Origin of the sequence: Desulfocurvibacter africanus subsp. africanus DSM 2603, from assembly GCF_000422545.1 — a bacterium.
GTDB lineage: Bacteria > Desulfobacterota > Desulfovibrionia > Desulfovibrionales > Desulfovibrionaceae > Desulfocurvibacter > Desulfocurvibacter africanus.
The window spans coordinates 115,344-171,521 of sequence record NZ_AULZ01000011.1 but is presented as its reverse complement, the minus strand read 5'-3'; the positions used below and the strand labels follow the sequence as shown (position 1 = coordinate 171,521).

General features: G+C 59.8%; 43 protein-coding genes, 3 tRNA genes and 3 pseudogenes (1 of these 49 cut by a window edge). 22 read left to right on the top strand and 27 right to left on the bottom strand.

Features of this window, described 5'->3' with window-relative positions:
- Positions 1–601: 601 nt before the first annotated feature.
- From H585_RS21145 to H585_RS21140, 6 genes are all read right to left on the bottom strand, one after another.
- A complete protein-coding gene (locus H585_RS21145) occupies positions 602–2,563 on the bottom strand; it encodes a glycoside hydrolase family 15 protein (protein ID WP_051183042.1) in 1,962 nt (653 codons plus the stop codon).
- A gap of 8 nt (positions 2,564–2,571) precedes the next feature.
- Positions 2,572–3,540 (bottom strand): TIGR03885 family FMN-dependent LLM class oxidoreductase, encoded by a 969-nt coding sequence (locus H585_RS0109065; protein ID WP_027367594.1) that lies wholly within the window; start codon positions 3,538–3,540, stop codon positions 2,572–2,574.
- A gap of 20 nt (positions 3,541–3,560) precedes the next feature.
- Positions 3,561–5,051 (bottom strand): Nramp family divalent metal transporter, encoded by a 1,491-nt coding sequence (locus H585_RS0109060; protein ID WP_211221622.1) that lies wholly within the window; start codon positions 5,049–5,051, stop codon positions 3,561–3,563.
- Between the two features lie 4 nt (positions 5,052–5,055).
- The gene (locus tag H585_RS0109055; protein WP_027367592.1) at positions 5,056–5,433 is read right to left on the bottom strand and encodes a sensory rhodopsin transducer; all 378 of its coding nucleotides are present in this window, start codon (positions 5,431–5,433) and stop codon (positions 5,056–5,058) included.
- A gap of 34 nt (positions 5,434–5,467) precedes the next feature.
- A complete protein-coding gene (locus tag H585_RS0109050; protein ID WP_027367591.1) occupies positions 5,468–6,655 on the bottom strand; it encodes a D-arabinono-1,4-lactone oxidase in 1,188 nt (395 codons plus the stop codon).
- Between the two features lie 189 nt (positions 6,656–6,844).
- Complete coding sequence (locus H585_RS21140; RefSeq protein WP_051183041.1) at positions 6,845–8,320, bottom strand: B12-binding domain-containing radical SAM protein; 1,476 nt, start codon at positions 8,318–8,320, stop codon at positions 6,845–6,847.
- A gap of 408 nt (positions 8,321–8,728) precedes the next feature.
- Here H585_RS21140 and H585_RS0109040 point away from each other — a divergent pair, with 408 nt between their 5' ends.
- Both H585_RS0109040 and H585_RS21135 read left to right on the top strand, forming a co-directional pair.
- The gene (locus H585_RS0109040) at positions 8,729–10,864 is read left to right on the top strand and encodes a catalase (RefSeq protein ID WP_027367590.1); all 2,136 of its coding nucleotides are present in this window, start codon (positions 8,729–8,731) and stop codon (positions 10,862–10,864) included.
- A gap of 168 nt (positions 10,865–11,032) precedes the next feature.
- Positions 11,033–13,807: a cation-translocating P-type ATPase gene (locus tag H585_RS21135; RefSeq protein WP_051183039.1), complete on the top strand. Its 2,775-nt coding sequence runs from the start codon at positions 11,033–11,035 to the stop codon at positions 13,805–13,807.
- A gap of 458 nt (positions 13,808–14,265) precedes the next feature.
- On the opposite strand, the gene H585_RS0109025 is transcribed toward H585_RS21135, so the two are convergent.
- The 6 genes from H585_RS0109025 to ada all read right to left on the bottom strand — a co-directional run bounded on the left by H585_RS0109025 (position 14,266) and on the right by ada (position 19,909).
- Positions 14,266–14,355 (bottom strand) — tRNA-Ser (locus tag H585_RS0109025).
- Between the two features lie 164 nt (positions 14,356–14,519).
- Positions 14,520–15,626, bottom strand: a complete 1,107-nt coding sequence (locus tag H585_RS0109020; RefSeq protein ID WP_027367589.1) for a glycosyltransferase — start codon at positions 15,624–15,626, stop codon at positions 14,520–14,522.
- Between the two features lie 26 nt (positions 15,627–15,652).
- Complete coding sequence (locus H585_RS0109015; protein ID WP_027367588.1) at positions 15,653–16,852, bottom strand: HD domain-containing protein; 1,200 nt, start codon at positions 16,850–16,852, stop codon at positions 15,653–15,655.
- 326 nt (positions 16,853–17,178) lie between these two features.
- Entirely contained in the window at positions 17,179–17,652 is a 474-nt protein-coding gene (locus H585_RS23040; RefSeq protein WP_138708173.1) for a hypothetical protein, read from the bottom strand.
- A 227-nt stretch (positions 17,653–17,879) separates the two neighbouring features.
- Positions 17,880–18,848 (bottom strand): DNA-3-methyladenine glycosylase 2, encoded by a 969-nt coding sequence (locus tag H585_RS0109010; protein ID WP_027367587.1) that lies wholly within the window; start codon positions 18,846–18,848, stop codon positions 17,880–17,882.
- On the bottom strand, positions 18,845–19,909 hold the full coding sequence (ada, locus tag H585_RS0109005) for a bifunctional DNA-binding transcriptional regulator/O6-methylguanine-DNA methyltransferase Ada (protein WP_244432511.1): 1,065 nt from the start codon (positions 19,907–19,909) through the stop codon (positions 18,845–18,847). Before ada ends, H585_RS0109010 begins: the two co-directional genes overlap by 4 nt.
- A 202-nt stretch (positions 19,910–20,111) precedes the next feature.
- Between ada and H585_RS22485 the strand changes: the two genes are divergently transcribed.
- A complete protein-coding gene (locus H585_RS22485) occupies positions 20,112–20,258 on the top strand; it encodes a hypothetical protein (protein WP_244432508.1) in 147 nt (48 codons plus the stop codon).
- 72 nt (positions 20,259–20,330) lie between these two features.
- On the opposite strand, the gene H585_RS0109000 is transcribed toward H585_RS22485, so the two are convergent.
- Positions 20,331–20,819 (bottom strand): GNAT family N-acetyltransferase, encoded by a 489-nt coding sequence (locus tag H585_RS0109000; RefSeq protein ID WP_027367585.1) that lies wholly within the window; start codon positions 20,817–20,819, stop codon positions 20,331–20,333.
- A 134-nt stretch (positions 20,820–20,953) separates the two neighbouring features.
- Positions 20,954–21,046: transfer RNA gene (locus H585_RS0108995), tRNA-Ser, on the bottom strand.
- Positions 21,047–21,395: 349 nt separating this feature from the next.
- Between H585_RS0108995 and H585_RS0108990 the strand changes: the two genes are divergently transcribed.
- Complete coding sequence (locus H585_RS0108990) at positions 21,396–21,854, top strand: hypothetical protein (protein ID WP_027367584.1); 459 nt, start codon at positions 21,396–21,398, stop codon at positions 21,852–21,854.
- 13 nt (positions 21,855–21,867) lie between these two features.
- Positions 21,868–22,731, top strand: a complete 864-nt coding sequence (locus tag H585_RS0108985; RefSeq protein WP_027367583.1) for an SDR family oxidoreductase — start codon at positions 21,868–21,870, stop codon at positions 22,729–22,731.
- 71 nt (positions 22,732–22,802) lie between these two features.
- Here H585_RS0108985 and ppsA read toward each other — a convergent pair whose 3' ends face one another.
- Together ppsA and H585_RS0108975 are read right to left on the bottom strand one after the other, a co-directional pair.
- Entirely contained in the window at positions 22,803–25,205 is a 2,403-nt protein-coding gene (gene ppsA, locus H585_RS0108980) for a phosphoenolpyruvate synthase (RefSeq protein WP_027367582.1), read from the bottom strand.
- Between the two features lie 161 nt (positions 25,206–25,366).
- Positions 25,367–26,530 carry a GNAT family N-acetyltransferase gene (locus tag H585_RS0108975; protein ID WP_244432507.1) on the bottom strand — a complete coding sequence of 388 codons (1,164 nt, stop codon included), beginning with the start codon at positions 26,528–26,530 and terminating at the stop codon, positions 25,367–25,369.
- A 320-nt stretch (positions 26,531–26,850) separates the two neighbouring features.
- Here H585_RS0108975 and H585_RS0108970 point away from each other — a divergent pair, with 320 nt between their 5' ends.
- Positions 26,851–27,177, top strand: coding sequence for a hypothetical protein (locus H585_RS0108970; RefSeq protein WP_014260911.1), 327 nt, complete (start codon positions 26,851–26,853; stop codon positions 27,175–27,177).
- Between the two features lie 43 nt (positions 27,178–27,220).
- Here the strand turns inward: H585_RS0108970 and H585_RS0108965 are convergent, their stop codons facing one another.
- A complete protein-coding gene (locus H585_RS0108965; RefSeq protein WP_027367580.1) occupies positions 27,221–28,489 on the bottom strand; it encodes a CgeB family protein in 1,269 nt (422 codons plus the stop codon).
- Positions 28,482–29,735: a glycosyltransferase family 9 protein gene (locus H585_RS0108960; protein ID WP_027367579.1), complete on the bottom strand. Its 1,254-nt coding sequence runs from the start codon at positions 29,733–29,735 to the stop codon at positions 28,482–28,484. The genes H585_RS0108965 and H585_RS0108960 overlap by 8 nt, the downstream gene beginning before the upstream one ends.
- Before the next feature lie 125 nt (positions 29,736–29,860).
- Here H585_RS0108960 and H585_RS0108955 point away from each other — a divergent pair, with 125 nt between their 5' ends.
- The 6 genes and pseudogenes from H585_RS0108955 (at position 29,861) to H585_RS0108935 (ending at position 34,029) form a co-directional block, all read left to right on the top strand.
- A complete protein-coding gene (locus H585_RS0108955; RefSeq protein ID WP_027367578.1) occupies positions 29,861–30,538 on the top strand; it encodes a precorrin-2 dehydrogenase/sirohydrochlorin ferrochelatase family protein in 678 nt (225 codons plus the stop codon).
- Entirely contained in the window at positions 30,525–31,358 is an 834-nt protein-coding gene (locus tag H585_RS0108950; RefSeq protein WP_027367577.1) for a cytochrome C assembly family protein, read from the top strand. The genes H585_RS0108955 and H585_RS0108950 overlap by 14 nt, the downstream gene beginning before the upstream one ends.
- The gene (hemA, locus tag H585_RS0108945; RefSeq protein ID WP_027367576.1) at positions 31,355–32,707 is read left to right on the top strand and encodes a glutamyl-tRNA reductase; all 1,353 of its coding nucleotides are present in this window, start codon (positions 31,355–31,357) and stop codon (positions 32,705–32,707) included. Before H585_RS0108950 ends, hemA begins: the two co-directional genes overlap by 4 nt.
- A gap of 6 nt (positions 32,708–32,713) precedes the next feature.
- Complete coding sequence (locus tag H585_RS0108940; protein ID WP_014260917.1) at positions 32,714–33,049, top strand: hypothetical protein; 336 nt, start codon at positions 32,714–32,716, stop codon at positions 33,047–33,049.
- 34 nt (positions 33,050–33,083) lie between these two features.
- Positions 33,084–33,345, top strand: a pseudogene (locus H585_RS23930) (IS5-like element ISCARN85 family transposase); the annotation flags it as partial.
- Positions 33,346–33,474: 129 nt separating this feature from the next.
- The gene (locus H585_RS0108935) at positions 33,475–34,029 is read left to right on the top strand and encodes an acetate uptake transporter (protein ID WP_027367575.1); all 555 of its coding nucleotides are present in this window, start codon (positions 33,475–33,477) and stop codon (positions 34,027–34,029) included.
- Between the two features lie 783 nt (positions 34,030–34,812).
- On the opposite strand, the pseudogene H585_RS23665 reads toward H585_RS0108935, so the two are convergent.
- The 3 genes and pseudogenes from H585_RS23665 to H585_RS23820 all read right to left on the bottom strand — a co-directional run.
- Positions 34,813–35,029: pseudogene (locus H585_RS23665) on the bottom strand (transposase); the annotation flags it as partial.
- 185 nt (positions 35,030–35,214) lie between these two features.
- Positions 35,215–36,354 carry a hypothetical protein gene (locus H585_RS0108930; protein WP_027367574.1) on the bottom strand — a complete coding sequence of 380 codons (1,140 nt, stop codon included), beginning with the start codon at positions 36,352–36,354 and terminating at the stop codon, positions 35,215–35,217.
- Positions 36,355–36,483: 129 nt separating this feature from the next.
- A pseudogene (locus H585_RS23820) lies at positions 36,484–36,723 on the bottom strand (integrase core domain-containing protein); the annotation flags it as partial.
- Positions 36,724–36,778: 55 nt separating this feature from the next.
- On the opposite strand from H585_RS23820, the gene H585_RS22470 reads away from it, so the two are divergent.
- Complete coding sequence (locus tag H585_RS22470; protein WP_211221621.1) at positions 36,779–37,459, top strand: tyrosine-type recombinase/integrase; 681 nt, start codon at positions 36,779–36,781, stop codon at positions 37,457–37,459.
- A 71-nt stretch (positions 37,460–37,530) separates the two neighbouring features.
- Here the strand turns inward: H585_RS22470 and H585_RS0108915 are convergent.
- Both H585_RS0108915 and H585_RS0108910 read right to left on the bottom strand, forming a co-directional pair.
- Positions 37,531–37,607 (bottom strand) — tRNA-Arg (locus tag H585_RS0108915).
- Positions 37,608–37,704: 97 nt separating this feature from the next.
- Positions 37,705–38,133, bottom strand: coding sequence for a pyridoxamine 5'-phosphate oxidase family protein (locus H585_RS0108910; RefSeq protein ID WP_027367573.1), 429 nt, complete (start codon positions 38,131–38,133; stop codon positions 37,705–37,707).
- 128 nt (positions 38,134–38,261) lie between these two features.
- Here H585_RS0108910 and H585_RS0108905 point away from each other — a divergent pair, with 128 nt between their 5' ends.
- The 8 genes from H585_RS0108905 to dxs all read left to right on the top strand — a co-directional run bounded on the left by H585_RS0108905 (position 38,262) and on the right by dxs (position 47,328).
- The gene (locus H585_RS0108905; protein ID WP_027367572.1) at positions 38,262–38,942 is read left to right on the top strand and encodes a phosphoadenosine phosphosulfate reductase family protein; all 681 of its coding nucleotides are present in this window, start codon (positions 38,262–38,264) and stop codon (positions 38,940–38,942) included.
- A 91-nt stretch (positions 38,943–39,033) separates the two neighbouring features.
- Positions 39,034–40,128, top strand: coding sequence for a flavodoxin-dependent (E)-4-hydroxy-3-methylbut-2-enyl-diphosphate synthase (gene ispG, locus H585_RS0108900; protein ID WP_027367571.1), 1,095 nt, complete (start codon positions 39,034–39,036; stop codon positions 40,126–40,128).
- The gene (locus H585_RS0108895; protein WP_027367570.1) at positions 40,125–41,855 is read left to right on the top strand and encodes a proline--tRNA ligase; all 1,731 of its coding nucleotides are present in this window, start codon (positions 40,125–40,127) and stop codon (positions 41,853–41,855) included. Before ispG ends, H585_RS0108895 begins: the two co-directional genes overlap by 4 nt.
- 41 nt (positions 41,856–41,896) lie before the next feature.
- Complete coding sequence (xseA, locus tag H585_RS0108890) at positions 41,897–43,276, top strand: exodeoxyribonuclease VII large subunit (RefSeq protein ID WP_027367569.1); 1,380 nt, start codon at positions 41,897–41,899, stop codon at positions 43,274–43,276.
- Positions 43,277–43,350: 74 nt separating this feature from the next.
- Positions 43,351–44,175, top strand: a complete 825-nt coding sequence (locus tag H585_RS0108885; RefSeq protein WP_244432506.1) for a M23 family metallopeptidase — start codon at positions 43,351–43,353, stop codon at positions 44,173–44,175.
- Positions 44,176–44,183: 8 nt separating this feature from the next.
- Entirely contained in the window at positions 44,184–44,426 is a 243-nt protein-coding gene (gene xseB, locus H585_RS0108880) for an exodeoxyribonuclease VII small subunit (protein WP_027367567.1), read from the top strand.
- A complete protein-coding gene (locus H585_RS0108875) occupies positions 44,407–45,303 on the top strand; it encodes a polyprenyl synthetase family protein (protein WP_027367566.1) in 897 nt (298 codons plus the stop codon). The genes xseB and H585_RS0108875 overlap by 20 nt, the downstream gene beginning before the upstream one ends.
- 105 nt (positions 45,304–45,408) lie before the next feature.
- Complete coding sequence (gene dxs, locus H585_RS0108870; RefSeq protein WP_034627572.1) at positions 45,409–47,328, top strand: 1-deoxy-D-xylulose-5-phosphate synthase; 1,920 nt, start codon at positions 45,409–45,411, stop codon at positions 47,326–47,328.
- Positions 47,329–47,523: 195 nt separating this feature from the next.
- Here the strand turns inward: dxs and H585_RS0108865 are convergent, their stop codons facing one another.
- On the bottom strand, positions 47,524–48,786 hold the full coding sequence (locus H585_RS0108865) for an HD domain-containing phosphohydrolase (RefSeq protein WP_027367564.1): 1,263 nt from the start codon (positions 48,784–48,786) through the stop codon (positions 47,524–47,526).
- Positions 48,787–49,281: 495 nt separating this feature from the next.
- On the opposite strand from H585_RS0108865, the gene H585_RS0108860 reads away from it, so the two are divergent.
- Complete coding sequence (locus tag H585_RS0108860; protein WP_027367563.1) at positions 49,282–50,994, top strand: bifunctional sulfate adenylyltransferase/adenylylsulfate kinase; 1,713 nt, start codon at positions 49,282–49,284, stop codon at positions 50,992–50,994.
- Here H585_RS0108860 and treZ read toward each other — a convergent pair.
- The 3 genes in view from treZ to treS are tightly spaced (at most 23 nt apart) and all read right to left on the bottom strand, a layout consistent with a single transcriptional unit that may run on beyond the window.
- A complete protein-coding gene (gene treZ, locus H585_RS0108855; protein ID WP_027367562.1) occupies positions 50,982–52,934 on the bottom strand; it encodes a malto-oligosyltrehalose trehalohydrolase in 1,953 nt (650 codons plus the stop codon). The genes H585_RS0108860 and treZ overlap by 13 nt on opposite strands.
- A gap of 19 nt (positions 52,935–52,953) precedes the next feature.
- Positions 52,954–54,948 carry a 1,4-alpha-glucan branching protein GlgB gene (gene glgB, locus H585_RS0108850; protein ID WP_014260932.1) on the bottom strand — a complete coding sequence of 665 codons (1,995 nt, stop codon included), beginning with the start codon at positions 54,946–54,948 and terminating at the stop codon, positions 52,954–52,956.
- Positions 54,949–54,971: 23 nt separating this feature from the next.
- Positions 54,972–56,178: the 3' end of a maltose alpha-D-glucosyltransferase gene (gene treS / locus H585_RS0108845; RefSeq protein WP_027367561.1), read on the bottom strand. Its footprint extends 2,102 nt past the window's final position; 1,207 of the gene's 3,309 nt are visible here — the last part of the coding sequence; its start codon lies beyond the right edge, outside the window; its stop codon occupies positions 54,972–54,974.

The window sequence follows — 56,178 nt, the reverse complement described above, 5'->3', positions numbered from 1 at the left end:
AAGCCATGCCGACGCATGGCTTGCAGAGCATTTTCAAAAGCAAAATGCTCTAATTCCTCGCGCTCCCGCAGCCAGCAAGCGAGGTCTTCATCACGAACTATGCAAAGGATTGAAGGAGTTCAGCGGGGTGTCAAAATCGGCTGTCGCAGGTGCCAAAACCAAGTGCCGCGCTACAATGTCCCCCACGCCCCCAGTCAATAAATGAAACAAAAAGGCAGGGCTATCGAGAGCCTGCCTTTTTTTGTTTTAATTAGGTCTTTGGACTTGCTTGAATCTGACTGGATTCTGATGTGGCGGAGGGAGAGTCCGTCGAATGTTGCATGTAACAGCTTATAATTTAACCGTATCTAATTTTTTAGAAAGAATGTACCCCCAAAGGTACCCCCATGTTTAGATTGGTTGCATCCTGTCATAATGCTGTCTTCGGTGACTTCACCACTGAGCTGCTATTGGGCTGTGGCTTGACTGCTCACTTCTTCAGCGGGTGCCCCGTTTAGGAATGCGGTAAAATAATCTACTCAGAATTGAATCTGCTCGAAGCGGGGCGCGGGATCGCCTGGAAAGAGGTGTTGATGATGCGCATGCTCGCCTCCGTCCGTGTTCAGGTGTGGCCGCTGGCGGCCTGTATCCGCTTGCGCCCGACGTCCATCCGGTGGGCTGGCGAGCCCACTGGCGCGTGCTCCGGTACTTGGCGTCTTTGGGCAATGGCCAGATAGAGCGCGCTGTTGATGAGGCCAATGTGCGTGAAGGCCTGTGGGAAGTTGCCAAGGAACTCGCCGCTGGCCGGATCGAACTGCTCGGGGAAGAGTCCTACGTGGTTGGCGCGTCTGGTCATGCTCTCGAACAGTTCGCCGGCCTGGTCCACGCGGCCTGACATGGACAGACAGTCCACGAGCCAGAAAGTGCACAGCCCGAAGGCTCCCTCCTTGCCCGGCAGGCCGTCGTCGGCCTTGTAGCGGTATACGAGGCCGTTGTCGGTCAGCTGCTCCAGGGTGCGGTTGATGGTTCCGGTGACGCGCGGATCGTTGAAGGGCAGGAACTCCAGGAGCGGCAACCGCAGGTTGGCGGCGTCCAACTCGTCGGAGTCGTAGGTCTGCGTGAATGCCCCAAGGCGCTGGTTGAAGCCGTGTTCGAGCACCTGCCGGCGGATGCGCTCGCGGGATGCGCGCCAGGTGTTCACGTCGCCGGGGAAGCCGTTGCGCTCTGCCAGGAGCACTGCCCGGTCCAGGGCCACCCAGGCCATGGCCTTGGAGTAGGTGAAGGGGCGCGGCCCGCCGCGCATCTCCCAGATGCCCTGGTCCGGCCGCTCCCAGACCCGGCAGACATGGTCCGCCACCGAGGAGAGGAAGCCCTTGAGTCGCTCGGGCAGCTTGAGCCCTCGCCTGACGATCTCATACCCGGTGTTGAGGACTTCGCCATAGGTCTCAAGCTGGAACTGGTCGGCGGCCTCGTTGCCGATGCGCACGGGCCTGGAGCCCCGGTAGCCCTCCAGGTGATCCAGGGTCGTCTCAGGCAGCTCGTGCTCGCCGTGTAGGCCGTACATGATCTGCAGGTCGAGCTTCTGCTCGCAGCAGATCTCGGCTGTACGCTCGGTCCAGAAGAGCAGGTCAGCAGCCTCGTCATCGTGGCCGATGGACACGAGCGCCTGGGCGGTCAGGGATGCATCGCGCAGCCAGGCGAAGCGGTAGTCCCAGTTGCGCACCCCGCCGATCACCTCGGGCAGGGAGGTTGTGGCCGCTGCGGCGATGGCCCCGGTGTCGGCGTGGGTCAGGAGCTTGAAGGCCAGAGCCGAGCGGGTGATCAGGCCCTTCCATTCGCCGGCCCAGACGCGCTTCTCCACCTCTCCTTCATGAATGGCCCAGGCGTGCCACGCCTCGTGTGTGCGCCCGAGAGCTTCAAAGCTCTCCTTGATGTCGGCTCCACGTCCATCACTGCCCCAGCGCGTCACTAAGGCCAGCCTTTGCCCAGGCTCCAGGGCGATGCGAGTCCGCAGCACAGGGCCGAAGCCGTCGTCGTCCACGCGCACCTCCGACCTGTCCGACAGGCCGGAAAGCCCGGCCAGGGTCATGGCCTCGCCGCCGCCCAGGGCGAGCCACATATCGCCCCGGCGTTCCAGGCGCATCGAGGCTCGGGCGTAGTCGACGCGCGGGGACCATTCCACCTCGGCTTCGAGCCTTCCGCCCCTGCATTCCAGTATCCGGTGTATTTCGGGCTCGGCTCGGGAATCGCCGCAGCCGTTGATGTCGCCCTCCAGGGGCATGAAGTCTGTCACGACCAGTTCGCCCTGCTCGCTGCGAAATTCGGTGCGCAGGATATTGGTGTCTTCAAGGTAAGCCTGCTCCCCGTGGCCGCCGCCCGGCAGGCCGACCTGGAAGCGGCCCCCGCGCCGCGAGTCGAGCAGTGCCGCGAAGACGCTCGGCCGGTCGAGGTGCGGCAGACAGCACCAGTCGATGGAGCCGTCGAGGGCCACGAGCGCGACCGTACGCAGGTTGCCGATGAGCGCGTAGTCGGAGATGGGCTTGTAGCTGCCGGAGTAGCCGGGGGAGGGTTCGCGGTGCGCCATATGCCTCCTCAGGCCGCCAGGCGCGACAGGGACGGGAGCACCCGTTTGCCGAAGTCGCGGATGAACTGTTCTTGGCCCCGGTTCACGTTGTGCAGGAAGACCTCCTCGAAGCCCATCTCCAGGTCTTCGGCGATCCACTCGGCGTGCCGATCCAGATCGGCCGAGACACGGACCATCGCGCGCAGGTCGTCCCCGGAGATCATGCTTCCCACTGCGTCGAATTGACCAGGCAAGCGCAGGTCCGAGAGGACCTTGCTAGGGAAGATGTTGTTGCGCCACTGCGCAAGCCCCTGTTCCAAGGCCTCCTTCTCGTCGCGGGCATAGGATAGCTGCACCTTGAGGCGCATGGGCTTGCCATTACCCCCGCCCCGGCGAAAGGCTTCGACCACCTCTTTCAGCTTGTCGGCGGGCTGAGAAATGGTGATAAGCCCGTCGGCCCAGGAGCCGACCCACTCGGCGGTCTCCGAGGTGATGGCCGCGCCGATGATGGCCGGGGGCTTGGCCGGACGGCTGTAGAGCCTGGCCTCCTCGACCTGGACATGGCCGTGGCGGGTGACGGTCTCGCCGGCCAGGAGCGTGCGGATGATCTCGACCGATTCCAGGAGACGCTCGTTGCGCGCCTGCTTGGCCGGCCATTTGTCTCCCGTGATGCCCTCGTTGAGCAGCTGTCCGCTGCCCACGGCGATCCAGAAGCGCTCCGGGAACATCTCGGCCAGGGTCGCCGCGCCCTGGGCCACGATGGCCGGGTGGTAGCGCTGGCCGGGCGCGTTTACCACGCCCATGGGCAGGCTCGTGGCCTGCAGCGCCGCTCCGAGCCAGGCCCAGGCCAGCCCGCTGTTGCCTTGCGCCTCGCCCCAGGGGTGGAAATGGTCCGAGCTGAGCACGGCCTGAAAGCCCGCCTCCTCGGCTTGGCGCGCCAGTTTGAGAAGCTGGCTCGGCGGGAACTGCTCGTGGGATGCGTGATAGCCGATTCGCATGGGTCAACCTCCCTTTGGGCTCAGCGTAGTAGACCGATGAAGTAGATGGCCGAGAAGAAGCCGTAGAAGAGCACGACGCCGAGCGTGGCCGTGAACCAGACTGGCCCCGGCCGGAACTCGGGGGGCAATCGCCGCTGGTTGAGCCACAGGGTCAGGCCCACGACCACGGGCATGTGCGCGGCCGAGACGATGCCGCCCACGGACAGAATGGACACGGGATCGCGCACCAAGAAGAAGGCCACTATGGGCGCGGCTGTGAGCACGACGAGCACGTAGGCGTTGCGCAGGCGCAGTCTGCTGGCTGTCATGCGACGCAGCCAGCCGGGCAGATCCTCGTCGCGCCTGCCCCGGCGCAGAGTCATGAGCGTGGCGTCCGCGTACATGCGGCTCCAGCCGTCCTGGTTGGCTAGGATGGAGCCCCACAAGGCAACGAACATGCCGAGTACGAGCACCCACAGCCCGGCCGGCCCCCAGACCTGCGTGAGCAGGTTGGCCAGGTCCTCGGCCACGCGCACGCCCTCGGGGATGATGCCAAGCGGCCGAAGCAACTCCGCGCCCAGTGTCAGGAAGGACACGTTGACCAGCGAAGCCCCGACCACGCCGATGGCTGCCGTAATGCCCATGGTCACGAGCCAGGAGCGAAGCCAGCCGCGCTCCTCGGCCCCTGGCCGCCGCCCACGCTTCGCCTCGCCCGGGTCGAGCAGTTCACCGCCGTACCCGCGCGCGGCCACCCAGTAGGAGAACCACATGACGCCCGCAGCCCCGGCCAGGAGAAAGCCCACCCAGGGCAGGACGAAGAATGCGTCGAAATCGGCCGGGAGCGTGGGAACCATGCCCGAGGCCAGCGCTCCCCAGCCCGGAAAGACCATGAGCGCCGTGACGAAGGCTGACAGGATGAGCACCGCGGCCATGATGGTGGTGAGCTTCTCCAGTTTCTTGTAGCGGCCGCTGACCACCAGGACCGCCGAGAGGAGGATGATGCCCACGGCGTAGAAGGCCTGGCTGCCCGGCAGGGCCAGCATGAGCGCGCTGCCCGCCAGCCCGGCGATTCCGGCCACCACGGCCACGCCGCTGATCAGGCCAGGCAGGAAGATGAGCCACACGGCCCAGCCGCGCGGGCCCGGCACGGAGTCGTAGCCGACGAGGATGGTCCGGCCAGTGACCACGGAGTAGCGGCCCATCTCGCGGATCATGACCCAGGTCAGAAAGGCCACGAGCACGGCCATCCAGAGCATGGCGAAGCCGTAGCGCGAGCCCACGCGCGGGGTGAACAGGATGGAGCCCGAGCCCACGGAGGAGACCATCCACATGAGCCCCGGCCCGTACCAGGACCACCTGTCCCTGCCGCGCGGCGCGGGCGCGACCTCTGGTCGCAGTTGCTCCCTGGCTTGGCCCGGGGACGGATCGTGGGCCTGACCAGAGGGCCGTGCGCGCGCCGGGGCCATGCTCTCGCCCGACTCGGCAGCCTTGGCCTTGGCCTGGGCGGCCCTGTTTCCTGCCTGCCTGCTCATGACCTCATCCGTCCACTGGCATGGCCGACAGGTTGAGCCAGGCGTTTTCGGCCTGACTTGTATCCCGGCGCAGGAACTGGACCACGACCGGCTCGTCCGAGTGGAGCAGGCAGGCGTAGTCCGTGTCCAGCGGCACGGGGAAAGGGTCGATGAGGTCGTTGATCCGCACGCACCGCGTACGCCTGGCAGGCACGCTCATTCTGTACGGCCCCACGGGGTCGCGATCGGCGTAGAAGACGGTCATCTCGACCTTGGCGTCGAGGGGACCGGCGTTGAGCAGGCAAATTTGGTCCTGGCTGGAGTAATCCGGCTCCGGGCCGTTGCCGCGCAGAGGGATGCGCCCACCGGTCATGGCCCAGGCCTTTCTGCCGATGTGAGTCATGTGGCCTCCGTGTCCCGTGCGTTTTTTCGCAGGTTCATTCGCCGAACAGCTCCCGCAAGTAGGGGTTGAGGAGCACGCCGTCCGGGTCCATGCGCCTGCGCAGGGCCATGAATTCGTCCCATCTGGGGTACATGGATCGCAGTTCCCCGGCTCGCCGCGTGTGCTTCTTGGCCCAGTGGGGCCGGCCGCCGTAGTCGAGGAGTATGGGCTCGATGTCCTTGAAATAGTCCCAGAACGGCAGGCCCGCGTTGTGGTGCAGGGAAATGGTCGCGCTCTCGCGGCCCGTGGCCGCGCTCAGGTAGTAGTCGTCGGCGGCCACGGTTCGGTAGAGCACGCGCCAGGCCACCTTCTTGCGCCAGCGCTCCCTGACTCGGCGGCGCACCTTGAGGAAGCACTCGGGCGCGGCCTCGCGCGGCAGGAAGTACTCCATCTCGTCAAACTTGAGGTCGCGGTGCCTGGGAATGACTTCGTGGCTGAAGCCTCGCATCTCCTTCTGCAAGGTCGCATACGGAATGTCCCGCATGCCCTCGCTCGGCGGGTTGAGGGTCCGCAGCTTGGCCTCGTCGCTGCGTGGGTACCAGTAGAAGTCGAAGTTGCGGTTGCCCTCGATGAGTTCGTCCAGGTGGGCCAGGCAGCCCTCGATGTGCGTGCACCACTCCTTGCGCTCCAGCTTGAAGGCCGGTAGCAGCCGCAGGCGCAACTCGGTGAAGATGCCCAGCGAGCCCAGGGACACGCGCAGCGCCTTGACCAGTTCCGGGTCATCCTCGATGTCGAAGGGCACGATCTCGCCCGCGCCCGTGACCATGCGGCCGCCGATGAGGTGCGAGGAGAGGATGTTCAGGTCCTTGCCCGTGCCGTGCGTGCCCGTGCCGATAGCCCCCACCAGGGATTGCAGGTCCACATCGCCTAGGTTGGCCATGGACAGGTTCAGCTCACGAAATATCGCGCCGGCCTCCTTGAGCATCAGGCCCGAGCGGACCGTGGCCTCGTTCCGTTCCGGATCGTGGGAGGCCAAGCCCTTGAAGCGCTCCATGGACACGAGCGCGTGTTCCGTCTCCACGAGCGGGGTGGAGGAATGGCCCGCGCCGGCCACGCGCACCGTGCGGCCCTGGTCGGCCGCCCGAAGCACGATCTCGCGCAGCTCTTCCTCATTGGCCGGGGTCTCCACGCTGCCCGGTGTGAACCTGAGGCTCCCCGACCAGTTGGTCCATTCCTGGGGCATGGCTTGCCTCCTCGCCTTGTTTTTTCCGCGTTCGCGGAGGGACATCCGGCGAGGATAGGCCATCGGCGGGCTCATGAGAACCCTGTGCGGCTATATTTGGGATGGCAATAGGCTTCCGCGAGGCCTTGCCTTTCCACTTCAGCGGCAGGAAGACCGCGGACCAGCCAGGAATCCGAGGAAGATCACTGGTTAGTTCGCCTCGTCACTGGCCTCGTCCAGGATTGCCTCGCGCCATTCGCGCCTGAGCGGCATGAGCGGGGGCATGGGCGCGTGCTGGGTCGGGGTGGTGGGCACGGCCACATGCCTCTTGCGGTCATTGGATGAGGCCTTCTTCATGAACATGTTGTAGATGGCCCACTGCGAACGGCTGCGGCCGTCCCGCAGCGGAAAGCGGCTCGCAAGGCTTGGCCATGAGTAGAACCGTCTGAAGGACGACCTGTGTTCGTCGCGCAGCGTTTCGGCCATCATGCCCGCGGGCTTGTAGACGACATGGGCCTGGTCGTACTTGCTCCAGTCGTACGAGACGATGCGCCCGGTCCGCTTTAGTTCATACCATGGCAGCGTGCCCGGATAGGGTGTGAGCACCGAGAATGCGCACATGTCGAAGTCTGCTTCGATGTTGAAGCGCACCGTGGCCTCGAAGACGCTCTCGTCATCGGTGTCGAAGCCGAACATGGACAGGCCGAAGACCATGATGCCGTGGGAATGAATCTTCTCCACGAGCCGGGCGTAACTTTCCGGCTGGTTGATGCCCTTGTTCACGCTTTTGAGCGTTCGCGGCGATATGGACTCGAAGCCGATTCTCATCATGTAGCAGCCGCTCTCGGCGGCCAGCGCGAGCATCTCGTCGTCTCCGGCCCGCCTGCTGGTAACCCCGGCCTGCCAACGTACTCCCCGGCCGCGCAGGGCATTCATGAGCTTCTTGGGATGCTCCCTGGAGCCGAAGAAGTCCGCGTCGTTCAGGGCGATGCGGCGCTGGCCGCAGGCATCGATTTCGCGCAGGACGTCATCGATGGGCCGAGGGCGGACTCGCTGGCCGTTCATGAGCGATTCCGCGCAGAAGGTGCAGCCCTGCTTGCAGCCGCGCGCGGTCTGGATGAAGGCGTGGTTCACGTAGCGGTTCGACTTCACCAAGTCGTAGCGGAGCATGGGCATGTCGCCCATGGTGCAGAGCCTGTCCGCCTTGTAGATGCCGCGCATGCTTCCGGCATCCAGGTCGTCGAGCAGCCTGTCCATGACCAGTTCGGCCTCACCCATGACCACCGCGTCGGCGTGCTCCAGGGCCTTCCTGGCCATGAGGCTCGGGTGTACGCCGCCCATGACCACGGGCACGCCGCGTCGGCGGAATTCGTCGGCGATCTCGTAGCCGCGCAAGGCGTAGGCGGTCATGGCCGAAATGCCCACGAGGTCCACCTTCATGTCGAAATCGATACCTTCGATGTTCTCGTCCGTGAGGACAACCTCGTAGCGCTCGCGCGGGATGAGCGCTGCCACGGCCAGGAGCCCGGCCAGCGGCGAGTAGAGGGCTCGGTTAAATACATGGGTCGCGTGGTCAGCGAGTTCGTCCGCGGATTGATAAGGTGGATTGTCCGGCTGCGCATGGCTCTCCCTGTATTGTTTGGACCAACCAGAGGCGATCTCCGGGCCGGCGATTGCCCTCTCCACTCGGAACAGCTCTCTGACGCTCCTGCCATCAGTTCCCCCGCGCGCTTACCTCTGGAGAATGTCTTGCCGGCTGCTCCCAGGGGGAGCCACTCATTATACCCATTCCGCAGGCTGTATTGAAGCCAATTCCGCCTTTAGCTTCGCTGCTTCTTTGGTGAAGGGGGATATACCATTACACCTGGAGTATTGCTTGCGGCTGCGCTTGCAGGAGCAGATCTGCCGCTCAGCCTCGAACAAGTCGGTAGCAATGAGACCGATAATCCTTGTCTGCGCTTTTGCAGCTTGCTTATCATGGGATGCTCCCGGCCCTTTCCAGGGTTGTCAGGAAATTTCAGCAGGGGAGCGCATTCGCCAAGCAATTGGAGGCTCCCGGCATAACCTGCGCGACGATATAAGCAAGGAGGCAGCATGAGCGAGCAGCGCAAGGAAAAGGTCATTCTGGATGAGCGCAGCAAGGACAAGGACCTTGAGCAGCATAGGGAGGATTCCTCGGGCCAGTACCTGACCACCAACCAGGGCGTGCGGCTGAGCCACACCGACGACTCCCTGAAAGTCGGGGAGCGCGGTCCGACGCTCATGGAGGACTTTCATTTCCGCGAGAAGCTGACCCACTTCGACCACGAGCCCATCCCGGAGCGGGTCGTACACGCGCGCGGCTCGGCCGCCCACGGCTTCTTCGAGTGCTACGAGCCCATGGGCGAGTACACCATGGCCGGCTTCCTGTCCGAGGCGGGCAAGAAGACGCCGGTCTTCGTGCGCTTCTCGCAGGTCGTGGGCAACAAGGGCTCGGCCGACACGGTGCGCGACGTGCGCGGCTTCGCCACCAAGTTCTACACCGACGAGGGCAACTACGACCTTGTGGGCAACGACATCCCGATCTTCTTCATCCACGACGCCATCAAGTTCCCGGACCTCGTGCACTCCATCCAGCCCGAGCCGCACAACCACATGCCGCAGGCCTCGGCGGCCCACGACAACTTTTGGGACTTCATCTCGCTCATGCCCGAGTCCACGCACATGATCATGTGGCTTTTGTCCGACCGGGGCATCCACAGGAGCTACCGCATGATGGAAGGCTTCGGGGTCAACACCTTCCGCTTCGTCAATGCGCAGGGCAAGGCCCGCTTCGTCAAGTTCCACTGGAAGCCCAAGTACGGCATGCACTCGCTGGTCTGGGACGAGGCCCAGAAGATCGCCGGCAAGGACCCGGATTTCCTGCGCCGCGACCTGTGGGAGTCCATCGAGATGGGCGACTACCCCGAGTACGAGTTCGGGGTGCAGATGATCGACGAGAACGACGAGTTCAAGTTCGATTTCGACGTGCTCGACCCGACCAAGATCTGGCCCGAGGAGGACGTGCCGGTGAAGATCATCGGCAAGATGATCCTGAACCGCAACCCGGACAACTTCTTCGCCGAGACCGAGCAGGTGGCCTTCCACCCCGGCAACCTCGTGCGCGGTATCGACGTGACAAACGATCCGCTCCTGCAGGGCCGGCTCTTCTCCTACCACGACACGCAGCTTATCCGCCTGGGCGGCCCGAACTTCCACGAGATACCCATCAACCGTCCGCTGGCCCCGGTGCGCAACAACCAACGCAGGGCCTACCACCGGCAGGCCATCAACATGGGCCGCGTCAACTACTTCCCCAACTCGCTGGGCGGCGGCCACCCCAAGCCGGCCCCAGCCGAGGAGGGCGGCTACGTGCACTACACGGAAAAGGTCGAGGGCAGGAAGATCCGCAACCGTAGCGAGAGCTTCCGGGACTACTTCAGTCAGGCCAAGCTGTTCTGGAACAGCCTGTCCATGCCCGAGAAGAAGCACCTGGTGAACGCGGCCCACTTCGAGCTGGGCAAGGTCGAGACCATGGCCGTGCGCGAGCGCATGGTCGGGCTATTCAGCCAGGTCGACGACGACCTGGCCAGGCAGGTGGCCATGGGCATCGGCGTGCAGCCCCCGTCCGGGTCCAATGGAGCTAAGCTGACCAGATCCTCGCCGGCCGTGAGCATGGCCGGCACGGTCAAAACGGCCCAAAGCCGGCGCGTGGCCATCCTGATAGCTGAAGGCTACAACCACGACGAGCTGTCCCTGGTCAAGGACGGCCTCAAAAAGGCCGGGGTGCACGTCAAGGTCGTGTCCATGTTCCTTGGCAAGCTGAAGAGCCTGGACGGCCAGGAGGTTGAGGTGGACAAGCACTACGTGTCCACGGCCTCGGTGCTCTTCGACGCGCTCTACGTTCCCGGCGGCAAGGACAGCGTGGAGGCCATGAAGGGGCATGGCGAAGCCATCCACTTCATCAACGAGGCCTTCAAACACTGCAAGCCCATCGCGGCCTTGACCGAAGGCATCGAGCTGCTCCAGGCCTCCGATATCAAGGGGATCACCTTCGCCGAGCTGGGCAAGTGCGGGCAGATCGCCGCGGACAAGGGCGTGGTCAGCGCCTGCGGCCCGGTGGACATGGACGCTTTCCTCAAGGCCTTCGAAGAGGCCATCGCCCAGCATCGCCATTGGGACAGGGAGGAGAAGGATCAGGTGCCGGCCTAGGCCGGTCATGCGCCGGGGAGGTCTCTTTGCTGGGCCTCCCCTTTTCGCGGCGGCCAGCGCATGAGGGGCTCGGCCGCTGCGTTGGTTCCCGAGGTGATGGTGGGCTATGCTCATGACCAGCAAGAATTACCTGAAGCTGATGGTCAACCTAGCCAAGGAGCGGCGCGAATGGCTAATACGGACAGGAATGCCGGACGGGCCGAGTGGCATGCCCAGGAACTAGACAAGGTACTTGAGCGGCTTGAGACGGATCGAGACGGGCTTTCCCCTGACGAAGCCGAGAAGCGGCTTGACGAGCACGGACCCAATGCCCTGGAAGGGACCGAGGGCAAGAGCCTGCTCGGGGTCGTGCTCAAGCAACTCAAGAGCCCGCTCATCTACCTGCTGGCTGCCGCGGCCGCGGTCTCTCTGCTTGCGGGCAAGACCATCGACACGATCGTCATCGCCGTGGTCGTGCTGCTCAACACCATCCTCGGCGTAGTCCAGGAGTACCGGGCCGAGCGCGCCCTGGAAGCCCTCAAGAAGATGTCCGCCCCGCGCGCCAAGGTAAGGCGCGGCGGCAAGGGCAAAGAGGTCGAGTCCAGGGACATCGTGCCCGGCGACATCCTGCTTGTGGAATCGGGCGACAGCGTTGCCGCCGACGCACGGCTCATCGAGGCCTCGGAACTCAAGGTGGACGAGTCGGCCCTGACCGGCGAGTCCGAGCCTGTGGACAAGAAGCCCGACCGGGTCGAGGCTGACGCTCCGGTCTCGGAGCGCGGCAACATGCTGTTCATGTCCACCCATGTCACCGGCGGGCGAGGTCGCGCCGTGGTCGTGGCCACGGGCATGGACACCGAGATGGGCAATATCGCAGGGGAGGTCCGCCAGGCCGAGCGCGGCGAGACTCCGCTCCAGCGTCGGCTGCGCCGGCTTTCCATCGCCATCGGCGTAGCCGCCGTAGGCTTGGCCGGTGGCGTTTTCGCCCTGGGTTACTTCACGGGCTACGAGTGGCGGGAGATGCTCCTCTACTCCGTGGCCGTGGCCGTGTCGGCCATTCCCGAGGGGTTGCCGGTGGTTATCAGCGTGACCCTGGCCCTGGGCGTGCGCAGGATGGCCGATCGCAATGCCGTGATCCGCCAGCTGCCTGCTGTGGAGACCCTGGGCTCGACCACGGTCATCTGCTCGGACAAGACCGGCACCATCACCAAGAATCAGATGACCGCCGTGCGCTTGTGGGCGGGGGGGCGCTTCTACGAGGTCACCGGACAGGGTTTCTCGCCTGATGGCGAGATACGTCCAGAGTCTGGCGATTCGGGCGGCCAGGGTGGTTCGGACGGCTCCGGGAATTTCGGCGAGCGGGACAAGGCCCTGGACATGCTCATGCGCATCGGCGTCCTGGATAACCACGCCGAGATCGCGGAGGCGGACGGCGGTTGGAAGGTTGACGGCTCGCCGACCGAAGGCGCGGTCCTCGTGGCCGGCATCAAGCACGGCCTGGACTATGAGGAGGCCAGGAAGAAACACCCGGCCGAGTCCGAGATTCCGTTCTCAAGCGAGCGCAAGTACATGGCCTCACTACACCGCTTTCCAGACGAGGGCCGGGATCTCATCCTGGTCAAAGGCGCGCCGGAGCGCATCCTCGAGTTCTGCTCGCGCGTGCTCGAAGACGGAGAGTCAGTCGAGCTTGGCGATGAGCGCAGGCGCGAGATCCAGGGGATTTACGACGAACTGGCCGGCCAGGGGCTGCGTGTAGTGGCAGGTGCCTTTCGCGAGCACAAACAGGGCGGGGGCGACATCCGCCCCGAGAACGTCGAGGACGGGCTGATCCTGGCCGGCATGTGGGGTCTGGTGGACCCGGCCAGGCCCGAGGCGGTCCAGGCCATCGCCGACGCACGACGGGCTGGCATGAAGGTGGTCATGATCACCGGCGATCACGCGGCGACGGCCAGGGCCATCGCGCGTAAGGTCGGCATCGCCGAGGAGGGCGACGAAGTTCTGACCGGCAAGGACATCGACTTCATGAGCGACGAGGACCTCGGGCGCAGGGCCAAGGGAGCCTCGGTCTTCGCCAGGGTCTCCCCGGAGCACAAGGTGCGCATCCTGCGCGCCTATCTGAGCCAGGGCGAGATTGTGGCCATGACCGGAGACGGTGTAAACGACGCCCCGGCACTCAAGGGCGCGAGCATCGGCGTGGCCATGGGCCAGGCAGGCACCGAGGTCGCGCGCGAGGCCTCGGACATGGTCCTAACCGATGACAACTTCGCGACCATCGTCGTGGCCGTGGAAGAGGGCCGAAGCATCTTCGGCAATCTGCGGCGAGTGGTCTTCTTTCTGCTGACCACCAACCTGGGCGAGATCATCACGCTCATTGCCGCCTTGGCCCTGAGGCTGCCGCTGCCGGTCACGGCCGTCATGATCCTGTGGATCAACCTGCTGACCGACGGCGTGAGCACCGTCCCACTTGGCGTGGAGCCACGCCACGGCGACCTATTGGATCGGCCCCCGCGCTCGCCCGAAGAAGGCATCCTGAACAAGGCCACGGTGCGCAGGATTGCCTTGCTGGCCCCGATCATGGCCGCTGGCACTCTGGGGCTTTTCGTCCACCAACTGCCGCAGGGCGAGAACTACGCCCGGACCATGGCCTTCACGACTCTGGCCGCCTTCCAATGGTTCCAGGCCCTGAACGCCCGCTCGCACTACCGCTCCATCTTTTCCCTGAACCCCCTGGGCAATCGCTGGCTCGTGCTCGGCCTGGCCGTGGCCATCATGCTTCAGCTTGCCACGGTCTACCTGGAGCCCCTACGCCAGGTCTTTGGCACCGTGCAGCTGTCGCCCATGGATTGGGGACTGGCGATTCTCGTGGCCAGCAGCATTCTGGCGGTGGACGAGATCATGAAGTTAATCGGGCTACACGAGAGACCGCAGGAGGGCAGGCAGGCGAGATCACAGGCTGGTAACTGATATGTGCGATGGCGAAACCATGATGACCATCCTTGCCAGGATGATTGATCAAAACTCAATTGAAACGATTATAAGAGTTCAAACAGGCAAGTAAGGATTTAATCAAGCTATTTTGTTGGATATGGATCAAGTCAAATTGATTAAAGGATCCCAGAGGCTGTCATGAACGGTCTTTCAAGCGGCTGGAATCATACCAGAAGCGAACTTGCGAGCTGTAAAGGTTTCTTGCAGGACTTCAGTCACTTACGTGATGGTTCATAACACGCTCTAGTGGCATAGCAGTGGTTCCAATGTGTGGGGTAACTGGATTCCTTTTGAAGCTTGCTTACCCCATACTAACCCCCACCTACCCCCGGATGCCAAAAGACATAACAGGACAAAGCAGGACTATTTCTAGCCTGCTGCCCCTTGGTTTGTTTGAATTTTTAGACTTGGCTGGATAAGGCTGGATTCTGATTTGGCGGAGGGAGAGGGATTTGAACCCCCGGACGGGTTACCCCGTCAGCGGTTTTCAAGACCGCCGCCTTAAACCACTCGGCCATCCCTCCGTATCTCGTCAACATACCAGTAAAAGGGAAGCTCTTCAACTGCACTCGCGAGGGTACACCTGCGAGGTAGCGCAAGCGCAGCATAATGGTCGAAAAAGTCATTAGGTTTCAGCCATATGAATTGAGTCGCCGACTTGCTCTCTACCCACCGGGCAGCATGGTCCTCAGCTTTCCTGTGCCTGCCGGGCCAGGAAGGCCTGGAAGCCTGTACTGAAATGTTGCGAGGAAAACCTGTGCGCGTGCTCGGCAATGATGCGCGGATCAAAGCGCGATTCCTGCTGCTCGAAAGTGCGCATGCACGTGGCAAGGCTCTCGGCATCCTGATTCGAAAAGAAGAGGCCGCTAACGCCGTCCAGCACCGTTTCCAAAGCTCCGCCGCGAGCGTAAGCCAGGACAGGTGCGCCGCTGGCCATAGCTTCCACAGGGACAATGCCGAAGTCCTCTTCGCCGGGGAAGAGCAGCGCCCGGCAGCGCGCATAGTGCTCCCGGAGAACCGCGTCGGGTTGCCGACCCAGGAACACGATATCCTTGCCGGCCCTTTTCTGGAGTTGCTTGCGGCATTCTCCGTCCCCGATGATCACCAAGCGTCTGCCGAGCCTGGTGCAGGCTTCCACGGCCAGATCAGCCCGCTTGTAGTCCACGAGTTGGCCCACGAAAAGATAGTAATCCTCACGCCTTCTGCTCGCAGAGCAGGCGGAAAGATCCACGGGTGGATGCAGCACCGTGCATTCGCGCCTGTAATGCTTGCGCACCCTGCGGGCAACGTGCTCGGAATTGGCCGCGAAACCGTCCACTCGTGCGGCCGAGGCAAAATCCCACAGGCGCAGATAGTGAGTCAGGGGAACCATGAGCGCGGCGGTCAGCCAACCGGCGGAGCGCCGGTACTCGTGGTACATGTCCCACAAATAGCGCATGGGAGTGTGGCAATAGCAGAGGTGCAGCGTATCCGGACCGGTCAAAACGCCCTTGGCGGGACCAGACTCGCTGCTAATGACCAGATCGTATTCGCGCAGGTCGAGTTGCTCCAGGGCCAGTGGCATGAGCGGCAGGTAATGCTTGTAAAGGCGCCGCGCACGAGGCAGCCGCTGAATGAACGTCGTGTGGACTTTGTGGCGCCGGATGGTGTCCGAGACCTCTTCCGGATCATAGACATGCGTGTAGATGTCAGCCTGGGGAAACAAATTGCATAGGGCCTCGAGGACCTTTTCCCCTCCGCGCATGCCCACGAGCCAATAGTGGACGATGGCGACTCGTTTGAAGGACGATATCATGGAATTCCTAGTCGGTTTGGGCAGTATCAGAACGCTGCGTAGATCCTGCCTACATCAATACCCGCGATGACCTGGCCGGCATACTTTTCGCCTATGCGCAGACCCTTGTCGATGGATTCGGAACGGATGCCGTACTGGGCGGACATGTAGGCTTCCAGGAAGGCCGAGAGGTGGTCGGCCACGCGCACCAGTTCGCCGTCATAAGGGTCGAACCCGTCGGCGTTGAAAGAGCTGCCGATGTCGGCGCTGCTGACCTTGAGCGGTTTGCGTCCTTCGTCTTGGGATTGGCGTATCTTGCTGTCGAACTCGTCCTGGATGAGGTAGGCCAACTCCGGCTTCCAGGTCTGGGGAAGAAGCCCGAAGATTTCCCTTTCAGCCAGTTGCTTTTCGATGTTTGCGATGACGTCGGGTAACCTTTCCACGGAGCTTTTCACCGGCGAGATGATGTCGCGCGTGACCGCCTCGGGCAGATCGTGCAACAGCCCGCCAAAGAAGTTGTTGTAGCTGCGCCGCGCGCATGCACCGACCTCACGGGAAAAGAACCAGGAGAGGCAGGCCACGAGCATCATGTGCCCAAGCACGGAAGTGCGCGGAATTCGCGGAGTTTGCCCCCAGCGGATCTGGAAGCGGAGTTGCCCGCAGAGATCGATGAAACTGGCCAGGGGATGGTTGGTTACCAGCCTGCGCATGCCCACGAGATCCAGGAAAGGCTCCATGCGGTTCATGAGCGAGGTGTGGATTTCCTCGATCTGGTATCCGCGAGGGTTGGTATGGCGAATTATGCGGAACTCCCAGAACGTGGCGTATAGATGCGCCGCGTCGAGCACCAGCCGGGTATGCTTATCGAGATAAGCATCATCCATAAGATAGGATCGGAACTCCTCACGGATGACTTGATCATCCAGATGAGCTTCCATTTGTCTATAAACCCATTCGTTCAATTCGCGGAAGACATCCGGGTGTTCCTCGCGAATACGGTTGTAGATCGGCGACTTGATGTCGGAAATGACGATGCGGCGCATGAGTTCGAAAATTCCGCCGTTTATCAGCCGCTCCCAGTTCACCGCCCGACCGGCATCTTCTTCGCAGCGCCCCAGACACCAGGCAATGATCATCTTGTGCGCGGTCTTGTCCATTTCCACCAGTTCAACAGGCCGGATCTTTTCATTCCAGCGCTGGATGGAAAAAGCGTCGAACAGCCTGATGGCCAGGGATTTATTGAGCATGGCTTACCTGTAGGTAGTAATGAAGAAGCTGTTTTCGCAACGGCGATAGGCACTATAGCCGCCTTGACCCTGAGGCACAATCGGGCTGCTTCAGATCGGCCATAGGAGCAATGGGAGACTTGCCTGTTTTTGGACCAATCAAGCCCAGGGGAATGGCATCTAGGCCGCACGAGGTATTGCGGTGCCCATGATCCCCAAAATGGTTCCAACAGTTGTCGAGGAAGCTCGGCGGAAGGGAATCAGAAGCGTAAGCTTTTGTTGAAATGGCGGTGAGGACGTCAGTGCCAGGCCAACGGTGTTGGCCTGGCTTCGTTTTTTGGAAGGAACTACTTGGAAGCAGGAAGCGAAGCACCAATTTTCTTAAGTAATTCGTTCTCAAGCGTTCCGAGAGAGACGCATTTCATCTCCATGCCATATACCGGATCATTTTTTAAGTACTCGCCTTTGATGTCTGTTTTTAGAGTAATCAAATTGTCAGCAGCAACAACTCCTACGGTGACAAACGTATGCGTACGGTTATCCTTTATATAAGGAATTCCCATGGTTTCACCACAGTCACAATCATTATAGCTAAGCGGAATCATTCGGGGAGAAGTAGTCAGGATTCCAACCTCATTGTCGGAAGAAGATAATTGGTAACCCTCAAGAACTAATATCGTCTTAACTGAAGAGAGAATCTCTTGCTTTGATGCAGCCACACTTAGTTGGTGTTGCTTGGGTTCTAGTTTGGAAGGGGTATATGTAGCTGCGCATCCATAAGTTGATACAATAAGAAAAAAGAGTAATGGGAGAAGCCTCATATTATCCTCCTGGAAGATGTATGAACAGTTGGATGGCTACTGCTTGGCGATAGAAAGCCTTTATGGATTCGAACTAATGGCTGTCAGATGATTTATAAAATATAGCATTGGGAGGTGGATGGGTCAATTTCTGCTGCAAGCCCTTTGGGGACAAGGGGCATGCTTTCGCCATGATCCGCTTCCATGGTTATGGCATTTTACATTTGCCCTGGTTTCTCGCGACTCCACTAAGCCCCCTTTATATTGAGGGCGGCCCAGAGGTGCGCGGCAACCAGCGCGCGCCACGGCGAAAAGGGAGCAAGCCATTGCCTTGTTTGCTCGCTGGTGAGTTTTTCCGTGCAGCCGAGCAGCGCTTGCAGGCTGCGGCGGACAGCGGCATCTCCATGCAATGACCCATCCAGCCAGCCAAAGCCGCGCAGCAGGGTGTATTCCACGGTCCACGGCCCAATCCCGCGTATGGCCAGAAGCTGTTCGCGGATAGTATCGACGGGCAGTGCATCCACCCACGCGTCCAAAGGCAAGCGGTGCTCACTAATCAAGTGGCAAAGGATCATCAGCGTCTGCGCCTTTGCCTGTGAAAACCCGGCCTGCCGCAAATCCGCTTCGGTTAGGCGCGAAAGACGTTGGGCATCCGGATGGCAGGCGAGGCCGCTCGAATGCCGCACACCTGCGGCAAGGATCATCCTGCGACGCAGGGATATGGCCACGCCCAGGCTGATTTGTTGTCCGGTAATGGCCCAGGCCAGAGCTTCGAATGGGGTGGCGGTAAGCGGCACTCGCAGCCCAGGATGCCCAGCGATAAGCGGTCCCAGCTGCGGATGCGCCCGATACGTGCGCTCGAAGTCGTCGATCTGCTGCGTCAGTCCCAGCATTCGCACCGCCATGCGTCGAAGCTTCGCCTTTTCGGTGGCATCAGACGAAGCTTCAGGCCCCATTCCGTCCAGGGGCGCGCTGTCGATTGGCGACTTGTCGATTTTCAGTTCGACATCGGCGTGCCGGGAGTGGAACCTGATCGTGAGGCAGGCGGCAAGCCCACTCCACATCAGACCCTTCATAAACGTTTGTGCATCGGTGTACTCGGCAATCTGCGCAGAGTCGCGGCCATGGAAAGCGAGGACGTCGTCCGCCCTGAAATCGTGGGGCAACTCCACCACGCAGGACAGCATGGTGTTTTGGAGTAGGGCAGGGGTGGTCATGCCTTGCGTTCCTTACGAAGCAGTTCAGCCTTGCGGTCAATGCCCCAGCGATATCCAGACAAGCTGCCGTCGGTGCGGACGACTCGATGGCAGGGGATAGCCACCGCCAGGGGGTTGGCCGCGCATGCCTGCGCCACGGCCCTTGCCGCTTTCGGAGCGCCGATGCGGGTTGCAATAGCGGAGTAGCTTCTCGTCTCGCCAGCGGGAATCTCGCGCAACGCCTGCCAGACCCGCTGCTGGAAGGCCGTGCCACGCACGTCGAGCGGTAGGTCGAGTCCCTGTCCTGGCGCGTCCACGAATCCCACTACCGTGGAGATAAGCTGCTCGAATTCGGCATCGCCCCCGATCAACTCGGCGCGGGGGAATCTGTCTTGCAGGTCGCGCACCAGCTTGTCGGGATCGTCGTCCATGAGTATGGCGCACACGCCTCGTTCGCTCGCGGCGACCAGGATGGATCCGAGCGAGCACTCGCCGATCGCGAAGCGTATCTGAGTGTGCGCTCCGCCGGAACGGTAGGCGGTGGGCGTCATGCCCAACACTTGGTCCGCAGCCTCGTAGAAGCGTCCGCTGGAGAGATAGCCCGCGCCGTATATGGCTTCTGTCACACTGGCGTTCCGGCGCAGTCCCGTCCTGACGTTTTCGGCACGGTGCGCCGCCGCATACGCCCTGGGAGTCACACCCGTGACAGACTTGAAGATGCGATGCAGATGGTAGGTGCTCATCCTCGCATGGCTCGCCAGCTCGGCAAGGCTCAGCATCCGCTCCGAGCGTTCGATCAATCGACATAGTTCAGCCACGAGAGCGGCGTGCTGCACTTTCAGCGGCGGCTGATCCGGCCTGCAGCGCAGGCAGGGGCGAAAGCCCGCCCGTTCGGCCTCCGCCGCCGTCGTAAAGAACACAGTATGCTCAGGCCGAGCCGCGCGCGCCGCGCAGGACGGGCGACAATATACGCCGGTCGTCCTGACCGCGTAGAAGAATGCACCATCTGCTTTCGGGTCGCGAGCAACCACGGCGGCCCAGCGGGGGTCCTTTGTGGTCGCCTCGGCGAGCAGTTCGGTCATTGTGGACATGGTTTCACTCCTTTCACTGCCACAGATTTCAAGTCCTGTGGCTGCAAGGTAACCATTGCCGTAATAGAAGGCACTCCGGGTCTTGCTTTCGAATCCCCCCGCACTGCCGGGCGAGTGGCAATTCGCATGCGGCCCGCCGCTGTCGCGCCGTGCTTGTCTCATGCGGTATGGACCGTTCCCGGGCGAGCATGACGTGGTCCTTGAACGCGCCCTGCCGTGCAGTCCCTGTTCACTGCACGGCGGCAGCGGCTGCGCACGCGGCCGTGAATGCCTGGCCTCGATCACGCCCGAGGAGGTCTACCAAGCCCTCATACAGGCGGCCAGCATCTCCCGCGGATAATAGCCAGCCTGGAAAGTCCTTTTCGCGACGAGTCCGCATTGCCGCCGAGGGTCGCCCAGAAAGAGAGTCGGATCAGTCCGCGCCCGCGAAACCCATCAAAGTCTTGCCTGTCAGTCTGTATACAGTCCATTCATCCATGACTTGAGCGCCCAGAGATTTGTAGAAGCCGATAGACGGCTCATTCCAATCCAGACAGGACCACTCCAGACGTCCGCAGCCGCGCTCTACCGCTACTTTCGCCACGACCGACAGCATGGCCTTGCCGAAGCCCTTGCCGCGCCAGGCAGGTCGCACGAAAAGATCCTCCAGGTAGATGCCCGGCTTTGCCAGAAAAGTGGAATAGCTGGAGAAAAACAGGGCAAAGGCAACCGGCTCGTCGGCCGTGAAACCCAACAGGACCTCGGCTCCAGGCCGCGGGCCGAAGAGAGTCTCGGTCAGATCCTTTTCCGTAGCCATGACTTCGTGAGATAGCCGCTCGTACTCAGCCAAGTCCTTGATGAAGGTAAGAATGAGCGGCACGTCGTCGCGGGTGGCAGGGCGGGTGGTCAATACGGGAGACATTCCATCCTCCTGGCGTAAAGGTCTTTCGGCCTGACGCCCATCACAAGGTCTTAGCGACGGATCACACGAAATTACACTGGAGGTTGATGGCGCAAATTAAAAGGGCCTACGGTTTCCCGTAAGCCCTTGAAATATGGCGGAGAGGGAGAGATTTGAACTCTCGGTACCGGTTTTGCCAGTACACACGATTTCCAGTCGTGCTCCTTCGGCCGCTCGGACACCTCTCCGCGAAGGGAGACTACCTAATCAAAAGGAAAAGGTTTGGCAAGTGGTTTTGTCCTTTGCTCAAAACCAGGGGCAAAAAAGTCCATCATGCGCGTCCGTTTCGCTGCAAACGGCCTTGTCTCACGGCAATTCTGAACGGATGAGCAATTCGACCTGCGTTCCCATAAGCGCCACGCGCGTTCAGCCTCCGTAACCCACGGCCATCCTTCCAAGTGCGCTCGGCTCGACGAGCTTAGAAAAAGACCTACGCCGCCAGTAGAGTTGGTCCTATTCCTCGCAAGGATGCGCACGGGCATCATGGCTGATGGGCCACTGCGGAGCAAGCCGCAGCAAACGACCAGGAGGTGAGCCATGCTTCCCGATACGACCAGCAGAGTCGAGCAGAATACCGCCGAAAACGTCAACGAACGCATCTGGCGCAAGACCGAGTGCAATATCCAACTCTATTCCAAGGCGGGTCCCGAAGCCATCGACATGCGCCTGCAGGAGCTCGACCGTGAGTGGGACATCGAGCGCACCATCGAGGCCAATGCGGCGACCTTTTCCCTGCTAGGCCTGGGTCTGGGCGCGTTCGTAAACAAGAGATTCTACCTGCTGAGCGCCGGCGTGGCCGGTTTTCTCCTGCAGCACGCCCTGCAGGGCTGGTGCCCTCCCGTGCCGCTGTTCCGGCGCATGGGCGTGCGCACCATGCACGAGATCAACCATGAGCGCAGCATGCTCAAGGCCGCGCGCGGCGATTACCAAACGACGCAAAGCCCGCAGCCGGCAGCTGCGGTCCTTGAAACCTCACCATCCCAGGCCGTAGCCTGACAGGAGGATAGACATGGGCCAGGAGAAGGAAGGCGAATTTCCGCCCCAGAAACAGGAGAAACAGCCTGGAACCCGGCAGGAAATGGAGCCAAAGCCCAAAACCGTGGGCGAAGGCTATAAGGCCGCGGGCAAGCTTGAAGGCAAGGTGGCCATCATCACCGGCGGCGACAGCGGCATCGGTCGCGCCACGGCCATCCATTTTGCCAAGGAAGGCGCGGACGTGTGCATCGCCTATCTGGACGAGCACGAGGACGCCAGGGAGACCAAGCAGCTTGTGGAGAAAACAGGCCGCAAATGCATGCTCATCGCCGGCGATGTCAGCGGCGAACCATTTTGCAAACAGATCGTGGACAAGACGCTGCAGACTTTCGGCCGGCTGGACGTGCTCGTCAATCATGCCGGCGTGCAGTATCCGCAGGAAAAGCTGGAGGACATCAGCGCCGATCAGTTGGAGAAAACCTTCCGGGTGAACATCTTCGCCTATTTCTATCTTACCAAGGCGGCTCTGCCTTACCTCAAGGAAGGCGCGTCGATCATCAACACGACCTCCATCACGGCCTACCGTGGCCATCCCATCCTCATCGACTACGCCTCCACCAAAAGCGCAATCGTCGGCTTCACACGCTCCCTTGCCCTCAATCTGGCTGAAAAGGGCATTCGCGTGAACGCCGTGGCGCCAGGACCTATCTGGACACCGCTTATCCCGAGCAGCTTCAGCCCGGAGCACACGGCCAAGCACGGCCAGAGCACTCCCATGAGTAGGGCCGGCCAGCCCGAGGAAGTCGCCCCGACCTATGTTTACCTTGCCAGCCGGGATTCCTCGTATGTCACAGGCCAGGTGCTGCATGTGAACGGCGGCATGATCGTCAACGGCTGAAGGCAACCACCGAATATAAGCATACAAGCGGGCCGCTCTCTTCGGGAGCAGCCCGCTATGTTAATGATGACTCAAGCAGATTTACGCATGCGTCCCATCTCCCGCTCCACCTCGGCTACCCGCCGGGTAACCTTGATGACGCTGTCAGGATTAAGTGAGATGGAATCTATGCCAGCTCGGACCAGAAAGGCCGCGAATTCCGGGTGGTCGCTCGGGGCCTGGCCGCAGATGCCCACCTTGCGCTTTTTTCTATGCGCTTTTTGAATGAGCATCTCGATCATGGTCGTGACGGCCTCGTCCTGCTCATCGAAAAGTTTCGACAACTGGGCCGAATCGCGGTCCACACCGAGCACGAGCTGCGTCAAGTCGTTGGAGCCGATGGAAAAGCCGTCGAAACGCTCCGAGAACTGCTCGGCCAGGATGATGTTGGAAGGAATCTCGGCCATGACGTAAACCTGCAGTCCGTTCTCGCCCCGGCGCAAGCCGTAGGAAGCCATGACCTCCAGGACCTTATCCGCTTCCGCGGGGCTGCGGCAGAAGGGGATCATGACCACCACGTTGTCCAGGCCTATCTCCTCGCGCACGCGCCGTATGGCCTCGCACTCCAGGGCGAAACCGGGCCGATACGCGTCGCTGTAGTAGCGGCTGGCTCCGCGAAAGCCGAGCATCGGGTTGGCTTCTTTCGGCTCGTAGGCCTGTCCGCCGATGAGTTCGGCATATTCATTGGTCTTGAAGTCCGACATGCGCACGATGACAGGATTCGGGTACTGAGATGCCCCGATCTTGGCAATGCCTCGCGCAAGCTGCTGCGTAAAGAACTCGGACTTGTCCTCGTAGCCTCGGGTGATATCGGCGATACGCTGTTTGGCTTCCTCGTCCTCAAGCCTGTCATATTCGATGAGAGCCATCGGATGGCATTTAATGGCGTTGTTTATGATGAATTCCATGCGCGCCAAGCCGATGCCCGCGCAGGGCAGACGCCACCAGCGAAAAGCCGCGGCCGGCTCGGCTATGTTCATCATGATCTGCGTCCTGGTCCTGGGAATGTCGCTCAGGTCGATGTCCTGGGCATCGAAGTCCAGCTTGCCCTTGTAGACATAACCCGTGTCGCCCTCGGCGCAGGACATGGTCACCTCCTGCCCGTCCTCCAGGCGGTCCAGGACGTGCGTGGCGCCCACGATGGCCGGAATGCCCAACTCGCGGCTGACGATGGCCGCATGGCTCGTGCGGCCGCCGTGTTCGGTGACAATGCCCGCGGCCTTCTTCATGATGGGCACCCAGTCCGGGTCGGTCATCTCCGTGATCAGGATACTACCTTCCTCGAACCGGCCGATGTTCTCGGCATTTCTGATTTTCTGTACCTTGCCCGTGGCGATGGCCTCGCCGATTGCCAGTCCTTCAGCCAGTCGCTCGCCATGTTCCTTGAGCGAGTAGGATTTCATCGTCGCCGCGGTCTTCTGGGATTGCACGGTTTCGGGTCTGGCCTGGACGATGAACAGCTCACCACTGTCGCCGTCCTTGGCCCACTCCATGTCCATGGCTCGGCCATAGTGCTCTTCGATCAGTTTGGCCCAGCGCGACAGACGCAAGACCTCCTCATCGCTGAGCACAAAAGATTCCCTCTCCTTCTGGGTGGTTTCCACATTCTTGGTGGTTTTGCTGCCTCCTGTGGCGTAGATCATCTTCTTTTCTTTTTCTCCCAGGCTCTTCTCGATGATCGGCTTGCAGGTGGCATCATTCAAAAGCGGCTTGAAGGCCCGGTATTCGTCCGGAGTCACCGTGCCCTGGACCACGTTCTCGCCGAGGCCCCAGGCGGCGTTGATGACCACCACATCCGGGAAGCCGGTTTCAGTGTCGACGGAGAACATGACCCCGGAACTGGCCCTGTCCGAGCGGACCATCTTCTGCACGCCGGCCGAGAGGGCGATCTGCAGGTGGTCGAAATTCTTCTCGGTGCGATAGCTGATGGCGCGGTCGGTGAAGAGCGAGGCGTAGCAATTCTTGACCGCCTCTAGCACATCGTGATCGCCCCTGACGTTGAGAAAAGTCTCCTGCTGACCCGCGAAGCTCGCGTCCGGCAGGTCCTCGGCCGTGGCGCTGGAGCGCACGGCAACATCAACCTCGTCCTTTTCGAATCGCTTGCAGAGTTCACGATAGGCCTGGACGATCTGATCACCAATTTCAGCCGGGATGGTTCCCTGGCGGATGAGCCGGCGGATTTCACGTCCGACCTTGTCCAAAGGCTTTCTGCCATCCTTGAGATCCTGGATACGTTGGCGAATCTCCTCTCCCAGGTTGTTGTCGGCAATGAAGCGGCGGTAGGCCTTGGCCGTGGTGGCGAAGCCGTCTGGCACGGCGATTCCCTTTTCCTTAAGCGCGCGGATCATCTCTCCCAGAGAGGCGTTCTTGCCGCCTACGCTGGGCACGTCCTGGTTGGTCAGGTTCTCGAACCATTCGATATATGTGTCGGCCATATTCCCTCCAGACTGGCTTGGGGTGGCTGAATTGGGCTGCCGGAATGTGGCGCAATCCAATATTGCCGGGAAGGATAGCGTATTTCGGAGCTGAGGGGAAAGGCCTATGGGCAAAGCGGTAGTTCGCGGAAGCCCGGGACAGGCAGTGGGGGAGTGCCGTTTCAGCGGCGGCGCACGAAAGGCAACTCTTTGTTGATCTCCAGAATTTGTTGCCTTTCCATGAAGTTGATTTCGTCCATGTGCATTTCCATGATCCTGCGCAGGCGCGGATCGAAGAACTTGTGCAGACTGTAGTTGGGGACGCAGACAAACCCTCGGCGGACCTTGTGATAGCCGCCGATGCCGGGATCGAAGGTGCTCAAGCCTTTGGCGATGGCCCAAGCCATGGGCTCGTAGTAGCAGACATTGAAATGCAGGTAACGCTGCCCTTCCACCCCGCCCCAATAGCGGCCATAGAGATTGCCGTCCTTAACGATGAACAGGCCCATGCCCAAGGGCTCGGGGCTGTCCGCAGGCTTATCGGCCACGCACATGGCCACACGCTCGCCGAAGCGTGCGGGCAGCAGCCGAAAAAACTCTTCTGTGAGATACCTGCACCCCCAAGGGCCAAATTTTTCGTTGGTTTCCAAGTAATAACCGTACATACGCGCATAGAGCTTTTCAGGAATCTCCCGCCCTTCAAGCATACGCACCCGAATACCGTCGCGATCCATGGCTTGGCGTTCGCGGTGGACATTGCGCCGCTGGTTGCGGCTGAAACGGTTCAGATAATCGTCCAGGTCCGTGTAACCGCGATTGCGCCAGGTAAAACTTTGATGTGTCCAGCAGGAGTAGCCGGCGGGCATGATAAGCTTGCGCCATGCTGGATCCACGTAGTGGAAGTGGCAACCTGAGAACCCCAGCTCTAGGCAATGGCTTTCGATCTCCCCGAGCATGGCCTTGGTCAAGGCAATTTCGTCCTGATCCCGCGTCACGAGGAAACGATACGTACCCGTGGGCGTGAACGGGCTCATGCCCACCAGCTTGGGGTAGTAACGCAGGCCCATGCGCTGGGCCACGTCCACCCAAGGATGATCGAAAACGAATTCCCCTTCGCTGTGGCGCTTGGCGTAGAGCGGCGCTGCCGCCACAAGCGCATCTTCTTGCCAGACCGTCAGGTGCATGGGCAGCCAGCCCGTGGAGGGCAGGGCGCTGCCCGAGTCCTCCAGCAGTCTGAGCCATTCCCACTCCAGAAAGGGCGTCTTGAGGGGCAAGGCCAGGGCATCCCACGTCGGTTTGGAGACTTCGGCCACGGAGGTTATCCAGCGAAAGGTATACGTGGGCATATCCATGCACTAATAGGCCAGTCGCGGCCCATTGTCACCGGCCTTCGGCGTTGCTCTGCACGGAGCGTCGGGTTTGTGTCTGAGAAAGCTTCATGATTGTCAGCACTTACGGCGGGCCAGTTCGGAGCCTCAAGCGAATGATCGGAGAAGCTGACCTGGAACGGATCATGCTCACCCGTCACGGCTAGAGAGACAAAAACTACACAGCCGCAAGGCCAATCTTCGACTGGGCATACTCAAGCCATGGCTTCCAATAGCGATCCGCTCTTTGGCGCATATGTTGCTGACTAGCCGCCATGCCACATTTCAAAGAGGAAGCCATGCAGCAGGAATCATCCTTCAAGGTGGCCGAACGGGCCTTGGGGCAAGAACCAAGACGGGACACCACTCCAAGAGTGTTTTTGTCTGGCATCATCTTCACATCGGGCGCCCGGGAAACCTTGGGTAAGACCGTCAAGGATATTGCCGCCAAGCTCGAACTACCGTTGAAGACCCTCTTCGCCTCTCTATTCTGGGAAATTTATTGGCAAACCGAGATCGGCAGCTTGGTTGTAGTCATGCGTGCGGAGTGCATGGAGGCTGAGGTGTCGGTGGAAATTGCCGGAGACCAGTGGGAGTTCAAGACCCGCAGTACGGGAGTGCACTAACTTTTTGCCCGCGCCCGGCTTCAGCGCACCGGGCGCGGGTTTTTCATTTCCTATACTGCTTGCGCCACTCGTCCAGAAAAAGGATGGCCGCATCAAGGCCGCTCAGTTCACCTTGTTGGCGGCGCACGGCCTGCACCAGATCGTCGAAACCGACGTTGGCGCCAAGTCCCAGCCTATCCAGCAAGGCGCGAACATCCCCGCGTAGATCATCACGCAACTCGGCCAGCAGTTCAAGATCGCGCTGGCGCGCCATGGGCCAGCCGGGCCTGCGCGCACGCACGAAATCCAGCAGCGTTTCCATACGCCGTTCATAGGTGTGCTCCTGCAGCACGCGCTGTCGAGCGCGCGCTGCCACGGTCTCGCGCTCCTCGGGACGAGCCAGGAAATGGTCGATAAGCGCAAGCAATTCGTCCATGCTGCCAAAGGTGCTCATCTCGTCCGGGCCAAAGGATTCGGGCAGGAGAGTCCGCTGGTCCGTGAGCTGAAAAGCGCCGCAGGCGGCCAGTTCGAAGGTTCGCGGATTGACGAAATCGCCGCCCGAAACCAGCCGGCTCGGATCGACGCTGGAGTGCAGATTAAGGTTGATTCTGGTGGCATTGAAGATGCGCACGCAATCGGCTGGTTCGATGCGCAGGCCTCCCAATTGAAGGTAGGGCGCAAGCACCGGATCGCCTTCCCAGTCGCTGCCCCAGATCTTGAAGTCATGACGCAGCAATTGCCGGAATGCCACGCGGCGGTTGGGATAGCCCGCACCCATGAAAGACACGTCGCTGCCCCACTTGCGGCGCTCCACAGGTGTAAGCTCAAAGGGTTTGTGGAAGTCCGGGTCCGCAGCCAAGGGCAGGTACAGGGCATTGGGCTGGTCCATGGCCGCAAGCTGAGACAGAAACGGCTCCTTCTGGATCACGGCGAAAAAGTCGTAGAAGTGGGCGTAAGCCTGCCAGTAGGTGAACAGCCGATAGTCTTCGACAAACCACATGGCCGTGGCCACGCCATCCTTGCGCAGACGCCTTAACGCGGCCCTGCTCATGGGCGCCTGCGCCAAGGCCAGCACCAGGTCAGGCTCAAAGCTATCGACCTTGGCCAGCACGGCCTGTGACACGAGTTGAAGATACCCGTTCTCCAGCTGTTCCAGGCGCTCTCCACTTACACGCAGATCCTTGAGGGCCGTGTACGCGCCGTGGAAAGCCGGAGCCTCGAAGCTCTCCACCAGATGCCCCAGCCGCGACAGGGCCGAGGCACAGTAGCGGCCCACGGGCAGGGATCCGCCGTACATGGGCAGCACGACTAGAATTCTCATCTTCTCAGACATATGCCTTGAAATTCCGCTTGCAGGTCTTGCGCTCCAGGCCAATCCAGTCGCGCTCCAGATAGAATTGTTCAGCCAGTTCGGCATCCGCCGCGAAGTCCGCGTTCAATCCGAGATGGCGTTTCAGGAAACGCCTGAATCGCTCTCGCTCGGAGGCCGACGGCAGATCGGCGTGGAAGGGCTCCCAGGTGGAGCCAAGCTCATCAAAAGCCGAGCGTAAGCCCGTCACGGCCAGCCCCAGCCCCTCGCCTTTGCCCGCCAGCAGACGCAGGAACTCCGGTGCGGAGAAAGCCGACAGACACGTCAGGCCCAGGCCGCACGGCGCGGATTCCAGGCAGGGCGCACAGGGCGTCACCGCCTGCCATACAGTGTGCCCCAGGCCGTACGGCCCGGTCTCGGGACACCAGGCAGAGGAGAGAAAGAAGGCCAGGACCGGCGTGCCCAGGTGCGCTGCCAAGTGCATGGTGCCTGTATCGGGCGTGAGCAGTAGATCAAGCCCGGAAACCTCTTCGGTCAAATCCCGCCAATCTGTGCGTCCGCACAAATTTTCCACGTGGGCGGCTACGCCCGGCCGCAAGGCCGCCAGCACCTCCCTGGCCATGGGCAACTCACTCTTTCCACCCAGCAGCGCCAGGCGCGACAGTCCGCGCGAGGCCGCCACGGTCTGAGCCACATCGGCCAGCACCCGGGGGGGCAGGGATCGTCGCTGGTTGCGGCCCGCCAAAACTATGCCCAATCCTCTGCCTTTGGGAGCCGCCAAAGGATTGACGTTTTGCGGGGCGAGTGGTTTTGGCGCCAAAATAGCCCAGAAATCGGCCAAATTGATAGACCAGGCTCGCCTGTGGCGCATCCAACGGAAAGCCATGGCTGTCCAAGAATCCTTGAGATCCTGGCCGGCATCGCTTACATAGCCGCGCACGGTTTCGGGAGGAAAAAGCCTGGAGAGTGCGAAGCTCAAACCGGAATAGTTCAGATTATAGACTTCATCGAAGTGCAGGGAGGCCAAGGCGGAAAATACCCGCCCGTTGCGCCCCAGCACTGCGGCCAGACTAGCCGGCGCACCCGCGCCGTGGGCCACGATTGCATGAACCTTGGCTTCCGGGTAGACAAGCCGGGCTAACTCCTCCAGCGAACCGTCGATGCACAGGTGAACCTCGGCATCGCCCGCGGAAAGGAGCGAATGCAGCAGGCGCTTGGTTTGCACAAGGTCGCCAAAACGAGCTAACTGTATGATCAAGTAACGTTTCATACCGTAAATGGCCTATCCAGGTGCTTGCAGGATCATGCCGGAGTCGATCGGTTATCCCAATTGCATGGAGGTCGCAAGGCGACGTGGGATTTCCCTTTGCAGGTTCTTTTGCTAGAATGATGCCGATGCGATACTACCCAATCTTTATCAAGCTCACGGGCCAGGAATGCCTGGTTGTCGGTGCTGGTCAAGTCGGCCGCCGGAAAATCGCTTCCCTGCTTGAATCCGGCCCAGCGCGCGTGCTCGTAGTGGACACTCGCCCTGCGGACGAAGAATTGCGGGAACTCCTGGCCAATCCGTGCATCGACTACCAGACGCGAACGTTCCGGCCCGAGGACGTGAACGGCAAGACGCTCGTCATTGCCTCCACGGACGATGAGGATCTCAACTGGACCATCAGCAATCTCTGCCGGGACAAGGGAATCCTATGCAACATCGTGGACCAGCCGGAGAAGTGCAGCTTCATCGTCCCGGCGGTGCATCGCCAGGGCGATCTGACCTTGGCCGTGTCCACGGGAGGGGCAAGTCCAGCCCTGGCCAAGAAGATCCGCAAGGACCTTGACGAGTACTTCGGTCGGCATTACGGGGCTTTCTTGGAACTCATGTCCCGCATCCGCCCGCTGGTTATCGACAGAGGGCGGCCGACCTTCGAGAACACGGCCCTGTTCCGCGAACTAGTGGATTCGGACCTGCTGGAGGCCATGGAACGCGACGATCGCGAGGGTGTCGTGGAGATTCTCCAGCGCATCCTGCCCCAAGAACTTGAGTCACATATCGAGGAGCTGCTTTGTGGGCTCTGTTGAACTCTTAAAGCTATTCGTCATCGGCCTCTACCTGGCCGGAACGATCCTGTCCCTGAGTGGCATCCTGGTTGCTCGCAAATCCTTGCGCTCTGTGGGCATGGCTTGCGCGGTAGCCGGTTTCGCCCTGCATACATTCGACATGGGGCTGGTTACCAGCCAGCCGGGCAACTCGCTGACCGCGGGGGCTTTTTACTATAGCCTTTTTTCCTGGCTGCTCCTGCTCATCTGGTTCCTGGCCTGGTGGCGGCTCAAGCTTGGCTTCCTGGCCTTGACCATCTCCCCGCTGGCCCTCTTGTTTTATATCTCCTCTCTGCGCTTGGCGCCCATGCACGTAACCACGCCGCCAACCCTGCTGGGCCTGTTCTTTGGCCTGCATATCGGCGCGCTGTTTCTGGCCCTGGCGCTATTGGCTGTATCCTTTGGAGCCGGGCTAGCCTTCCTGCACCTGGAGCGCAAGATCAAGACCAAGGAACCGTTGACTGGGTTCCGCAAGGACCTTCCCTCGCTCTCCACTTTTGACCGCGCCGTGCATTGGGCCGTCGCCGCCGGCTTCCCGTTGTACACCGTGGGCCTTCTCTCGGGCTTTTTCTGGGCCAAGCTGACCTGGGGGAAAGTTTTCTCCTGGGATATTAAAGAGCTGACGTCCATCACCATCTGGTTCTTGTACGCCTCACTCTTCTATCAGCGCATGGTTACAGGCAGGCAAGGTCGCCGCACGGCCATCCTGGCCATTTGGGTATTCGCTCTCGCCATGTTGTCCATGCTCGGTATCAACCTCCTGACTCCCTCGCACCACAGCTTCACCGCGGTGCCGTTATGAACGCGAACATTCATCTTATCGGCCTTAACCATCGCACTGCCGGCGTGGACATTCGTGAGAAGTACGCGCTGAGCAGCCTTGAAGCCTTCGAGAAAATGCTGGTCCATGGTCCCGTGCGCGAGGCTCTGGCACTGTCCACCTGCAACCGCGTGGAAATCCTGATCGTGAGTGACGGCTCGCCCGCGGCCGCAGACCATGTCCTGCACTGTTGGGCCGAGGCATGTAGTCAGCCCGTGAGCGGCTTAGTCTCACACACCTACATTCACGAGAACGAGCAAGCCGTGGAGCACCTGTTCCGCGTCGCCGGCAGCCTCGATTCCATGGTCCTGGGCGAGCCCCAGATCCTGGGCCAGCTCAAGGAAGCCTACCGCAAAGCCGTGGAGAGCGGCACGGCCAAGATCGTCATCAACCGCCTGCTGCACAAAGCCTTTTTTGTGGCCAAGCGTATCCGCAGCGAGACTGGCGTAGCCTCCAGCGCCGTGTCCATCAGCTATGCCGCCGTGGCGTTGGCGCGCAAGATCTTCGGCGAACTGCAGGGCAAGCGGGCCATGCTCATAGGCGCCGGAGAAATGGCCGAACTCGCGGCCATGCACCTGCTTGGAGCGGGCATTGAACATATTTGCGTGGCCAATCGCACCTTTGCTCGAGCCGAGGAACTGGCGGCCCGCTTCAAGGGTACGGCGATTCCCTTCGACGCCCTGTACTCCAAGCTGCCCGAAGTCGATATTGTCATCAGCTCGACCGGGGCTCCCACAGCCGTTATCCACGCCCGCGACATGAAGCAGGTGCTCAAGAAGCGCCGGCACAAGCCCATGTTTTTCATCGACATCGCCGTGCCGCGCGACATCGATCCGGACGTGAACCAGCTTGATAATGCCTACCTCTACGATATCGACGACCTAAAAGAGGTCGTGGAGGAAAACTTGGCTCAACGTCGGGATGAGGCTGAAAAAGCCTCCACCATCGTGCGCGAGGAAGTCCAGGCCTTCAGCCATTGGCTTGGTTCGCTGGAGCTTCAGCCCACCATAGTGGACCTGCTGTCATCAGGAGAGCGCATCGCCCAGCGCGAGCTGCAGAAGACATTGCGGCGTTTGGGGCCGGATGTGCCCGAGGAAACTCGCAAGGCGTTGGAAGTGCTCGTGACCTCCCTGGCCCATAAGCTCTACCATGAACCCATCGTCTACCTGAAGCGCCGCGCGCGTGAGGAAGGTCCGGCCGAGCGCTTCGTGCACAATGTCCGGCGCATTTTCAACCTGGATGAAGAGACAGTACCCGAGGACGCCCACGTTTGCCGCCACAAACCCTCATCACTTTCTGGCGACCAAATCTGCCAGGACAAGCCCCAGTAGGCAGCCATGCGCTATTATCTCATTGACGAATTGTATGAAGAAGACATCAAGCGCATTGAGAGCGCTTTGAGAGAACAAGGCTATACCGGCGGTATTGAAGGCATCTTTTACCTGCCGGTGCCCGAGGACATGCTCACGGATGAGCAGCGCGAGCATTTGGAAAAATGCGGCCCCTATATCCTCTCGCTGGAGACTGGCGATACCTGGCTTAAAATGGAACTGTTGGTCCGCGCACGCAACATGCTGCGCTGCTCCTGTCTAGCCTACGCCGCTCCGGCGCTTCGAGCGCACATGATCGACTTCCTGGACCGTTTTATCCGAGAGCTGGATATTCCCGTTTAACTGTCCGTTGAAATAATCCACTATTCGAATCTTCGGCAACGCGGGTGATGCTCCTGAGGGCAGACATCTGTTGATGAAGTTGGGCGGCTCACCTTCTGATTCATGTCGCTTGATCATGGATAGAGCATATGAAGGCACTGAACCAAGACAGTCGAGCCGAAACTTGGGATTTATCCCTTTTATCCCTTTATCCCCATGGTTGCTCACATCCCAACCGACTGGAGCCGTGGTAACAATATGACCGAGGGCTATGCAAGAAGCGCAATGAAGTAGAGCGTCTATTCAGGAGACATAAAAGGGTAGCGGCGAGTCTGCACACGGGTCAATATTTTGTACATGACCTGCCCTGTGGATCGATTCATGTATAACCGAAACTATCTAAATTTTTTGCATCCGCGGCAAATTACGCACAAGGAATATTACAGATGAGCGAAAAGCTTGCGAATCCTGCCCCGCTCGGGCTTATGGGCTTCGGCATGACCACCATACTTCTGAACATCCACAACGCCGGATTCTTCCCGATCAGCGCCATGATCCTGGCCATGGGCTTGTTTTACGGCGGCATCGGGCAGGTCATCGTCGGCATCATGGAATTCAAGAAGGGCAATACCTTCGGCCTCACCGCCTTCACTTCCTACGGCCTCTTCTGGCTAACCCTGGTCGGCCTCATCGTCATGCCCAAGCTCGGCCTCGCCGATCCCACCCCGCACGCCTTCATGGGCTGGTACCTGTTCCTCTGGGGCGTGTTCACCTTCTTCATGTTCCTCGGCACCCTGAAGGCCAACGCCGCTCTGCGCTTCATCTTCGGCTCGCTCACATTGCTCTTCTTCCTGCTCGCCGTCCGCGACTGGACCGGCTCCGTCCTCATCGGCACCATTGCGGGCTACGAAGGCATCGTCTGCGGTGCCTCCGCCTGTTACCTCGCCATGGCCGAAGTCCTGAAAGAGCAATACGGCCGCACCATCCTGCCAATCGGCTAAATTCTTGCCTACGGCGTCTAGGGGGCATCATGTCACCGCCCCCACATTACCAGAGGCTGTTATGAACAACTGCGAGCAGAGCAGCGACTTTGTGCAGCATGAGGCAGGCAAAAGCCACGAAAGGCAATCTGGCCACTGTCTGCGGCAAGCGCTTGTAATCACCAACCAAGTGGCGAAAGCGAGTCGCTCAGGCAAAGCAGCGCTCGACTACCCAGCGTCTTGGCAAAAGCACAAATCTTCGCTTGGCCTCAGTTAGTTTTACGACCTCAAGACGCATGCCGTGCTCCGCGCCGGATACCAGCTTTACAACTCGGCGTGATTAGTACGGATCTACTGAAGCACGCAGGATACCAACTCGCCGAGATTGGTCAGCTTAAAACAGGCGAGCAAGCCTAATACAACAACTTGGCCCTGGCTTCGGCTGGGGCCGTTTCTATTTTGGCGGGACAAGCAAGACAAGCAAGGTGAGCAGGGACGGCTATCTAGTGCGTAGGACGATTGCGGGATAGATAGCGATATCAAAAGAAAAAGGACTTAGAATTTCTCCTAAGTCCTTGATTTCTATGGTGCGTCCGAACGGATTCGAGCCGCTGACCCCCAGATTCGTAGTCATGTTCCCCGAGCTTCACAACCTCCTCAAATTTTGTGAATAGCTTGGAATTACAGATAATATTTTTCTACACGTTTTCCTATTTTTGCCGTTTTTTGCCGATTTTACACCCAAAGTCCCACACTAAGTCCCACACCAAAAGCGAGCGATTTGCCTAAGTACAATCGGCTGTGCTCGGCCACCAGGCGCTTGAGCCGGGCGTTCTCCTGCTCAAGGAGCTTAAGGCGTCTTGCCTCGGGTACCTCCAGGCCGCCGTATTTGCTCTTCCATTTGTAGAACGTGGTGTCGGAGATTGAGTTCTGCCGGCAGATGTCAGCAACCTACATTCCGGCCTCGACTCGCTTGAGAATCTGGATGATCTGCTCCTGAAGTGAAGCGGCTCTTGCGCATGACGATGACATCCTGGCCAGCGCCACCACCCTTACACTGGGATACCTCACGGGGGAAAGGTCAACTTAAGTGAATGTATCGAAAAATCAAAGAGTTGACTTGGTCCGACCTTCGAGCGCGCGACCAATGCAAGTCCATCGTCTGCGAAGGGAGAGATGGGGGTCGTTCTATTGAAACGTAACCTGCTATTTCAGAACAGGCGGGCGAAAGAACGTCGAATAGAAGAACTCCTTCCTGAATTCCGGGAATTGTTCGAACTTTTTGTTGAGCACACTATCTAGGTCCCTTTCGGGGATATATCCCATGCAAAAGGTGGCCGTTTTCATATAGGCTGAAAACTCATCCATACGCTTCTCCCGTCTGGCCACCATTGCCCGCGAGAGATATTCCAGCGTCTGATAGGTGCTCGTTGTGACAAAGACATTGATCAGCTTGAAATAGTCCTGGAGTATGAAGTCGATCATGTGCTGGGTGGTAATCACATTGGCGCCGCTGGAATATTTTCTGAGCTGGGCCTTCTGATACCCTGATGGAAGCAGGAACTTCTCTGTCTGTCCATCGATGGAGACCTCCCATTCCAGCACATTGTATTCCTCGGCAAACTCGCTATCCCCCTCCGTGATTTTCCCGTAGTTGGGAACATTGAATCGATTGGCGATTTCCCTCCCGGAAAAGTCCGAGATGATATCGATTTGAAGGAGCCTCCTGGCTTCGTTCAGGGAAGAGCCTGAAGACATGAAGCATATGTCGTCATTGCGGAGATAGTATTTGTGGAGGGCACCGATGGCATAGGCCGTAGTTTCGGCAATGTGGTGGCAGAGGTAATTGGCGTTTATCAGGCTGTAGAGGAGTTGGTTAACAGTGATGGGCGAGTTGTCGGTGGTCTTGAATAATTTTTGGGAAAAGTCGTTGAATTTGTCCCTGTCGCACAAGGGGCCCTTGCTGCCACAGTAGAGCTTGCCGAGATAATATTCCTCTATGGACAGCAGGGAATCCCTAACGTCCTGGCGCATGATCTGGTGCTTGTTGTGTAATTTTACCTTTAGAAGGATGGGGGTGACAAACCGGGTGATGGAATCGCTGAAAACGCCCTTGCCGAAGGAGTTGATCTGAAATGCCACTATCTGGAACACTCCGCTTTCGATTTTGTTGATGAAAGCAAAGCCATCACGGCAGTATATTTTGCCGTCAACATCAAAGGACCTGTCAGCCATGAGGCTTTCAGTGAACTGATCCAGTTGTTCCTCGGTTATCCTTTCCTTCTTGAAAAGAGTGAGTTTTCTTTTTACCGCCGTCCTGAACTTCTTATACTTGGAAGAGATCAAGGACGCCTCGCTTTCAAGTTGAGTGATGGGAGTGACATGAATTTGCTTAGTGGATTCCCGCTAAAAAGTTCGTGCCAACTCAAAAAAACTGATTCAACTTATCGAAGTCTAGAACCGAATTTAGTCATGTCAAGCTTGTTGTGCTTTCCGGATCGCGACCTTACTCCGCTTGGTATCCCACGGATAAGTTGGTGGCAGCTTGTTTTTGATGTTTCTATAGTAGCTCGCCCGAAACTGTTCGGGCGAGAGCCCTGCAAGTGCACTATGCGGACGCTCACGGTTGTAGTCCTGACGCCAGGCTTCGACCATTCGCCGGGCCTCCGCCAACGAGACGAAAACGTTCTGGTTCAGGCATTCCTCTCGCAATCTCTGCTCTGAAATTAGCCAGGACCACATTGAGCGCTTCATCCTGGAACGCCGAAAGGTGTCCGCTTTTACCGCGAACAAGGATATCCGCTACCTGCGGTCCACCTTCAACCTTGGCAAGAAAAAGCGATGGATTCTGGAGAATCCAGTGGACGGCATCGACTTCCTGCCAGTTGAAAAGAGGCTTAAGTACGTGCCAGGACCGGCTGAGATCGAGAAGGTCCTTGCTGTCACCGATCCGGAGACGAGGGACTACCTGACGGTCATCCGCGAGACCCTGGCCAGGGTGAGCGAGGTCAACCGCCTGACGTGGGAAGACGTGAACCTGGAGGGCCGTTATGTCGTGCTCTATACTCGCAAGAAACGGGGCGGACACCTGACCCCCCGCAAGGTGCCCATGACCGACTCCTTGCACGCGGTACTCGCCCGCAGGTTCAAGTCGAGAGACCCGGAGAAGCCGTGGGTGTTCTGGCATGAGTACCTGAGCAGCAAGACTGGGGAGACCGTCACCGGGCCTTACCAGGACCGAAAGAAGTTCATGCGAACACTTTGTAAGAAAGCAGGGGTGCCTTACTTCCGCTTCCATGCCCTGCGTCACAGTGGTGCAAGCGTGCTCGACCAGGCCAATGTACCTATCGGTTCAATCCAGCGGATCCTCGGCCACGAAAATCGAACGACGACTGAGATATACCTGCATAGTCTGGGAGATAGCGAGAGAGAGGCCATGCGAGTCGTTTGAAGCGGCACGGGAGAAAGTCCCACACTAAGAAAAAGGGGTTAAGCCTTTTTAGCCTAACCCCTTGATTTCTATGGTGCGCCCGAACGGATTCGAACCGCTGACCCCCAGATTCGTAGTCTGATGCTCTATCCAGCTGAGCTACGGGCGCATTATCGACGTCGTCTTTTTCGTTGCCGCCGTCGTCGAGGAGCGGAACCTACTTATTTCGTCCCTCATCGTCAAGCGCTAAGTAAATTTTTTTCAAGTTAGGCCAAACGCTCAAAATAGGACTCGCTCAGCCCTTGAAGCAAGAGAACGGATTCGATTTCCACTTCGAGGATATCCACATCCGGGTGACTGACAAACTTACTCAAGTGAGGATGTCGGCCTACAATAGTCTGTTTGACTTGTTCCTTGGCCTCGCCCTCGGTCATGGGGGCGCAGGTGCCCGCCAGGGTCAGCGCGCTGGCAAACTCTCGCTCAGAAGTGGATCGGTCATCGATAAGCAGGCTCACGCTTGTATTCCGCAGAAGGTTGCTATATTTTTTAGTGCTCCGAGAAGTAGCCATATGAATGCGCCGCCCGTCAGCGGATACGACATAGGCCATGAGCGAGCAGTGCGGTCTGTTGTCGGAAACCGTGGCCAGCACGCAGATGTCCTGTTCGGCAATGAGGTGAGTGACTTTTTCCAGCATGAATTTCCTCCAGGCATACCAGTGCGCATGAAATTGGATATAGTGGTCTTGCATACCCGAAAAATGACCTTTGGGGCAAGCGGAAAGCATGCCGGCTTGTATGTGTAGGCAAGGAGCAGGGCAAAGATATGCACGGTCAGTCCCTTGAGGCCAAATGTGAGGCAAGCTTGGAGGTCCTTAACGAGGCTCTGGAGCGTGCAGGCAACGGCCTGATCGCCGTAGCTTGGACCGGTGGCAAGGATTCCACTGTGGCCCTTAATTTGTGGATGGAGATATTGCACAAACGCGAAAGAGGGACTCCCTTGGCCTTGTCCATTGATACAGGCCTCAAATTTCCGGAAACCGTCGCTTTCCGCCAAGCCATGGCTCAAGCCTGGCAGGTCGAAGTCATCGAGGTTGGACCTGAGCCCAAGGCCAAAGCACCGATTTCCGAGGACCGCATGGAATGCTGCCGATTGCTCAAAATAGAGCCCTTGCGCAAGGCCATTATCGAGCGCGGTGTCAGTGTGCTCATTAATGGTGTCAGGCGCGATGAGCACCCCAGCCGCAAGGATCGAATCGCTTTCGAGCAACGCTGCAATCCTGATTATCTGCAAGTCAGTCCGCTCCTGGACTGGACCGAGATGGACATCTGGTCCTACATTGCCGGGCGCGGCTTGCCTTATTGCCAACTTTACGACCTCGGCTACCGTTCCTTGGGTTGCGTGCCGTGCACGGTTCTGGCGGGTCCAGGCAGCGCCGAACGTTCGGGCCGCGACGAGCGCAAGGAGAGTTGTCTTTCGACCCTCCATGACCTGGGCTACTTTTAAGTCCGGGCGCGCCACTGCCCGGATGCTTGGCTCCGGCCCGGAAATGGGCTAAGTGCATCGCTTTGCACGAACCTTGGAGGTCCCGTCGCGCATGGAATCAAGCGCTCCTTCTCGCCGCCTCACACGACCAGTGCGCCTGGGCCAACTGGTCCTTGGCGACGGTCAGCCGATTCGCGTCCAGAGCATGACAAACACGGATACGCGAGACGTGCCGGCCACTCTGGCCCAGATCGAACGACTTGCGGCAGCAGGTTGCGAGATTGTGCGATTGGCCGTGCCGGACGATCAGGCGGCCCATGCCTTGCGGGCCATTCGCGCCGGCACCTGCGTGCCTCTGGTGGCGGATATCCATTTTGACCACCGCCTGGCGGTCATGGCCGCGGAAGCCGGCCTGGACGGCCTGCGCATCAATCCGGGAAACATCGGCGGCGAGCAGCACGTGGACACAGTGGTTGCGGCCGCCAAGGACAAGGGCTTGCCCATACGCATCGGCGTCAACAGCGGTTCCCTGGAGAAGCATCTGTTGGCCAAATATGGCGGGCCCACGCCGGAAGCCCTTGTGGAAAGCGCCCTGGGCCATGTGCGTATGCTGGAAAAGCGGAATTTCGACCAGATCAAGATTTCCCTCAAGTCCTCATCCGTGCCCGTGACCGTGGCAGCCTACCGGCTCATGTCCCAGCGTGTGGATTACCCCTTGCACATCGGCATAACCGAGGCCGGCACGCTCCTGCGCGGCGCGGTCAAGTCCTCCGTGGGCTTGGGCATCCTGCTGGCCGAGGGCATCGGCGACACTTTGCGCGTGAGTCTGACCCACGATCCCGAAGCCGAAATGAGCGTAGCCTGGGAGATACTGCGCAGCCTGAGCATTCGCGCGCGCGGGCCCGAGATAATATCTTGTCCTACCTGCGGCCGTACCGAGATCAACCTCATCGGCCTGGCAGAAGAGGTCGAGGCGCGCTTGCGCCACTGCGACGAAGTCTTCACCGTGGCGGTCATGGGCTGCGTAGTGAACGGACCAGGCGAGGCGCGCGAGGCCGACATCGGCATCGCGGGTGGCCGCAATCTGGGCATTGTTTTTCGTAAGGGCAAGGTGGTGCGCAAGATCAAGGGCCCTGACCTGATGACCGGGTTTATGGAAGAGATCGAAAAATTTCTTGAAGAACGCCAAGAGGAAAACCGAACATGAGACTGTCCCGTTTCTATTTGCCCACCCTCAAAGAGGTTCCGGCCGACGCCGAAGTCGTCAGCCACAAACTGCTGCTTCGGGCCGGCCTCATCCGTCAGCTTACCTCGGGTATTTATACGTATCTGCCCATGGGCCTGCGAGCCCTGAACAAAGTCGCGGACATCGTGCGCCAGGAAATGGACCGCGCCGGCGCGCAGGAAATCCTTATGCCCATGGTCCAGCCGGCCGAGCTTTGGAAGGAAACGGGCAGATGGGAGTTTTACGGTAAGGAACTGCTGCGCTTCAAGGACCGTAAGGACAGCGACTATTGCCTAGGACCCACCCATGAGGAAGTGGTCACGAACCTTGTGCGTGGCGAAGTGCGCTCCTACCGCCAGTTGCCGCTGAATCTCTACCAGATACAGACCAAGTTCCGCGACGAGATCCGGCCTCGTTTCGGGCTCATGCGCGGCCGCGAATTCGTCATGAAGGACGCCTATTCCTTTGACCGGGACGAAGAGGGCGCCAACAAGAGCTATTGGAACATGTATCAGGCTTATGCGCAGATCTTCCGCCGCCTGGGCCTCAAGTTCAAGGCCGTGGAAGCCGATTCCGGCGCCATTGGCGGCAGCTTCTCCCACGAATTTATGGTCCTGGCAGCCACGGGCGAAGATACTATCGCGACCTGTCAGGAATGCGAGTGGGCCGCAAATTTGGAAAAGGCCGCCGTGATTTGCAAGGTGCTGCCTTGCACCGATAATTGTTCACCGTTTACGGTTGTGGATACGCCCGGCGCACACACTGTTGAGGATGTGGCCAAGCTGCTGGGCGTGACTACGCGCAAGGTGATCAAGACGCTGCTGTTTGATGTGGACGGCCAGCCCGTTGCCGCCCTGGTGCGCGGTGACCACGAACTCAATGAGATAAAGCTTAAAAACCATCTGCACGCCACCGATGTCCGGCTGGCCAGTCCCGAGCAGGTGCGTGAATGGACCGGCGCGCCCGTCGGCTTTGCCGGTCCGGTGGACCTTAAAGTGCGCATTCTGGCGGACCAGGATTTGTGCGGTGACACGGGCTACGTGGCCGGGGCCAACCAGGCCGACAAGCACCTGTTGAACGTAAGCCTGTCGCGAGACGTCGAAGTGGAAGCCTATGCCGACTTGCGCACTATTACCCACGAGGACGTCTGTCCGCGCTGCGGCAAGGGCGTTAATCTGACCCGCGGCATCGAGGTGGGCCATGTATTCAAGCTCGGCTATAAGTATTCCAAGGCCATGCACGCTACGTTTCTGGACGAGAACGGCAAGGATCAAACCATGGTCATGGGCTGCTACGGCATCGGCGTGTCGCGCATCATCGCGTCGGCCATTGAGCAGAACCATGATGAGGGCGGCATCATCTTTCCGCCGTCCATCGCGCCATATGAAGCTGCGCTGATTTCCTTGGGCAAGTCCGGAGATGCAGTGAATGCCAAGGCAGCGGAGCTGTACGAAAGCTTGCGCGCCGAGGGCATTGAAGTGCTCTTTGATGACCGCGAGGAGCGTCCTGGTGTTAAGTTCAAGGATGCGGATCTGGTGGGCTACCCCATGCAGATAGTGCTCGGGGGCAAGGGCTTGGAGCGCGGAGTGGTTGAGGCCAAGGACCGCCGTACGGGCGAAAAGGCTGAACTGCCGTTGGAGGATTTCATCAAGGCGTTCAAGGCCTGGAGGGACGAGATCTGGGCAGGGTGGGGACTTGAGCGACCCTGATTCCGAATTGCATCACCCCGCGGCCTGATAGCGGAGGCCACATGTCGCATATCTTCCGCGTACGCGAGTTGACCCAGGCCCTCAAAGACGTGGTGGAGGGGCAGTTCCCTTTCGTCTGGGTCAAGGGGCAGGTCTCCAACCTTTCGCGGCCGGGCTCGGGGCATATTTATTTCTCGTTAAAAGACGAGGAAGCCGTCCTCTCCGTGGTCTGGTTTAAATCCAACCAGTGGTTGGGAGGGGAAGGCTGCGTCAATCCGCTTACGGGCGAAATATGCGAGGGCCCTCCGCTGATGCTGGAGGAGGGCAAGGATGTGCTCTGCGCTGGCCGGCTGACCGTCTATCCGCCGCGCGGAACATATCAGCTTGTGGCCGAACTGGTGCAGGAGCGCGGCGTGGGCCGGCTCTATCAGGCTTTCGAAGCCCTGAAACAGGATTTGCAGGCCAAAGGCTACTTTGATCAAGACCGCAAAATGGTCCTGCCTCGTCATCCTCAACGGGTGGCCGTGGTTACGGCCCCTGGCGGCGCGGCTATCCGCGACTTTCTATGCATAGCCTCCGAGAGAGGCCTCAGTTCGCAGATTCGTATTCACCCGGTGCTCGTGCAGGGCGATCTGGCTCCAGCGCAGATTGCCCAAGCCCTGGAAGCCATCAATGCGGACGGTTGGGCTGAGGTGGTGGTGCTCATCCGCGGAGGCGGCTCCCTGGAGGATCTCTGGGCCTTCAACACCAAGCGCGTGGCTGACGCCTTGTATGCTTCACGCATCCCTGTGCTCGCAGGCATTGGCCATGAAGTGGACACGACCATTGCCGACATGGTCGCTGATCGGCGAGCGGCTACTCCGACGCATGCGGCACAGATTCTTTGGCCTGAACGTCGGGAGCTGCTGCAGATGGTGGATGATCTGGAAATCCGTTTGCAAGCACGCCTCAAGGATTGTATGCAGGAGATGGACCGGCATGTCGCCGTTCTGGTCAAGGCGCTTGGGTGGCTTTCACCTGTACGGCGCATGGAGCGCATGGAAGAACGCCTGAAGCACGATCGAGAGCGGCTTTCCATGTCGGCGTGGCAGATGATGCGCCGCAAGCAGGATATTCTTGGTTCCCTGGTTGCGGCGCTTGGTCGGCAATATGGTTCGGACCGCTGGGCCATGTTGGGAGGGCGGGTGGAATTACTGTCCATGCGCCTTGCCGAGGGAGGCAAACGTGTTCTCGATACCGTGGAGAGCGATCTGCGCATGATGGAGACTCGGCTGGAAAGCCTTGATCCCGAGAAACCCCTGGCGCGAGGATACAGTTTGGTGCGAGTGGAGCGCACCGGCCGTTTTCTTCGTGACCCGGATGATGTGGCCCCTGATGATCGGCTGGAAATTCGCGTTAGCAAAGGCTTAGTGCCGGCCGTAGTCGTAAAAGGCAAGGAATGAGCTTTTACTGCATGCGTATTATTATTCTTCAGTCTGTTGTCCGGGTATTACTGGGCACCATAGCGTGCTTTCTGATGGTTGGAGCCGCGCTGGCCGCACCATTCGATATCGAGGTTCCTGAGCAGACGTATAGGGGCGAGCCGTTTCTGGTCAGCGTGAGTTCACCTTTGCCCATGGAGAATGTGGCCGTTGCCTGGTTGGGCAAAGAGGTACCGGCCATTGTGCGTAGGGAAGGCGATGCCTACAAGGCTGTGGTTTTGCTGGGTACCGATGTGAAGCGGAAATATAAGCCCATGGAGCCCATTGCAATACGTATCAGTCTGGATGGACAGAAAAGCAGCATTTCCCGCGAGATTCGCGTGTCCGAGAAAACATATCCGGTGCAGCGGCTCAGCGTGGACCCCAATATGGTCCAGCCACCCAAGAAATATTGGCCGCGCATCGAGGAAGAGTCACGCATCGTGGGCAAGGCTCTTGCCACGATTACGGCCGAGCGCTTCTGGAACTTGCCCATGATCAGACCAACGCCCGGCAGGATATCGAGTATCTACGGGTTGAGGAGGGTCTTCAACGGCCAGCCTAGAACTCCCCACCGAGGCCTCGATATCGCCGCGCCTCAGGGCGAGCTAGTGCTGGCGGTGGATGAAGGCCTGGTTGTTCTGACAGGGGATCACTATTATGCAGGTCAGAGCGTCTATCTGGATCATGGCCAAGGCGTCATTAGCGCCTACCTGCATTTGTCTAAGACAACAGTCACACCTGGCCAAGTGGTCTCCAGAGGCGAGACCATCGGCCAGGTGGGCAGTACCGGGCGAGTTACTGGTCCCCACCTGCATTTTGGCCTGTATGTGCTCGGTCAGGCCGTGGATCCGGAGCCCTTGCTGAGCGGAGTAAACTAGGATCGTACATGACACGGACACAAGGTGAATTCGAGCGCAGGCTGGAACGCTTGCGTCAGATCGTGGAACGGTTGGAGCAGGCGGATTTGCCCCTGGAGGAAGGCGTGGCCCTGTACAAGGAGGGTCTGCAACTCGCCCAGGCGTGCCGTCAGGAGTTGGACCGGGCCCGGCACGAAATCACCATGTACCAGGACGGAGTGCTCATGGAGTTCGAACCGCGGGAGGGAGGCGATGGGTCTGCCGGCGATTAAAGAGGACTTGCTCGCTTCGGCAAGGCATGTGGAAGGCTTTTTGCGCACAAGCCTGCATGGTCGAGGAGTTCCAGAGCGTCTTCTGACATCCATGGAATACAGCCTGCTGGCCGGCGGCAAACGCCTGCGGCCGGTGCTATGCCTCAAGTGGGCCAAACTTTGCGGGCTGGGCATGGAGAAGGCCATGCCGTTTGCTGCATCGCTTGAGCTCATTCATACCTATTCCCTAATCCATGACGATCTGCCCGCCATGGACAATGACGACCTGCGCCGGGGCAAGCCCTCCAACCATAAACAGTTCGACGAAGCCACCGCCATTTTGGCCGGAGACGGCCTGCTCACCGAGGCTTTTTCGCTTATGGCTCAAGCGGCGGAGTCTCTTCCGGCCGAACGAGTGGTCTGTGCGATGAAGGCCGTGGCTGCCGCCGCAGGCGCTGGAGGTATGGTCGGAGGACAGGCCTTGGACATGGAGTATACGGGCAAAGCCGGGATTAGCCTGGATCAGCTCCAGACAATGCACGCCATGAAAACCGGCGCGCTCATCCGCGTGGCTTGTCTCAGCGGGGCCATGTTGGCAGGCTCCAAAGCCTCCGTGCTGGAAAAGGCCTCCACCTATGGCGCTGCCATCGGGGTTGCCTTTCAGATCGCCGACGACATCCTGGACGTGGTAGGTAATGAGCAGGAGATTGGTAAGCCCGTGGGCAGCGACGAGCAGGCAGGCAAGAACACATATCCAAGCTTGGTGGGTCTTGCCGAGAGTCACAGGCTTGCCCGGCTTTACGTGGACAGGGCTGTAGAGTGTTTGGAAGAGTATTCGACCTCGGAGGCCGACTTCCTGCGTCAGCTTGCGTTCTATATAGTCGAGCGGGTCAGTTAGGATTTTGAAGGGATAAAGGCGCACATGGCAAGCATGAATTCCAGATTTCCGCGTCGGAGCGGCAAGCCCGGCGGAGGCCGACAGCTTGAGCAGGGGCTCACGCGCATGGCTGAAAATGATGCGGCGCAGAAGCCGCTCTTGACACAAACCACACCCGATATGGTGCGTGGCCTAAGCGTGACCGAGCTGGAGCGGCTTGCGGGAGAAGTGCGCGAGCTGATAATCGATACCGTTTCCAAGCATGGCGGACACCTGGCTCCAAGTCTTGGCGTGGTGGAACTGACCTTGGCCTTGCTCAAGGTCTATGATCCGCATGCCGACCGCATCGTTTGGGATGTGGGCCACCAAGCCTATGCCTATAAGATCCTGACTGGCCGCGCCGAGCGCTTCCATACTTTGCGCCAGTTGGGAGGCATCTCCGGCTTTCCCCGCATCGCCGAGAGTCCCGAGTACGACCACTTCGGAGTTGGGCATTCTTCCACATCCATCTCCGCAGCACTGGGCATGGCCTTGGCGCGTGATCTCGGCGGCAAGAAGCATAACGTGCTGTCCGTCATCGGCGACGGTTCCATGACCGCGGGGTTGGCCTATGAAGGCTTGAATCAGGCCGGCGGCATGGGTTTGGATATGGTCGTTGTGCTCAATGACAATGAAATGTCCATTTCCAAGAACGTTGGCGCATTGTCCCTATTTCTCTCGCGCAAGCTTTCCGGACCGCTGCTTACCAAGCTCAAGCGTGAGGTCGAAGGTTTTCTCAAAAGCGTGCCGCGCATAGGCGAGGATCTGCTTAAGTATGCCCGTCGTAGCGAAGACTCATTTAAAGGCCTGTTCACACCGGGCATGCTTTTCCAATCCTTCGGCTTCAATTACCTAGGGCCTATTAATGGCCACGATTTGGGAGAACTCATTGAGATTTTCGAGCAAGTGCGCAATCTCAAAGGCCCCATTTTGGTGCACGTACTCACAAAGAAGGGTAAGGGCTACGCGCCGGCCGAAAAGAATCCCACCTACTTTCATGGCGTGGGCTGCTTTGAGCCCGAAACGGGTCAAGCTCTCAAATACGGCAACTGCAGCTACCCATCTTTCACGGAAGTCTTTGGCCAAACCTTATGCGAGCTTGCCAGACAGGATGAAAAGATCATCGCCATCACAGCCGCCATGCCGGAGGGTACGGGCCTCACACGTTTCCGCGAAGAATTCCCTTCACGCTTCGTGGATGTCGGCATCTGCGAGCAGCATGCGGTGACCTTTGCTGCAGGACTGGCCTCCCAAGGTTTCAGACCGGTTGTGGCCATTTATTCCACATTCCTGCAACGTTCCTACGACCAGATTGTGCATGACGTTTGTCTGCAGAACTTGCCGGTGAGCTTTTTCCTGGACCGGGGAGGGCTGGTGGGGGAGGACGGCCCCACGCACCATGGCGTGTTCGACTTGTCTTTCCTGCGGCATATTCCCAACCTGGTTATCATGGCCCCAAAGGATGAAGCCGAATTGCGTCTCATGGTCAAGACCGCTTTGAGCCATAATGGACCTTGCGCAGTGCGCTATCCGCGTGGCGTCGGCCTGGGTTCTCCGCTGTCCGATGGGCTTAACCCCATGCCTCTTGGTCAGGGCGAACTTTTGCGCGAGGGCAAGGATGCTCTCCTGGTGGCCATCGGCAACCGGGTCCATCCATCACTGGCCGCCGCCGAACGCCTGGAGCGCGAGGACGGGCTGCAGGTGGCGGTCTTCAACGCCCGATTCGTCAAACCACTGCCCGAAGCCCAGCTTATGGAACTGGCAGAACGCTTCAAGACCATCCTCTTGGTGGAGGAAAATGTGCAGGCCGGAGGTTTTGGCTCGGCTGTACTCGAATTGTTGGCCAGCAAAGACATGCTCTCTGGCCGGACCATACGCCAGCAGGGTATTCCGGACATTTTTGTGGAGCATGGCTCCCAATCTGAGTTGCGAGCGCGGCTTGCTCTGAATGAGGCTGGTATCGCGCGAGCTGTGCGTGAGGTTTTAGCGCCTGCGGCCAAGCTGTAGGCAAGCTGCGACCGCTTTGGCTTGCTGAGTCATAGCCATCAGATTCATCAACTGGTTGGAAAAGCGGTTTAAAGTGTGTATGGACCCGGCCCCGATGGCCAGAAACCTCCAGGCCTTCCTGGCCCGCACGGCTTGTTTTTAAGGTTATTAGGGGGCCTTTGCCTTAGATTAGAGCTGCCTTTCAAGCCTGAAGCGCTATGGGGCCACCACTGTTCTGCAAGCGGCAGCTTCGGCAGGGATCTCCTGGTATTTTTCGCGAATCGCCACGATGACATCGTGAATCTGGAAAAAAGCCTCGACTACTTCGGGATCGAAATGTGAGCCCGCGTCCTTGCGCAACGTCTCCAACACGCGTTCTTCGGGCCAGGGTTCCTTATAGCAGCGAACGGACATGAGCGCGTCATACACGTCTGCCACGGCAACGATGCGCGCGCCCAGCGGAATGTTTTCGCCGGAAAGCGGCTGAGGTTGTTCCGCCTGGGTGGAGTTCTCGGCCCAGTGACCCGGATAGCCCGTGCCATTCCATTTTTCATGATGGTGCATGGCGATGGCGCCACACAGACGATCCAACTCCGAAGTCGGTTGACTGAACAGGCGGGCACCCTTCAGCGTATGCAGTTTCATTAGATCGAATTCCTCGTCCGTGAGCTTGCCTGGCTTCTTTAGCACCGAGTCTGGAACGCCGATTTTACCCACATCATGGAGCATGGCCGCCAGCCTAATCATGCCCTTCATGTAACGAATCTGCTCGCGGGAGTAGCCCTTGTTCAATGCGTAGCGGTGATAGATTTCCGCGGCAAAAGCCCCGACTCGCTGAACATGCTGGCCTGTTTCGCGCGGGTCGTGCAACTCGGCCATGCGCATCATGCGCAGGATGATCTCGCGAGTCATCCTACTGCGCTCAATGGCTCCCGTGGCATGACTGGCGAACAGGGGAAGGTAAATGCGACTGTCAGGCCCGAACGAAGTAAATTTATTCTCCTCGTCCATGGCATTGATGATCTGCATGACCCCCAGCAGGCGATCCTCGAAGGAACGCAGGGGGATGGTCATGATGGAGGTGGTGCGATAGCCGCTCTTTTCGTCGTAGGAACGGTTGAAGCTGTATGGCTGCTCGGGATTAAGCTGATAAGCATCATCGATAACTAAAATTTCGCCTGTCTTGGCCACATATCCCACGATGGATGTCTCGTCGATAGGTACGCTGAAGTTGGAGTACACGGCTGGAGTAAGGCTCTGCTTTCCAAAGAGCGTGTCGTTCTGCATATAACTGAAGCGCAGCTTGCCATCTTCGACAAGAAAAATTGATCCCGCATCGGCCTTTGACAGCTGTCTTGCCTCGAAGAGAATGCGGTCGAGTATGGCATCCACATCCTGGAGTCGGTTCAGCTCGTTCGTGATACCGAGAATCCTGGAAACGGCAGACTCGGCCGTCACGACATCCAAGGACCTGCTCATACAATTCATCCTTGCTGGCGATGATGGGAACGCTGTTCGGTGATGCGCATCACATGGCATGATTATGCAGCTATGTCCATTGCCTGAGGACTTCCAGAAGGCTGGAGGAACGCAAGCCCATGTGCATGGCACATGGGCGAGGCCGTTGACCATCAGGGCGATCCGTCAAAGAACACCAACCTCTTACGCCATAGTAAGCAGCTTGCAGGTGGGTACTGAGAATCGGTACGCTCTCATTAAGGCAATGGCTTCCAACTATTCCCGCCTGCGGCGTTTCTCAAGCAGACGCATGTCCAGGTGCCTGAGCGCTGCGCTTAAGCTCTTATCAGCCAGCGTAACAGGCTGCATGCGCCAAGACGGAAGCTGTATACTGCTCAATCATACCTATTGTCGCCCTGGCGGAAAAAAGCCTATTCTCAACTTGGTCGTATCGGCTGTTTCTGCTTCGCGCTGAGGAAAGCCTGCTAATCATGCAGAGGTCCATGGAGTTAGACCATGACTGTGAAACCCCAGTTTTCTCCTTATGCTGAAAGCCTGCTCGTGCATTTTCGACGGGTCGAGAGCATCAAGAGCGAGTCCGTGAGCTATCCTTCCGTGGACTTGGGCGTCCGTCAACTTTGCGATCTCGAATTGCTGGTCAATCGGGCCTTCTATCCGCTGCAGGGCTTCATGACGCGCGATGAGTACGAATCAGTGCTGGAGCACATGCGTCTGCCAGATGGCGCCTTGTGGCCTATTCCCATCTGCCTGGACGTGACCGAGAAACTTGCGAGCAGTCTGGCCCCGGGCGAGTCCCTGGCCATACGCGACGGCGAAGGCTTCATGCTGGCCGTGCTCCATGTCGAGGACATCTGGCAACCCGACCTGGGGCGGGAGGCCGAGGTGGTCTATGGCACCAGGGACCCGGCACGCCACCCCGGTGTGCGCGCTTTCTTCGAGGAGACCAAGCCTTGGTACGTGGGCGGCAAGATCGAGGGGCTGCATCTGCCCCAGCATTATGATTTCCCCGAGCTGCGTCTGACGCCCTCGGAAACGCATCGGATCTTTTCTCAGAATGGCTGGCGCAAGGTGATTGGTTTTCATACTCGTGACAATCTGCACTGCGCGCACAAGGAGATGATTCTGCGTGCGGCACGCGAAGCCGGAGCCAGCATCCTGCTGCATCCGGTCGTGGGCAGGCCGCGTTCGGGGGACCTGGACTATTTCACCCTTGTCCATTGCTACAAGCAGTTTGTTCAGAAATTCCCCCGCAACATGATCCGGCTTGGGCTGACTCCCTTTGCGGAGCGTTTCGCCGGGCCACGGGAAGTGCTCCTGCAGGCCATAGTGCGCAAGAATTTCGGTTGCACGCATTACATGGTTTCCGAGGATCAGGGCGATCCCTTCGCCGCCAACGGGCAGGACCTATTCTACCCGCGTGGTAGTGCCCAGGATGTATTGGCCGAGCACGTGGGCGACATCGGCATCACCATGGTGCCCATCAGGCGTATGGTCTATGTCGAGGACAAGTCCCAGTACATCGCCGTGGATGAGGTCCAGCCCGGCATGTCGGTCAAGGAGATCTCCTCGGCCGAGTTGAGGCGCAGGCTTATGGAGGATCTGGAAATTCCGGATTGGTATTCCTTTCCAGAGGTTGTGGCGGAACTGCGCAAGGCATATCCGCCCAGGCACAGGCAAGGCTTCACCATTTTTCTTACAGGCCTGTCCGGAGCGGGCAAATCCACCTTGGCCAAGGTGCTTCTGGCCAAGTTCATGGAGATGAGTGACCGTCCCGTGACACTGCTGGACGGCGACATCGTGCGCAAGAATCTCTCCAGCGAGCTGAGTTTCAGCCGGGAGCACCGGGAACTGAACATACGACGCATAGGATTTGTGGCCAGCGAGATCACCAAGAACGGCGGCATCGCCATCTGCGCTCCCATCGCACCCTATGAGGAGCCCCGCCAGATCGTGCGCGAACTCATCCAGGGCTACGGCGGTTTCATCGAAGTACACATGTGCACGCCGCTGTCGGTCTGCGAAATGCGCGACCGCAAGGGCATATATGCCAAGGCCAGGGCAGGGCTCATGAAGGGCGTAACTGGTGTGGACGATCCGTACATTGCCCCCTCAAATCCTGAGCTGCGCATAGATACCTCGGAGATGACGCCCACCGAGGCGGCCCAGGAGGTTTTTCTCTATCTGGAGGAACAGGGCTACATCAGGTAGCTCGCCAGGCGTTCATCAGCCAGAACAAGGGCGCTGGCCGGCGGGCAGTAGAGAATGTTCTCCGTGCGGCCGGTGATGATGTCCTCGGGCCCACCCCAGCGGGCATCGGCCGAAGACAGGACCTCGGTCATGAATGGGGCCCGTGGCAGCAAGGAATCCAGCCGGTCCAGAGGGGTTGCCGAAAAGTTGAAGATAACCAGCAGATGGCCTGCCTGGAAGTGCATGTCCAAGGCCAGCACTCCGGCCTGATCCGTGGCCAGAGCGCGCAATCCATGCTTGAGTTCCGCCGCGTCAGTATCCGGGCCGAATGTCCCGGCGGATATCTTGTCCACATGGGGGGTTGTATCGGCAAGGGTGAACAGGAGCTTGCGCAGCCTGATGCACTCTCGATAATAAGCCAGCATGCGCGCGTGCAGTCCCTGCGAGCGTTTGTCCCAATCAAGCTTTGAGCGCTGAAATGTCTCCTCGTCCTGTGGGTCGGCTGGCTCGGAGGACTCGGCGGACGATTTGTTCCAGGCAAAGTCGGCGAATTCCCGTTTGCGGCCGTTTCGCACCGCTTCCACTAGCCCATGGTCGCCATGGCTTACGAAGTAAAGGAAAGGATTGTTCTCGGCATACTCTTCGCCCATGAACAGGAGCGGCGTGTAGGGCGTAAGCAGGAGCAGGGCCGCCGCGGCCTTGGCCAACTCGAAGCCGATCAGCGTCGACAGCCGTTCGCCTCCGGCCCGGTTGCCCGTCATGTCATGCGTCTGGAGGAAGTTTATGAAGGCCTGCGGCGGCAGATGTCTTCCTGATACGCCTTGCGCGCGCTTCCAGTAGGCCGAGAGCTGTCCTTCATAGGCGAAGCCGTGCTCCAGCGTGTCGGCGACGTGCTCGAGGCTGCCATGATCCTGGTAGTAGCCGTCCCGCTCGCCGGTCAGGAAGGCGTGTACGGAATGGTGGAGGTCGTCGCTCCACATGGCGTCCAGTCCCAAACCGTTCTGCGCGTACGCTTCCACCAGCCTGGGGCTGTTCAGGTGGCTCTCGGCCATGAGCAAGGGCCGCCGTCCGGTTTCCTGTGCAAACACGTCGCGGGCCTCGGCCAACTCGCGCAGGAAGTGGTGCGGTCCCTCGTCGTGTATGGAGTGCACGGCGTCCAGGCGCAATCCGTCGATGCGGTAATGCCGGAACCAGAACAGCGCATTCTGCACGAAGAAGTTGCGCACGCCGTCGCTGTGCGGACCATCGAAGTTCAGGGCCAGGCCCCAAGGCGTGGTGTAGCGCGCCGAGAAGTAGGGGCCGAAATCGGCCAGATAGTTTCCCTCCGGCCCCAGATGGTTATAAACCACGTCCAACATCACGGCCAGGCCTCGCCCATGGCAGGCGTCCACAAAGGCCTTGAATCCCTGTGGACCGCCGTAGCTGTTCTGTATCGCATAGGGGTGCACGCCGTCGTAGCCCCAGTTACGCTCGCCCGGAAACTGGGCCACGGGCATGACTTCCACTGCTGTCACGCCCAGCTCGGCCAGATCGTCCAGCCTGGCAATCGCGGCCTGGAAACTACCTTCCTGAGTGAACGCTCCGATGTGCAGCTCGTAAAGGATTACCTCGCCCATGGTCAGCGGCTTGAAAGCCAAGTTGCGCCAATGAAAAGCCTCATGGTCTACCAGGGCCGAAGGCTCATGCACTCCCAGCGGCTGAAAGTGCGAGGCCGGGTCAGGTCGTAGAGGGCCTCGATCCATGCGGAAGCCGTACAGGGAACCGGCGCTCAGACCTTCTATTTCGGCTCGCCAGTAACCCGGCTCCTCGGCGTCTGGTCGCATATCCACGGGGTCCAGGTCCGATCCGGGTAATTCCAGCACCAAGCTGGAAGCCAGCGGTGCCCAGACCGTGAAGCTCCAGCCGTCAGCCGTGCGGCTGGGGCCGATTGGCACTGGATGGGGGAAGCGTTCACGACGCATGATTGGCTCCTGGCCTGACCTATCCTTCGGTCTCCGGTTCTTCGGGTGAGAGCGGATAGGGGTACACGAAGCGCTTGTGCTCGGGTTCGCGCGGACGCTGGTCCTCGGGCCTGAAGAAAAGCACTCCAAGTGGCGGCAGGGCCACTGAAATGGAATCGAAAAACCCATGGGACGGGATGGGCGTCGCCTGCACGCCGCCCGCGTTGCCCCAGCCGCTGCCGCCGTAGTATGCTGCGTCGCTGTTAAGCACCTCGCGCCAGAAACCGCTCCGCGGCACGCCTAGGCGGTAGTTCTGTCGAGGCACGGGCGTACAGTTGAGCACTATGAGCATTTCTCGGCCCTTGGAGTCGATGCGCAGGAAGCTGAACACGCTCTGCTCGGCATCGCCGAAATCCACCCAGCGGAAGCCGGCGGGTGAAAAGTCCACTTCGTGCAGCTCCGGGCAGTCACGGTAAACCCGGTTCAAGTCCGCAAGCCAGTTCTTCACGCCCTGGTGCGCAGGCAACTCCAGCTGATGCCAATCCAGACTGCTTTCATGATTCCACTCGGGTCCCTGGCCGAATTCCATGCCCATGAACAGGAGCTTCTTGCCCGGATGAGCCCACATGTAGCCGAACAAAAGGCGCAGGTTGGCGAACTTCTGCCACGCGTCGCCAGGCATCTTGCCGAGCAGCGAGCCTTTGCCGTGCACGACTTCGTCATGGGACAGGGAAAGCATGAAATTCTCGGTGAAGGCGTACCAGATGCTGAAGGTGATCTGGTTGTGGTGGTATTTGCGATGCACGGCTTCGTGAGAGAAATAATCCAGGGTATCGTGCATCCAGCCCATGTTCCACTTAAGGCCGAAGCCAAGCCCGCCGACATAGATGGGCCGCGAGACCATGGGCCAGGCCGTGGACTCCTCGGCGATAGTCTGCACATCCGGGAAGTCGCGGTATACGGCTTCGTTGAGCGAACGCAGGAACTCGACGGCCCCGAGGTTCTCCCGGCCTCCGTATTTGTTGGGAATCCAATCGTCCCCGCGCGAGTAGTCCAGGTAGAGCATGGAGGCCACGGCATCCATGCGCAGGCCGTCCAGATGATATTTTTCCAACCAGAACAGGGCGCTTGAGATGAGGAACGAGCGCACCTCCCAGCGGTCGTAGTTGAAGATGAAGCTTTTCCAGTCAGGGTGGAAGCCCTGGCGCGGGTCCGAGTGCTCGAAGAGGTGCGTGCCGTCGAAGTAGCCCAGGCCGTGCTCGTCCGTGGGGAAATGCGAGGGCACCCAGTCCACGATGACGCCGATTCCGGCCTTGTGCAGCTCGTCCACCAGGAACATAAAATCCTGTGGCGTGCCGTAGCGCGAGGTTGGTGCGAAATAGGCTGTGCTCTGGTAGCCCCAGGAGCCGTAGAAAGGATGCTCCTGCACAGGCATGAGCTCGATGTGCGTGAAGCCCGTTTCCTTGAGGTAGTTGACCAGCGGGCCGGCGATCTCCCGGTAACTCAGGGAGCGGTTGCCCTCTTCGATCTTGCGCTGCCAGGAGCCCAGGTGCATTTCATACACGGCCATGGGTGCGCTGAGGCCGTTGCGCTCGTGGCGCGTGGTCATCCAATCCTGGTCTGTCCAAGGCTGGCCCGAGTCGATGTCCCACAGGATGGACGCGGTATACGGCGGGGTTTCGCAGTGGACGGCGAACGGATCGGCCTTGTCCACGCGATAGCCATGAAAGTGCGAGCGGATGTGGTACTTGTACTTGGTGCCTTGTCCCAGACCAGTGATGAAGCCCTCCCAAATGCCCGAACCGTCCTCGCGCACTCGCAGAGGGTGCTCGTCAGTGCTCCATCCATTGAAGTCGCCCTTGACGCTCACAGCCTGGGCATTGGGCGCCCAGACCGCAAAGAGCACTCCGCGTTCGCCGTGGCGCTCCATGAAATGCGAACCGAGCTTCTCCCATAATCGGAAGTGGCGACCTTCTTTGAACAGGTAGATATCATGGTCCGTGAGCAGACTGATGTCATGATGCAGTGAGTGCATGCCGCTTCCTCGCCTAAGGGGTTTCATTTCCCGCACAGGTACATGATGCCGCGCAGGGGGATTATCAGCCAATCGGGTCGGTTGTTCAGCTCGTAACCCATTTCGTAGACCGCTTTCTCCAGCATGAAAGGTACGAGCATATTCCCGAGCTGCTCCATATCAGACGGAATGAGCGGGCTGCTGCGCATGGCCTCAAGATAGCCGCGCAGGAATCGCCCGCCCATGAACAGATACCACAAGTCAGCCCAGGGCGCGAAGTCCGATTGCTCGTCCCGTTGGATGGACGGGTGATTGAGCAGGGCCGAGTAGGCGGCATAGTGCCAGGAGCGGATCATGCCGCCCACGTCGCGCATGGGTGAGCGCTTGAGGCGGCGCTCGCTGAGCGGCCGGGACGGCTCGCCTTCGAAATCGTAGATGACGAAATCCTTGCCCGTGTAGAGCACCTGCCCCAAATGGTAGTCGCCATGGATGCGGATCTTCTGGGCCTTGATCCTGCGGCTTGTAATGCCGCGCATGCGTTCGATGATGCGTGCTTCGAGAGCCAAAACGGCCTTGGCGTTGCCGCGCACGGCCTCGGGCAGCTGGTCCAGGGTCCGGCGCAGCAGGCGCAGCTCGCCACGAGCCAGGTTCTGCATGGATTGGAACAGGGCCCGCTGGTAGAGCGTTGAAAAGGGCGTGGGCCGCATGCTTTCCGACTGGTCGTCCGAGGCCAGGGCCACATGCATTTGGCCCGTGCGTTTGCCCAGGAGTTCGGCCATCTCCAAACTGGCTCCGGACATGACACCGTCAAGAGGCGCGGGCAGCTGCATTTCGGCCGCCTCCAACAGAGTGGCTGGTGGTGCGGGAGGAATTTTCCTGGCCTCGGGCGCAAGCTCCTGTACCCGTTCGAAATAGCGCATGGCCAGATCCAGGGCGTGTTCCCATGCGTCGCCCTGGTTGGGGATGAATTTTTGCATGAGCCCGAGCACCAGGGTCTCTCCGCCGCGGGTCCTGTACTCGATGGCCCCGGCAAAGGGCGGAATGTGCGCGAATTTGGCTTTATCGGTCAGAAAGCGGGCCATTTCCAGGTCGGGATGGATGCCTTGCTCGGTGCGGCGATAGAGCTTGAGAATGAGCGAACCGCCGAAAAGGACGGATGTGTTGCTCTGTTCCGCGCCGAGCAGCCTGGGCTCCAGGCTCACGTCCTCGCCCGCGAGGACCTGCAGCAGATGGCGGCCTGCGGAAGCCTGC

Bases quoted from the DNA above. Each gene is read 5' to 3' on its own strand.
- H585_RS0108905 (WP_027367572.1), top strand. From the start codon at position 38,262: ATGCACGGTCAGTCCCTTGAGGCCAAATGTGAGGCAAGCTTGGAGGTC.
- H585_RS0108865 (WP_027367564.1), bottom strand. From the start codon at position 48,786: ATGAGCAGGTCCTTGGATGTCGTGACGGCCGAGTCTGCCGTTTCCAGG.
- H585_RS0108910 (WP_027367573.1), bottom strand. From the start codon at position 38,133: ATGCTGGAAAAAGTCACTCACCTCATTGCCGAACAGGACATCTGCGTG.
- xseB (WP_027367567.1), top strand. From the start codon at position 44,184: ATGACACGGACACAAGGTGAATTCGAGCGCAGGCTGGAACGCTTGCGT.
- H585_RS0109020 (WP_027367589.1), bottom strand. From the start codon at position 15,626: ATGATATCGTCCTTCAAACGAGTCGCCATCGTCCACTATTGGCTCGTG.
- H585_RS21135 (WP_051183039.1), top strand. From the start codon at position 11,033: ATGGCTAATACGGACAGGAATGCCGGACGGGCCGAGTGGCATGCCCAG.
- H585_RS21145 (WP_051183042.1), bottom strand. From the start codon at position 2,563: ATGGCGCACCGCGAACCCTCCCCCGGCTACTCCGGCAGCTACAAGCCC.
- H585_RS0108895 (WP_027367570.1), top strand. From the start codon at position 40,125: ATGAGACTGTCCCGTTTCTATTTGCCCACCCTCAAAGAGGTTCCGGCC.
- H585_RS0108940 (WP_014260917.1), top strand. From the start codon at position 32,714: ATGCGCTATTATCTCATTGACGAATTGTATGAAGAAGACATCAAGCGC.
- ispG (WP_027367571.1), top strand. From the start codon at position 39,034: ATGGAATCAAGCGCTCCTTCTCGCCGCCTCACACGACCAGTGCGCCTG.
- H585_RS0108965 (WP_027367580.1), bottom strand. From the start codon at position 28,489: ATGTCTGAGAAGATGAGAATTCTAGTCGTGCTGCCCATGTACGGCGGA.
- H585_RS0108975 (WP_244432507.1), bottom strand. From the start codon at position 26,530: ATGCCCACGTATACCTTTCGCTGGATAACCTCCGTGGCCGAAGTCTCC.
- ada (WP_244432511.1), bottom strand. From the start codon at position 19,909: ATGACCGAACTGCTCGCCGAGGCGACCACAAAGGACCCCCGCTGGGCC.
- H585_RS0108935 (WP_027367575.1), top strand. From the start codon at position 33,475: ATGAGCGAAAAGCTTGCGAATCCTGCCCCGCTCGGGCTTATGGGCTTC.
- treZ (WP_027367562.1), bottom strand. From the start codon at position 52,934: ATGCGTCGTGAACGCTTCCCCCATCCAGTGCCAATCGGCCCCAGCCGC.
- H585_RS0109040 (WP_027367590.1), top strand. From the start codon at position 8,729: ATGAGCGAGCAGCGCAAGGAAAAGGTCATTCTGGATGAGCGCAGCAAG.
- ppsA (WP_027367582.1), bottom strand. From the start codon at position 25,205: ATGGCCGACACATATATCGAATGGTTCGAGAACCTGACCAACCAGGAC.
- H585_RS0109015 (WP_027367588.1), bottom strand. From the start codon at position 16,852: ATGCTCAATAAATCCCTGGCCATCAGGCTGTTCGACGCTTTTTCCATC.
- hemA (WP_027367576.1), top strand. From the start codon at position 31,355: ATGAACGCGAACATTCATCTTATCGGCCTTAACCATCGCACTGCCGGC.
- H585_RS0109050 (WP_027367591.1), bottom strand. From the start codon at position 6,655: ATGCCCCAGGAATGGACCAACTGGTCGGGGAGCCTCAGGTTCACACCG.
- H585_RS0108970 (WP_014260911.1), top strand. From the start codon at position 26,851: ATGCAGCAGGAATCATCCTTCAAGGTGGCCGAACGGGCCTTGGGGCAA.
- H585_RS0108960 (WP_027367579.1), bottom strand. From the start codon at position 29,735: ATGAAACGTTACTTGATCATACAGTTAGCTCGTTTTGGCGACCTTGTG.
- H585_RS0109000 (WP_027367585.1), bottom strand. From the start codon at position 20,819: ATGTCTCCCGTATTGACCACCCGCCCTGCCACCCGCGACGACGTGCCG.
- H585_RS23040 (WP_138708173.1), bottom strand. From the start codon at position 17,652: ATGAGGCTTCTCCCATTACTCTTTTTTCTTATTGTATCAACTTATGGA.
- H585_RS0108990 (WP_027367584.1), top strand. From the start codon at position 21,396: ATGCTTCCCGATACGACCAGCAGAGTCGAGCAGAATACCGCCGAAAAC.
- dxs (WP_034627572.1), top strand. From the start codon at position 45,409: ATGGCTGAAAATGATGCGGCGCAGAAGCCGCTCTTGACACAAACCACA.
- H585_RS0108985 (WP_027367583.1), top strand. From the start codon at position 21,868: ATGGGCCAGGAGAAGGAAGGCGAATTTCCGCCCCAGAAACAGGAGAAA.
- xseA (WP_027367569.1), top strand. From the start codon at position 41,897: ATGTCGCATATCTTCCGCGTACGCGAGTTGACCCAGGCCCTCAAAGAC.
- H585_RS0109055 (WP_027367592.1), bottom strand. From the start codon at position 5,433: ATGACTCACATCGGCAGAAAGGCCTGGGCCATGACCGGTGGGCGCATC.
- glgB (WP_014260932.1), bottom strand. From the start codon at position 54,948: ATGCACTCACTGCATCATGACATCAGTCTGCTCACGGACCATGATATC.
- H585_RS0108875 (WP_027367566.1), top strand. From the start codon at position 44,407: ATGGGTCTGCCGGCGATTAAAGAGGACTTGCTCGCTTCGGCAAGGCAT.
- H585_RS0109065 (WP_027367594.1), bottom strand. From the start codon at position 3,540: ATGCGAATCGGCTATCACGCATCCCACGAGCAGTTCCCGCCGAGCCAG.
- H585_RS0108885 (WP_244432506.1), top strand. From the start codon at position 43,351: ATGGTTGGAGCCGCGCTGGCCGCACCATTCGATATCGAGGTTCCTGAG.
- H585_RS0109010 (WP_027367587.1), bottom strand. From the start codon at position 18,848: ATGACCACCCCTGCCCTACTCCAAAACACCATGCTGTCCTGCGTGGTG.
- H585_RS0109060 (WP_211221622.1), bottom strand. From the start codon at position 5,051: ATGAGCAGGCAGGCAGGAAACAGGGCCGCCCAGGCCAAGGCCAAGGCT.
- H585_RS0108955 (WP_027367578.1), top strand. From the start codon at position 29,861: ATGCGATACTACCCAATCTTTATCAAGCTCACGGGCCAGGAATGCCTG.
- H585_RS0108860 (WP_027367563.1), top strand. From the start codon at position 49,282: ATGACTGTGAAACCCCAGTTTTCTCCTTATGCTGAAAGCCTGCTCGTG.